This is a genomic window from Thermus composti (assembly GCF_014647535.1).
GTDB classification, from domain to species: Bacteria; Deinococcota; Deinococci; order Deinococcales; family Thermaceae; genus Thermus; species Thermus composti.
On the sequence record NZ_BMPJ01000013.1, the window covers coordinates 1 to 53,116 of the forward strand.

Sequence of the window (53,116 nt, forward strand, 5' to 3'; positions counted from 1 at the left end):
GGTACCAGATACGGGCTGCGCCCGCAAGGGGAGATTTACCACGAAACGGAGATGTGGGTAAAGTCCTGGTGTTAAGATGTCCTCATGCACTTAGGTCCGCTGGAGATCCTCCTCATCCTCCTCATCGTCCTCCTCCTTTTCGGTGCCAAGAAGCTTCCGGAGCTGGCCCGGGGCATCGGCCAGTCGGCCCGGGAGTTCAAAAAAGGCCTCCAGGAAGGGGACGCGAAGGAAAAACAGGAAGAGCCTAAGGCCTAGCCAAACCCCCGGCCTCTGGGCCGGGGGCGGGAGGCGCTTAGTCCTAAAGGCGTTTGAGCACTTCCTCCACTTCCTTATAGCCGGGCTTTAGCTTAAGGGCCTCCTGGCACTGGTAGCGGGCTCCTTCCTTGTCCCCTAGCTTCTCGTTGGCTAGACACAGCTGGTAGCGGTACTCCGCCTTCCTGGGCTCGAGGCGCACCGCCACCGTGAGGCGGCTTTTGGCCTTCTGGGCATCCCCCAAGGCCAGGTACACCTGGCCCAGGTAGTAGTAGGCGGCGGGGAAGCGCAAGGGGGCCAGGGCCACGGCGTTCTCCAAGGCCACCCCGGCCTCCTTGAACCGCTTCAGGGCCATGTAGGCCTGGCCCAGGGTGTACCAGCCCTCGGCGTCCAGGGGCCTAAGCTTGTGCCCTTCCTCCAAAAGGCGCGCCGCTTCCTCCGCCCTCCCCTTAAGGAGAAGGGCCGTGGCGTAGCGGACCCTAAGGGAGGTATCCTTGGGCGCCTTCTCCAAGGCCTTGGCGTACTCGGCCAGGGCCCGATCCAGGTCGCCTTTGGCCAGGTAAACCTCGGCCAAGGCCGAGCGGACCTGGGGGGTGTCCTCCAGGGCCAAGGCCCGCCGGAAAGCTTCCTCGGCCCGGTCCAGGTCCCCCAGGTAAAGGTAGACCACCCCCCGCTGGGCGAAAAGGGGCGCATACCGGGGGCTAACCCGCTCGGCGTCCCGCAGGACGGAAAGGGCCTGGTTCAGGTAGTCCCGGCCCCGTTCCCGGTCCCCCGAGGCCCGGTAGAGGGCCACGTAGGCCTCCGCCAGCACCATGTACCCCCCGATGTACCGGGGGTTCTTGGCCACCAGCTCCTTGGCGTTTTCCAAAGCGGGGTTGAGAAGCCCCACCTTGAGCTGGGCCCGGGCCATCCAGTAGAGGGTGTCCGGGTCCCCGGGGTTCTCCTTCAAGGCCCGCTCCAAAACCCTCAGCGCCGCCTCGTACTGCCCCAGGGCGTAAAGCTCCACCCCAAGCCGCAAGGGGTTCTGCTCGGCCACCTGGGCGGGCGGGGAAGGGTTTTGGGCCAGAACCGGCATCGTCCCAAGGCTCAGCGCCACTAAGAACCAACGCATCTCCTACCCTCCTACAGCACGTACCGCGTGAGGTCCGGCGAGGCGAAGACCTCCGCAAGCCGCTTCTCCACATAGGCCCGGGTGATCTCCACCCGGCCTAGGTCGGTCTGGAAACTGACCTCCTCCAGAACCTTCTCCAAGACGGTGGCGAGCCTCCGGGCCCCGATGTCCTCCAGCTCTTGGTTCGCCCGGTGGGCCGCCTGGGCGATGGCCCAAAGGGCCTCGTCCTCAAAGACGAGCTCGGTGCCGTCGGCCTTGAGGAGCTCCGTGTATTGGCGGATGAGGGAGTTTTCCGGCTCCTTGAGGATGCGGTAGAACTCCTCGGGGCCCAAGGGGGAAAGCTCCACCCTGATGGGAAACCGCCCCTGGAGCTCGGGAATCAGGTCCGAGGGCTTGGCCACGTGGAAGGCCCCGGCGGCGATGAAGAGGACGTGTTCCGTGGAGATGGGGCCGATCCTCGTGGAGACCACCGTCCCCTCCACGATGGGCAGAAGGTCCCGCTGCACCCCTTCCCCGGAGACGTCGGGGCCCACGGTGCCTTCCCGGCGGGCCACCTTGTCTATTTCGTCAATGAAGACGATGCCCTCCTCCTGGGCGCGGCGCCTCGCCTCCTCCTTGAGCTCCTCTTTGTCTATGAGGCGCTCGGCGTGCTGGTTCTTCAGGGCCTCCCGGGCCTCCCGCACGGTCATGCGGCGGCGCACCGGGCGCCTGGGGAGGAGGCCTTTGAGCATCTCCCCCATGCCCCCGAAGGCCTCGCCCCCCAAGACCCCCATGAAGGGGAGGGCCACCTCCTCCTCCACCTGGACCTCCACGAAGTGGCCGTCCAGGCGGCCCGAGCGGACCTCGGCCACCGAGGTGCGAAGCAGGGTGGCGAGCTCCTCCTCGGCGAGGGCCAGGGCCTTTTCCTCCACCTTCTTCTTCATCTCCTCCAGGACGAGCTGGTAGCTGGCCTCCGCCAGGTCCCGGACGATGGAGTCCACGTCCCGGCCCACGTACCCCACCTCGGTGAACTTGGTGGCCTCCACCTTCACGAAAGGCGCCCCGGCCAGGCGGGCGAGGCGGCGGGCGATCTCCGTCTTCCCCACCCCCGTGGGCCCGATCATGAGGATGTTCTTGGGGGTCACCTCCCGGGCGATCTCGGGGGGAAGCTTCTTGCGGCGGTAGCGGTTCCTCAAGGCCACGGCCACCGCCCGCTTGGCCGCCTCCTGGCCCACGATGTGCTTGGAAAGCTCCCTTACGATCTCAGCAGGGGTCAGGTTCATCGGGCCTCCAGGGTTAAGACGGTGATCTCCCCCGAGGTGTAGAGGTCCACCTCGGCGGCGATCCTAAGGGCCTCTTCGGCGATCTCCTTGGCGGAAAGCCCCGTGTGCCGGTAAAGGGCCTTGGCGGCGGCGAGGGCGTAGGGCCCCCCGCTGCCCACCGCCAAAAGGGGCTCCTCGGGGGCGATGACCTCGCCGCTTCCCGAAAGGAGGACCATGTTCTCCCGGTCGGCGGCGATGATCATGGCCTGAAGGTGGCGGAGGACCCGGTCGGTACGCCAGAACTTGGCCGTCTCCACCGCCCCCCTAAGGAGGTTTCCCTTGGCCTCCCTAAGCCTCTCTTCAAAGCGCTCCAAAAGGGCCATGGCGTCGGCCACGCCCCCGGCGAAGCCCACCAGGACGCCCTCCCCCACCTCTAGCCTCCGCACCTTCACCGCCCCCCGCTTGAGGACGGTCTGGCCGAAGGTCACCTGGCCGTCCCCGGCGAGGGCGGTGACCCCGTCTTTGCGCACGGCGAGGATGGTGGTGCCGTGGATCTCCACGCCGCCAAGATACCCTCGAGGCATGAGAAGGGCGTTAGGCTAGGCGGCGGAGGGCCTCCCAAGCCCCCTCCCGCTCAAAGAGGACCCGCCCCTCCCTAAAGGCGGCCGGGACCACGCCGAACCCTCCCTTGAGGCCCTCCTCGGCCTCCCGCAAGGTGTAGGGGAAGACCTCCACCCGGCGCACCCCTTCCGGGCGGTAGCGCACGAGCCTTTCGGGGAAGGAAAGAGGGGTGTCCCGGAGGAGGACAAGGAGATCGGCGTCGCTCATGGCGGTGGCCTCCCCCCGGGCCAGGGAACCGAAGAGGACCACGGCGAGGACCTCGGGGCGCTCCCCCAAGGCCCGCGCCGCCTCGGCCACCTCCTTGAGGCGGGCCTCGAGGTCAAAGCGGAAGACACGGGTCAAAGCTTTTCCTCCACAAAGGCCAGGATTCTCTGGGCCAGGTCCAGGGCCTCCTCAGCCTCGAGGCGGGTGTAGTGCCGAGCGGCAGGGCCCGCCGGGTGGGCGTCGGGATAGCGGGTGGGGATGTAGTACTTGTCCAGGACCTTGGCAGCTTCCACCAGGTCCTCGGGTACGTCCACATCCTTTGGAAGCTCGGCCAGGAGGTCTAGAATGGAGTAACCCCAGGCCACCTAGCCCCGAGCCAAATGGAGCCCCTTGAGGGCGGCCTCGGCAGCCTGTTGCGCGGCGAAGCAGGCCCAGGCGTAGTCGCCTAGGCCCAAGCTTCCCTGGGCGTGGCGTAGGTTGTGCCTCGCCTGCTCCAGCCAGTCCCGGGCCCGGTTCACCCCCTTATTATCCCACGCTCCAGGGGAATCCAGGGCACACACCCCGCCCACCCCTTCCCCTAGACTGGTAAGGGTGAAGGCCAAGACCCTAGGCGAACTCAAGCGCACCTACCCCCTGGAAAAGCTCCGCCGCACCGTGAAGGACGAGGCCCGGGAGAACCTCCGGGAGAAGCTAAAGCGGGGGGAAAGGCTTTTCCCGGGCATCCACGGCTACGAGGACACGGTGATCCCCGCCCTGGTCCAGGCCATCCTGGCCAAGCAGAACTTCATCCTCCTGGGCACCCGGGGCCAGGCGAAAAGCCGGATCCTGCGGAGCCTCACAAGCCTCCTGGACGAGGAGATCCCCGCCCTCGCCACGGAGCTTCGCGACAACCCCCTCTTTCCCATCTCCCCCGAGGGGAGGCGCCTTTTGGAGGAGGCCGGGGACGATGCCCCCATCGTCTGGCTTAGCCGGGAGGAGCGGTACGTGGAGAAGCTCGCCACCCCCGACACCACCGTGGCCGACCTCCTCGGGGACATGGACCCCATTAAGGCAGCCAGGCGGGGGACGGGGATGGCGGATCTGGAGAGCATCCACTTCGGCCTCCTCCCCAGGGCCAACCGGGGGATCTTCGCCGTGAACGAGCTCGCCGACCTCGCCCCCAAGGTGCAGGTGGCCCTTTTCAACATCCTCGAGGAGGGCGACATCCAGATCCGGGGCTACCCCATCCGGCTTCCCCTGGACGTGTGGCTCGTCTTCACCGCCAACCCCCAGGACTACACCGCCCGGGGCCGGATCGTCACGCCCCTCAAGGACCGGATCGGGAGCGAGATCCGCACCCACTACCCGAAAAGCCTGGAGGAGGGCATGCGGATCAGCGCCCAGGAGGCCTACGTCCCCGAAGGGGTCCTCATCCCCGAGTGGGTGCGGCTTTCCGTGGAGGCCGTGGCCTTCGCCGCCCGGGAGGACCGGCGGGTGGACCAGACGGCGGGGGTCTCCCAGCGCCTTTCCATCAGCCTCTTGGAGGTGGTGGCGGCAAGCGCCGAAAGGCGGGCCCTCCTCCACGGGGGAAGGCCCGTGGCGAGGCCCTTGGACCTCTACCAGGGGCTTCCCGCCATCACCGGGAAGCTGGAGCTGGAGTACGAGGGGGAGCTCCAGGGGGCGGAAAGGGTGGCCAGGGAGATCGTCCAGAGGGCCTTCGGCCTGGTCCTCCCCCGCTACCGCCTGAAGACCGAGCCCATCGTGGCCTACTTTGAGGAGGGGAACCTCCTCACCCTCCCCGAGGGGGACCTGGAAGGCGCTTTGGCCGCCATGGAGGAGGTCCCGGGCCTCCTGGAGGCCGCCCGGACCCTAGCGGAAGGGGAAACCCCCGAGCTCCTCCTCTCCGCCGGGGAGTTCGTCCTGGAGGGCCTGGTGGGCCGGAGGAAGCTCGCCCGGGGGGAGGCCAGCTACCAGGCGGCGGAACGGCCGAGGAGCTATGGCAACTAGCCTGGAGCGGGACAAGGAGGCGGTCCTAGGGGCCCTTAGGCCCTACCCCGAGGGCACGGGAACGCGGCTTTTTCTCTTCGGCTCCTTCGCCCGGGGGGAGGGCGGGCGGGCCTCGGACCTGGACTTAGCCCTCCTCGCCCCCACCCCCCTTCGGGACCTCACATGGAGCGCGTGCTGGGGAGGTTAGGATGAAGGCCATCCGCTATAGCCGCTACGAGGGAAGCCTGGAGGAGCTTTCCGCCGAGGAGATCCTGAGCCTTCTTGAGGACTTCCTCCTGGACTCGGGGTTTTCCGACCCCTTCCAGCGCTACGACCCCGACCCCGACCGCCAGCCCACCCTCGAGGACCTCTACGACGCCCTCCTCCAGGCCCTCCTAAAGAACGAACTCGTCCCCGAGGACTGGCTCAGGGAGGCCCGCTTCGCCAACCGCAAGGAGGAAACCAGGCTCTACCAGGCCATCCAGGGGATGATCTGGAAGCTCCAGGAGGCCGGGTACCTCCGCCTTCCCGGGGAGGACCCTAGGGACCCCGCCCAAGGCGGGTACCGGGGGGAGGCGGGGGAGGCCCGGTTTGAGCTCACGGAGAAAGCCTCGGACTTCCTGGGGCTAAAAAGCCTCAGGGAGCTCCTCGGCGCCTTAGGCCGAAACCCCCCGGGCCTCCACCCCACCCCCCACCACGCCCCCGGGGTGGAGAAGACCGGGGAGACCAAGCCCTGGGAGTGGGGGGACCCCCTGGACCTAAACGTCCCCGAGACCCTTAAGAAGGCGGTGGCCAAGGGCCTGGAGAACCTCCGCCATGAGGATCTGGTGATGGACCTCGCCGAGTACACCGCCAGCATGAGCACCGTGGTCCTCCTGGACTGCTCCCACTCCATGATCCTCTACGGGGAGGACCGCTTCACCCCCGCCAAGAAGGTGGCCCTCGCCCTCGCCCACCTCATCCGCACCCAGTACCCCGGGGATGGGGTCCGCTTCGTCCTCTTCCACGATACCGCTGAGGAGATCCCCCTTTCCAAGCTCCCCTTGGCCCAGGTGGGGCCCTACCACACCAACACCAAGGCGGGGCTGGAGCTCGCCCGCACCCTCCTCAGGAAGATGGGCGGGGAGATGAAGCAGATCATCCTCATCACCGACGGCAAACCCTCGGCCCTCACCCTCCCCAGCGGGGAGGTCTACAAAAACGCCTGGGGCCTGGACCCCCTGATCCTGGCCGAGACCCTCAAGGAGGCCACCCTGGCCCGGAGGGAGGGGATCCCCATCCACACCTTCATGCTGGCCCGGGAGCCCGAGCTTTTGGCCTTCGTGAAGAAGCTTTCCCAGATCACCCGGGGGAAGGCCTACCTCACGAGCCCCCGGAACATCGGCAAGTACCTCCTCCTGGACTTCCTCAACAAGAAGGTGCGGAGGAACTGATGCGCCCCCTTAGGCTAAGCCTTCTTCTAAAGCGCCTGCGTGGGCCCAGGGTCCACCCAAAGCCCCTCCCCGCCCTGGTGCGGGCCTACCCCGAGGTGCGGACCCCCCTCTCCCTGAACCTCCCCTACTACGCCGCCCGGGGGGAGAGGGGCTACGTCCTCCTCCCCTGGGACCGCTACATGGCGGAGGTGGAAACCGCCCTGGCCGAAACGACCCAGAACCCCCCTTAGGCCGAGCGCAGAAGCTCCCGCAGGAAGACCCCAAGGACCCCGAAGAGCAAAACGCTCATAGCCGCCAAAACCCCGTAGTGAAGGGGCCTTGGAGCCACGGGCCTTTCAGGAAGGGTGGGGGGCACAAGCACCTGGGCCACGAGGAGGCGGTCCAAGGCCCCGTCCACTTCCAAAAGCGCCTGAAGCCATGATTGGCGGACCTCCGCCAAGGTTTCCAGGTAGGCCACCATGGCCAGGACCCCCGGGGAAACGGGCGAAGAGGAAGTTGACAACCTATCCTGGGCCTTCTGCCAAAAGGAGGCCTCCTCCTCGGCCCGAAGGCGCTCTGCAGCCAAAACCTCCCTGTACGCCTCCCGCACCTGGGCCCTAAGGAAGCCTAGGGCTTCCTGCTTAAGGCGTTCCGCCCGCTCCCGGGCTTCTTCGGGCGTGGGGGCCAAGGCCTCGAGGGCAAGAACCCGCCGCTCCCTGTCCCAGTCCACCCGGGCGAAGGAGCCGAGCCGCTCCCCTGTGGAGGCAACCAAACCAGGGAGGGTAAGCTCCAAAGCGTGCACAAGGGCTCCCAAAAGGGCTTCTTCTCGGGAAGACGAGGCCTGCCCGCCCTTATCCTCCCCCAAGGCAGGCACAAGCTCGGGTAAGCCTAGGGAAAGAGGGGCCACATCCAGGAAGACCAGGGTTTGGGAAACGTACCGCTTGGGCAGGGAAAGGCTCACCGCGTACACCCCAAGACCCACGCCCAAGGCCACAAGAAAAAGCCCCACCCAGGCCCGCCTTAAAGCCTGTAGCAGGTCCAATAGGGTAACCTCCCGCTCCATACTTACTTGGCCCCAAACCCCGTGAGGAGGACCCAAAAGGTCTTAAAAAGGATCCTTAAATCCAGCCAAAAGGAAAGGTGCTTGATGTAATAGAGGTCGTAGCTCAGCTTCACCAGGGTCTCCTCCTTCCCCTCGGCGTAGCCCTGCTGCACCTGGGCCCAGCCGGTAAGCCCCGGGCGCACGGCGTGCCTTAGGGCGTAAAGGGGGATCTCCCGGGCGTAGACCTCCGCCAGAACCCTCTGCTCGGGCCTGGGGCCGATCAGGTTCATATCGCCCCTTAAGATGTTCCAAAACTGCGGCAGCTCATCCAAGCGGTAGCGCCTGAGAAAGCGCCCCAAGGGGGTGATCCGCCCCTCCTCCTCCCCGGCGTAGGCCCCCTCCCGAGGAGCCCCCCGCATGGTGCGGAACTTGTAGGCGAGAAAGGGCCTCCCCCCAAGCCCCACCCGCTCCTGGGCGAAGAGGACGGGCCGGCCCAGATCCAGGTAGACGAGAAGGGCTACGCCAAGCCCGATAAGAAAGATCAAAGGGGAAAAAAGCACCACAAGCCCCACCTCAAAGGCCCGCTTGAAGAGGGGGTAAAGGCCCAGGTCCCGCTCCGCCAGGGCCGAAAGCCCCTCACTAAGCCCGGGCTCCAGGGGCACCCGGCCCGTGTAGCCCTCGTAAACCGTGGCGGCGTGCAGGATGGGGATACCCCGCAAAGAGGCCTCGGCCAAAAGGGGAAGGGCCCTGGGGTCTAAGTGGTGGAGGTCCGCCACCACCCCTTCGGCCTCCTCGAGGCTCGCCAAGGGATGGAGTTCCCGCCCCAGGCTCTGCCTTAACCAATCCCCCATGCCCCCCGGCACCAGGGCCAGCCGGGCCGGAGGTAGGTGGCGCAGGTAGAGGAGGAGGGCTAAGAAAGCAAGCAGGGTAGCCGAAAGGAGGAAAAGCCGGGAATAATAGAGCCGCCCCATGGCCAGGACCGCCACCAAAAGCAGGGTGAAGAGAAGCAGGTTAAAGGCCACCAGCCCCCACACCTCCCGCCCGGGGTAGCGGGCCATCCGATCGGTGGCCACGAAGGCCAGGAGGTGGGTAAGCACGGTAAGCCCCACAAGCCCCCACACCTCCCCGCGCCAAGGGGGCGGGCCGAAGACCCAAAGGGCGGCCATCAGGGGCGGAAGAAGACTTAGTCCTAGGACCAGGGCCGGGAGGGAGCGGGTTTTGACCAGGCGATAGGGGAGGCGTAGCTCCAAAACGCCCATGGCCTTCATCCTACCAGTAAAGGCGTGAAAGGGGCATGAAAACCCCGGCCACCTTAGGCGCCCAAGACCTCTTGGTAAGCCTCCCAGACCCCGCGAAGCATCCGCTCTAGGGTGAAGAAGGCCTCGTACCGTTTTCGCCCCCTAGCGCCCATTTCCCTCCTGAGCGAAGGGTTTTCCAGGATAACCCTAAGCCTCTCCCGCAAAGCCCCCTCATCCCCCCGGGGCACCCGAAAACCTGTCTCCTCATGCACCACCGCCTCCCCCACCCCGCCCACGTCCGTGGCCACCACGGGAAGCCCGGCCCGCATGGCCTCCAGCACCGTAAGGGGTAACCCTTCCTACCTGGAGGCCAAAACGAAAACCTGGGCCTCGGCCAAAACCCGGTCCACGTCCCGCCGCTTTCCCAAAAACCGCACCCTCCCGGAAAGCCCCAGGGTTTCCGAAAGAGCCTGGATCTCGGGAAGAAGGGCCCCTTCCCCCACCAGGTCCAGCGTCCAAGGGAGGTTTTTGAGCCCTGCCAGGGCCCTAAGGAGGAGGGCGTGGTCCTTTTGGGGGGCAAACCTCGCCACCATGACGAGCCTCGGGGGGTGCCTGGCGGGATCCGCCCTCAAGGGGGTGTCGGGCACCCCGTTCCAAACCACCCGGACCCGCTCCGGGGGTACCACCCGGTAGCGGAGGGCGAGCGCCCGGTCGTACTCTGAGACCGCGAGGACCAAATCCCCCACCCGCCCCGCCAGGCGCTCCAAAGCCAGGGCCAAAGCCTTTCGCCCCGGGCCCACCCCATCGGTAAAGGCCCAGCCGTGGGCGGTGAAGACGCTCTTTACCCCAAGGCTTCGCGCCGCAAGCCGCCCCAAGACCCCCGCCTTGGAGGAGTGGGCGTGGACCAGATGGGGCCTGACCTTGGCCACAAGGTCCCTCACCTCCCAAAAACCCAAGAGGTCCCGCCCAGGACGCACCGGTTGGACGAGGTGCTTTAGAAGGTGCACCTCCACCCCCAAGGCCCTCGCCTCCTCCACCAGGAAGCCGTCCCGGTCCAGACCCACCCCCAGGTGGAGCTCCGCCCGGTCCCGGAAGGCCTTCAGGAGTTCCAAAAGGTGGACCTGGGCCCCCCCTGGCTCAGCGCGGGTGATGAGGTAAAGGATGCGCACGCCGCCCCCCTAGGTGTAAAGCCCCGTAAAGCAGAATCGCCGCCCAAACGAGAAGACGAAGCCTTGTGTTGGCCCCAAGGTTATCGCTAAAAAGCCCTATCCCTGCACCCAAAACTAGCGCATAAATAAGGAGGAACTCTGAAGGACCTGGTCTCCACAGGCGGGGCAGGCCCACAAGGGCGGGAGCAATCCAGGGCAAGATATACACCGTCTCAAAGAAAGCTATAGCCTCCAGGGGAGCGTCCACCTGCCAGGGAAACGGTCCAAGCCACACCGTCACAAAGCTATACCCCCAGACCAGAAAAAAGCTTAGGGGATGCGAGGGATCCAGTTGAAGCCCCAAAGAACTCCCCCCTATACCGTAAACCTCCTCCCGCATACGGGCTAAATGTTCAGGGCTTAAGAGGGGAGCAAGGTAGTTCCACCCCAAAACACCCCACCCCAAAAGCCAGGGCGCCACTAAAGCCACGAGGAATAAGGCTCCAACCACCTCCCAACGCACCCTCTTAAAAAGGGCAAAAGCTCCCAGGGCAATCCAAATAGCCAAAACCGCATAGGGACGCAAGGCCCAAAGGAGAAGGGACGCCCCAAAGAATACCAGCATCACCCTCCAAGAGAAACCTTTCCACAGGTCCAGGGAAACGTAAAGCAACAGCAACCCTAAAAACCAAACCCCAGGGTCCTTAAGAAGCTGCGTGCTATAAAAAACCGCCGAAGGATAAAAGGACAGGGTAATCCCCGCTAGGTTAGCGGGTCGGAGCAGCGACCATCTAGGGCCAGACCAAGGAGCAAGACGCTCGGCTAAAAGAACCCCTACGCCCACCCCTAAAGCACCCAGCACAACATTGAGCAGCTTACCCAAAAACAAACTGGGACCCACGAGCTTAAAAAACAAAGCGAGAAAAACCGGATAGGCGTTGGGCAAAGAAACCTCCCCCCAATCCCCCGCCGCCATCCTCCGGGCCACTTCAAAATAAAAGCGATCGTCCGCCCCTGAGGCCAAAGGGTAAAACCCTCCAAAACCGGCCCAAAGCGAGTAAAGATGAGTAGCTACTAGGGCGACCCCCCTAACCCCAAGAGCTAAGCCCGTCCAGAACAGAAAGAGGATCCAGGACTCACTGATCCGCAACACCCTTCCCCCTTACCTTCTCGTACCACACCGCAAAACGTCGGGCAATAAAGGGGAACTCCAGCTCCTTCGGGTAAACGGGAACCGCCCCTTTCTCCAACGCCCGAAGTATTCCCTCCGCCAGAGCCCGAAAAACAAACAAGACTGAAACAAATCTCAGCCCCAAAACAAGAATCATCGCAAATATTCACCATAAAGTTCTACCAACCTTTCCTTTATGCGCTCCCAAGCAAACTTTTCTTCATATAAAAGCCGAACCCTTTGAGCAAAAGAACTTCGCTCTTCTAAGGACCAAGCCTCCACCTCGCGAAAAGCCGCCTCTAGTTGTTCTAAAGATCCATAATCTACTACAAAACCCAATCCATTTTCCTTCACAAGACGATCCATGCCCGTATCACGGGCTACTATTATGGGCTTTCCCAAAGCCATAGCCTCAAATAGCTTGTTAGCACTAGAAAAGCGATGATTAGGAATAGAGGGGTCATAAGTCGCAAAAAGCACATGGGCTTGGCAAGAAAGCTCTAGTGCCTTAGCATAAGGGACGCGTCCATGAAATCGAACATTTGACATGCCCTTTGCCTTCTGAGCAATCACTTTTTCATCTCCGCCAAGGCCAGCTAAATCCAATTCCCAATCGGGATGTCTCTCTAATACACGTAAAACTTCTAGTATACCGCGCTCCACCTGCAGTAAGCCTACATACACAATCCTTAACGGCGGGGGTGGTGGGGGCGCAGGGCACACATATGAAACATCTGGAGAGTTGTAAATGAAGACGAGCCGTTTAGGAATTGATCCACGAATTTGCTCCTTTCTCGCTTCATCCGCCAAAATGACAGCATCTACCCACCCTATTACTTTAAGGTCCACAAAGCGCACAAGTTTTTTTAGCCAGGTCGGTGTACGCCGTAACATATCGGCGTAAAAGTCAAAGATATCGTAAACAACTTTTTTGCCAAATAAACGCCCTACCAAAAGAGCGGGAAGTATGGTGTCAAAATCGCAAGCATGTAAAACATCATATGTGCCCTTTTTACGCAACAAATACCACAGCAAGGTTAGTTGAAACTTCAAAAGGCTAGGAAGATTAGCTAAACCGGTGCCAAAAGCTCCCTTGACAGGTAGACGTTCTATAACGCCAAAATCGCGGACTTCTCTTCTAGGAAGACCACCTAAACGATCCCAGCCAAGAACACGGACCTGATAACCCGCCTCAGCTAAGGCCTTGGCTTCTTTTTCCACCCTAGGGTCTGGATCAATCGGATTAGAGCGCAAGAACAAGACCCTCTTCATCCCCATAGCTCCCCCATAACCTCCAAATAGGCCCTTACAGCACTCTCCAAGGAATAACGTTCCAGATGGGCCTCCAATTCCTCCTCTGGCAACTCCATCCCGCGAACCAAAAGTTGCTCCATACCTTGAGCCAAACCTTCCACCGTCCGCGGAACTAAAATTCCTAATTTTCCCCAGGCCAAGGCCTCAGCTACCCCTCCCTCAGACTCCGCGGCCACAACCGGCTTCTTTAAGGCTAAGGCCTCCAATATCACCGTAGGCAAGCCCTCATAACGACTGGACACCACAAGCCCACGAGCCAACCGCAAATAGGGATAGGGGTTGGCTCTATACCCCAAAAAGAACACCCTACTCGAAAGACCGAGAAGATCGGTTAAGGCTTCTAGCTTTGCTCGCTCCGGTCCATCGCCCAGGATAAGGAGTTTAGCTTCTAAAAAGGGTTTCTGCTTTACTAAAAAGGCGTAGGCGCGCAACAAGAGATCAAAGCCCTTCTGGGAATGAAGCCGTCCAACAGCAACCAGAAAAGGCTCCCCCTTATCAAGGGGGAGTTCGCTCGGCTCCTCCTTTGCTAGCGCCACGATACGCCCCCTGTCCAAGGGGTTGGGGAGTACCTTTATTAGCGATGGCTCCGCCCCAACAAAGCGGGCAAATGCTTCGGCCACTCCTAGGGAAACCGCTCCCACCCGGGCAAGAGGATGACAAAGGGCTTCCCGCAGAGCTTTTCTAGCCCCCCAGACCGCTACCCTGCCCTTTAGCCCCCGCACGTCCCTGAGGTAAGAAGGGGTATTATGCAGTACCCAAAGACAAGGAATCTGCGAACGCCACGCCGCCCACAAGGGAACAAGGTCCACATAATCCCATACCGGAATAGCCACCTTAGGCTTTCGCCGAGCAAAGTAATCCCTCAAAGCCGGATAGGCACGCACAAGGCGCAAACGGCGAGGTACATTCAAATCTACTAAATTAATCCCCTCGGGAAGGTCCCGGAGCAAGGGGCCCTCGGCCTTGGCTAAGACCATGTCAACCGCCAGCCCCCGGGTTAGAAAAGCCTTGGCTAGGTCCAGATACACCCTCTCCACACCTCCACCCTGAAGGGCAGGCAACACAAAGGCCACATCTGGACCGAAGCTCACGTTCGCCTCCCACCAAAACCTGTTCGCCCCAGCACCCAGAACATCCCGAGAACTACTCCGAGTTCTACAACCACCATACCCCAGGCCATGCCCAAAACTCCCATCCACCACACCAAAAACGCCCCCAAAACGATGTTAAACATACCCGCCCCTAGAGTCAGCCAAAGAAACGGGCGGTCCAGCCCCATGGGAAGAAGGACCTGCATACCCAAAAAGCTGGAAACCGAACTCAGGAGCAAAAAGAGGGACATAACCCGAACCAGAAGAACGCTATCCTCGTAGCCCGGCCCCAAGAACCAGGGAACAAGCCAAGGGCTGGTCAAAAAAAGAAAAAGACTAACCCCCAGGCCCAACCCTACCGTGGCCAGACCGCCGTAACGGACCCAACGCCAAGCTTCTCTCCGATCCTGCTTCCAGGCGAAGCTGAGCCTGGGGAAAAAGAGCCGGCTCAAAGGAGCCCATAGGTTAACCAAGGGGCGCACAAGCCTTTCGGCCGCGGCATAATGCCCCACGGCTCCAGGCGGCACAAACAAGCTCACCAAGGCTACGTTCAGGGAAGTGTATAAGAGGGTGGCGAGACTGTAGGCGAAAAGGCCTAACCCCCTTCTCAACCACGCCCACCCCCCCCGAAGTCCCGGGAAAAACACCCTACCCAAGGCCCATCGCATTCCCCAAAGACCTACCATCCAAGCGGCAAAGGCTTGCAGGAACAGAGGCAAAGCTAGGTCTTCAGCGTCCCTAACCAGAAGAAAAATACCCAAGGTGGTAAGGCCTCGGATGCTTCCCTCGAGAAGGGCTACTGCCCGCATCTCCTCGAGGCCCTGGAAAAACCAAAGCGTGTTCAAACCCTGACCAAGGGCTGCAAGTAGGGCTCCAAAGAAAAGGGCCTTCTCCTCTTGGAAGAAGGGAAAACCGAAATACAGAAGGAACGCAAGGAAAAAGGTGGGAAGAACAAGCAAAAGCCGCGCATGAAAAACCCCGGCCAAGATCTCCCCAAGCCTAGCCGGATCCTGTCGGCTCCTGGCCACCTCCCGGGTGGCCGAAAGGCCGAAACCGTAGTCCAAAACCAGGTAAAGGTACTGCACCGAGGCTTGGGCCAGCGCCAGCTTGCCAAACCCCTCAGGCCCTAAAACTCGGGAAAGGTAAGGGAGGGTAAGGAGGGGAAAGAGATAATTGGCCCCCTGGACCAGGTAGAGGTAAAAGAGGTTCCTCCCCAGGTTGGAACCCAACGCCCGCCGCACGAGGCGCCAAGGGGCCACCTAGCCCTCCACCAGCCTTCTAGCCTCCTGCAAAAGCCCCTGGACCTTCCCGGGGTCCGTGGCCTCCACGTAGATCCGGAGCACGGGCTCCGTCCCCGAGGCCCGGAAGAGGACCCAGGCCTCCTGGTAAAGCCACTTCACCCCGTCCAGGGTGTCCACCCCCACGGGGGTCATGCCCAAAAGGGGCTTGGGCTCGGCCAGGCGGGAAAGGTCCAGGGGGGCCTTCAGGGGCAGGTCCAGCCGGTCGTAGGCGTGGGTGAGGCCCGCAAGGGCCTCCACCTCCTTAAACTGCTCCGCCAGGTCCTTCCCCGTGGCCCCCACGCTTTCCACCAGGAAGAGGGCGGAAAGGATCCCGTCCCGCTCGGGCAGGTGCTCGGGGTACCCCACGCCCCCGGACTCCTCGCCGCCGATAAAGCAGTCCCCTTTGAGGAACTCCTCCTTAATCCACTTGAAGCCGATGGGGGTGGTGGTGACCCCAAAGCCAAGCCTTTCCCCCAGCCGGTCCAGAAGCCAGCTCACGGCGAAGTTCTTCACCGCCCGCCCCTTAAGCCCTTTGCGGAAGCGGTAGAGGGCCAGGGTGGTGAGGACCTGGTGGGGGTTGAAAAAGACCCCCCCGGGCAGGACCACCCCCACCCGGTCGGCGTCCCCGTCGGTGGCCACGGCGAAGGTGGGCGAGGCCTCCGCGGACATCACCGCCTGGGTCACCCCCAGGTTCTTGGGGATGGGCTCGGGGTTCACCCCGTGGAAGAGGGGATGGGGCTCCTCGCGGAGGGGCTTCACGGGGATCTCCAGCCCCACGTGGCGGAAGAAGCCCTTCAAAAACCCCGCCCCGGCCCCGCCCATGCTGTCGTGGTAGAGGGTGCCGGGGAAAACGGCCAGGGCCTTTAGGTCCACCAGGCGGGCCAGGGCCTCGTAGTAGGCCTCCCGGAGGTCCAAGGTCTCCACCGGGCCCTCCTTGGGGGAGGCCTCCTCGGGGACCAGGGCCTCAATGGCCTTGGCCTCCTCCTGGGCGATGGGGCCCCCGGTGGCGTCCTTGAACTTCACCCCCAGGTACTGGGGCGGGTTGTGGCTTGCGGTGAGCATGGCCCCGCCCACCGCCCCCAGGTGACGCACGGCGAAGGAAAGGAGAGGCGTGGGCACGGGGCCCTTTAGGAGGGCTACCTTCAGGCCCATCCCCGAAAGGTGGGCGACCAGGGCCCGGGCGAACTCCCCCGCAAGGAAGCGGGTGTCGTGCCCCACCACCACAAGCCCCCCGCCCCTTTCCAAGAGATAGCGGCCGTAGGCCTCCGCCAGGCGGTGCAGCGTGGCGAAGGTGAAGTCCCGGGCGATGACCCCACGAAAGCCTTCCGTGCCGAAGCGGATGGGGGCACTCATCGGGTAGGGAGTATACCACGAACCCCCTCTCCCCTAAAGCCGGGATGGGGTAGGATGGAGACATGCCGGAAAACCGCCTGCTGGAGCGCCTGGAGAAGCTGGAAGGGATCTGGGTTCCGATGATCCGCTGGCTGTCCCTCGTCATAGCCCTTTGTGGGCTGGCCCTGGCCCAGGATTGGCGGCTTAGCAAGAGCCAAAGCGTCACCACCCAAGGAGCCTCGGCCTGGCGGTACACCCTAAGCCCCAAGACCCAGGAAGCCCGGGAGCTTTGGCAGAAGCTTTCCGAACAATACCGGGACCACCTGCGGGCGGGGTACCGGGTGGACCTGGGAAGCTGGCGGATTTACTTCCGGGGAGGAAAGCTTTGGCTGGAACCCCACTGCCCCACCCCCAGCGCCGCCTGCCTCACCTTTGGGGCCCTACCCGTTCCCAAGACGCGGCAGGACCATCTGCTTCTGGAGCTTTCCGCCCTGCTGGACCGCGCTCTAAGGGAGGCGCAAAGCACCGGGGGTAGCCTCACCCTAAGCCGGCTCTTCCGGGTGGAGCTTAGGCGGAACCAGGCCCCACCCTATCCCGCAAGCCCCTCGGGGTGGAAACCCTGAAGGCCTTCTGGTATCGTCTTCCCCATGAAGCGGCTTTGGGGCTGGGCCTTGCTTCTGGGGGTTGCCTTAGCGGGGCCTTGCGCGGAAAGGCCCTACACCCTGGAGACCGAGGAAGGCCTCCTAGGCGGGGAAAACCTGAGCTACGACGGCGAGGTCCTGGTCTTTGAGGGAAGGGCCTGCCTGGAGCGGGAAGGGCTTTACCTCGAGGCCCCCCTCCTCCGCTACCAGGAGGGGGAAGGCTTCCAGGGAGAGAATCTCCGGGGCGAGGCCGAGGGCTGGCGGCTTCAGGCGGAAAAGCTTAAGGGGAAAACCCTCGAGGAAGTGCGGCTGGAAAAGGGTAGCCTCAAGGCCCGGGCAGCGAAGGTCCTTCTGGAACGCCCCCCTTTGGGCCAAGGGGTCTACCTGGAAAGCCCCGCTTACCGGGTGAAGGCGGAGGAGGCCCGCTTCACCCGGGAGGAAGCCCAGCTCAAGGGCTTCCTAGCCACCCCTTGCCCCTGCGGGGAGGATCTCCGCCTTTCCATGGAGGAGGCCCGCTTTGACGTGGCCACGGGGGAGCTTCTGGGGGAGGCTTCCTTGGGGCTATGGGGGGTGGAGATCCCCCTGGGGGAGGCCAGGGCCAACGCCAACCGAAGGCCCGCCCTGGAAAGCCCCCTCGTCTTTGGAAGCACCCCGGACGGGGGGCTAAGCTTTGGCCTAAAGGCCTTTCCCCTGCCCAAGCCGGGGGAGGAAATCGGGCGCTGGGAAAGGCGGCTCACCCTTCTGGGAAAGGGCCTCGGCACCGAGGAGGCCGCCTTGGTCTTGGGCCTCCGGGAGGGGACCAAGGGGGCGGAGGTGCAGCTCGGGTACGCCGCCGGGGTGCGGGCCTTCTGGGACGACCTCTACTTCGCCGCCACCCCCACGCCCCCTGACCAGGACACCCCCCGCCTCGAGGCCCGCTACCGGCCCACCTTCCGCCTCCAGGGCCTCACCCTAAGCCCCTTCCTGCGCTACGCGGAGACGGGAAAAAGCCAGGGGTGGACCCTGGGGCTAGAAGGAAGCTACCGCCACACCCTTCAGGAAGGCCCCTTCCGCCTCACGCTAAACCCCAGCTTCCTGGGGGCCCTCTACCCGGGCACCGGATACCCCGCCTACCTGGCCCTAGGGGGAAGCCTCGAGGGCGGCTACCGGGAAGGGGACCTGGTCCTAAGGGCGGGGTACGCCGGGCGGCTTGAGCCCCTGGAGAAGACCCCGCCCTTCACCTACGAGAACCGGGACGAGTTCCAGAGGCTCTTCCTGGAAGGTGGCTACGGCCCCTTGAGCCTGGCCTACACCCTGGAAAACCCCCTGGGCAACCGACTGGACCGGCTGGAGGGCCGCTTCCAGGACCCTAGCCTCGGCACCTTCCGGGCCGCCTACGTGCGGGGAAGCTACGAAGAGGTGCGCCTCGTCTACGCCATGCCCCTGCCGGACCGCGCCTGCTGCCAGGCCCTCTGGCTCGCCCCCGAGGTGGGGTTGAACCGGGAGGGGCTGACCCGCTACGGGGCCACCCTCCGCTACTACGACGGCTGCTTCGCCTACGAGCTAAGGGCGCAAAACGTCCTCAAGGGGCAGTACGACGAGACCACGGGGCTTTCCTTCTCCTTCGGCCTAAGCCTCCGCTAAAATGAGACCATGCCGGAAGACCGCCTGCTGGAGCGCCTGGAGAAGCTGGAAGGGATCGTGGAGACCACGGTCCGGATGCTTCCTCCCCTCATCAACGATCTTTCCCGGCGGATTGACGGGCTGCGGGAAGAGATGCAGGGGTTGGAGGCCAAGCTGGAGGGGCGGATCCAGCAGTTGGAAACCAAGCTGGAAGCGCGGATCCAGCAGGTGGAAACCAAGCTGGAAGAACGGATCCAACAGACCAAAACCGAGCTGGAAGGACGCATCCAAGCCGTTGAAACCAGGCTGGAAGCGCGGATCCAGCAGGTAGAAACCAAGCTGGAAGGGCGTATCCAAGCCGTTGAAACCAGGCTGGAAGAACGGATCCAACAGGCAGAAGCCAAGCTAGAAGAACAGATCCAGCAGACCAAAACCGAGCTGGAAGGACGTATCCAAACCGTAGAAACCAAGCTGGAAGAGCGCATTCAAGCCGTGGAAACCAAGCTGGAAGGACGTATCCAAACCTTAGAAACCAAGCTGGAAGAGCGGATAGAGCACCTCCGCCAGGAGGTGAAGGCCGAGATCAACACCGCCTTCAACAAGGCCATGCTCCTCTTCACCGCCATCGGGGTGGTCCTGGCCCTCCTCTCCCTATTGCGCTAAGGCGGCTCCACCCGAAGCCCCCGGAGGAAGAGGTTCCGGTCCTTAGGGGGCTGGTAAAGGTCGTTGGTGAAGGCCAGGGCCACCGTGCCCTTCCCCGTAACACGCACCCGCACCGTCATCCGGCCCAAGACCTCCCCTTCCCAAAGCACACGGCTTCCCTCCACCACCACGGCGTGGGGGCCCTGGCCTTGGGCGGGGGTGCCCTCGAGGTCCAGGACCAAGGTGGCCTCCCGGCAAAGGGGCAGGGCGATGGCCCCGTTGCTCCAAAGCTCCGCCCGCTCGGGAAGGGGCCCGGGAAGACACCCCTCCCCCTCGAGGGGCCTTGGGGAAAGGGCCCGGGAGAGAGCGAGGAGGGAAACCCCCAAGGCCCCCAGGAAGAAGAGGCCGTAAAGCGCCCCCCTCACCGCGTCACCTCCTCCTCTAAGAGGTAGCGGGGCCTTAGGGCCAGGCGGTGCTGGCTGAAAAGGACCACCCGAAGCCGGTAGCGCCCCGGGGGAAGCCCTTCGGGAAGGGCGAAGCGGATGGGCCCATCCGCCCTCCACTCCCATCCCAGGCGCTGGCACCCCTTGGCCTCGCAAAGCCACACCTGGGCCCGGTACCCTTCCCCTCCAAGCAGGCGCACCACCCCCACCCCCTCTCGGGGAAGGACGGCGTAGGCCAAAAGGGGCGGCGGGGGCTCGGGGCGGCTTGCCAGGTAGAGGAAGGGCAAGGCCCAAAGCAAAGCCAAAACCCCCGCCCACCCCAAGGCCCCCGGGAAGGGGTCCCGCCGGGCCAGGGCCATCCCCCCGGCGAGGAAGAAGACCTCCCCCCGAAAAGGGCTTGGGACGCTAAAGGGGTTGTCCACCATCCCCATGGCGGCGTAGGCCAGGAGCAGGGTAAAAAGCAGGCCCTCCCCCCAGGCCGCCGCCAAGAACCCCCCCACCAGCAAAAGAAGCCCCAAGGCCCCGGGGAGGCCGCTTTCCCCTAAAGCCTGGAGGAGGTGGTTGTGGGCGAACTGCCACAACCCCCCCAAGGGCCTAAGGCCCTCGGAGCAGTGAAGGCCCTTGGCCTCGAGGAGGGGAAAGAGAAAGCACTCCCCGAAAAGGGTCCCCCGGAGGTAGTCCCCCAGCACATAAGGCCCCACCCCGGTCCAGGGGTGCTCGCTAAAGACCTCGTAGGCCCTAAGCCAAAGCCCCTCCCGCCCCGAGAGGTGGGCCTCAAAGAAGCGCTCGGAGACCGGGGTGTCCAGGCTCGCCGCCAAGGCGAGAAGCAGGCCGCCGAGCCCCAAAGCCCAAAGCCCCCGCCCCCGGAAAAGAAGCCCCCCGCCCCCCCCCACCAGGAGGGCCAGCATCCCCCCGCGGCTTCCGGAAAGCAAAAGGACCGCCCCCCCAAGAAGGCCCAAGAGGAGGCGGAAGGGCCAGGGATAGCGCACGTACAGGGCCAGGAAGACCCCCAAGGCCCCCATGAGCCCAAGGCCCACGGGGCTATGGAAGGGGTGCATGAGGCGCACCTCCCCCGCCTTGTCCCCGAAGGCCCAGAAGGTGGCCCCAAAGGCGGTGAGGTAAAGGAGAACAAGTCCCACCCCCAAAGGGGCCATGGCCTCCTTGGGCGCCTTTTCCGCCAGGGCCACCCCCGCCCCAAGAAGCCCCAGGACGTAAAGGAGCCGGCCCAGGGCCAAGGGCAGGGCCCAAGGCTCCGGGGCGAAAAGGGCGGGCCCCAAGAGGGAAAGGGCGTAGAGGAGAAGAAGGACCTTGCCCCCCCGGGAAAGCCCCCGAAGCCTCGGGAGGAAAAGAAGGGAAAGAAGGGCCAAAGGAGGGAATAAAGGTGCTAAGGCAAGACCCAAGGCCAGGGCACGCACGGGGTAAACTCTACCAAAACCCCGCCCTCAGCAAGCCCTAAGGGAGGTGGGGTAAAGTGCAGGACATGAGGGGCTTTGTCGTAGGGCTTTTCCTGGGCCTCGCCCTGGCCGCCCGCTTCGCCACCTTCAGCGTGGAGCCCTTCGGGGCCCAGCGGGTGAACCTGGACACCGGCGTCACCACCCTTCCCCAAGGGGGGATCCTCACCGACAACGAGAACGGGCTCCGCCTGAAAGGCGGCTACATAGAGTACAAGGAGGGAAGCTTCGTCCGTGCCAAGGGGGTGGAGCTCCTCTCCCAGGAGGAGACCTTCCTGGCGGACGCCCTGGAGCACGAGATCCCCAAGCAGGAGGCCCGCTTCCAAAACCTCACCTTCAGCAACGCCGACTTCCAGAACCTCAAGGCCAAACGCGCCCTGGCCCTCTTCGCCGAGGACGTGGTGGTGCTCAAGGGAAGCGTGCGGGCGGAGAAGCCCTTCCTCGAGGCCGAAACCCTGGTGGTGGACCTGAAGGGCCGCCAGGCCTTAGCCCTCGGCCCCTTCGTCTACAAGGAGGGGAAGGCCACCCTTAGGGGCCAAGGGGAAAACGCCCGGCTCTACCTCCGCTTCCAAGGGGGCAAGGTCCAGGCCAGCACCAAGGTCCCCCAGGAGGCCCTCCGCCTCGCCCGCTACGCCGCCCGCCTATGACCCTTTACCGCTACGTCCTCAAGGAGAGCCTTCCCGTTTTCCTCCTGGCCCTGGCCTTCCTCACCGCCGTCTACCTCTTCGGCTTCTTCTACGCTGGGGCCCGGTGGCTGGAAGGGGTCCCGCTTTTAAAGGTCCTCCGCTGGCTCTCCTACCACATCCCCGGGGTCTTGGTCCAGGTCTTCCCCATCGCCGTGGTGGTGACCACGGTCCTGGTCTTCGGCAGGCTCTCGGCGGAAGGGGCCCAGTTCGCCCTCCTCTCGGGGGGGATCCCCCTCTTCAGGGCCGCCCTTCCCCTCCTCCTCGTGGGCGGGGTGCTTTCGGGGGTGGCCCTTTACCTCCAGGAGTACCTGGTTCCCCACTACAACGAGCGGGTGCGGGTGGCCTGGTGGGACGAGATCCACACGGAAGGGGCGGGCCTCCACCGCCTGGTGGGGCTCCAGATCCCCATCGGCAAGGGGAAAAGCCTCTACTTTGAGGGGTTTGACTGGCAAACCAAGGAGATGCTCGGGGTGCGCATCGCCACCTTCCAGGGGGAGGAGGGCACCTTCCTCTTCGCCGAGCGGGGAAGCTGGGAGGGCAAGACCATCACCCTTAAGGACTACCGCTACTACCGGGTGGACTTCCGGGCGGTGCCGGGGCTGGAGACCGCCCCCGACCTCCTGGCCCAGGTGCGGCAGGTCTTCCGGGTGGCAAGCCAAGGAAGCCTTCTGGAGGTAGAGTCGGACCTTTCCCGCTCCCGGGCCATCGCCGACTACGCCGACACCTTTAGCTTCGGCCAGGATAGCCTTTCCGAGGCCTACCGGAAGCTCAAAGACCCCTTTCTTCCCCCTTTGGAGCGGTGGCGGGCCCGACTTGAGTTCCACTCCAAGCTGGCCCTGCCCCTGGCCAACCTGGTCCTGGTGCTTCTGGCCGCGGCCATGGCCCTGCGCTACGGGAGGAGCACAGGGCTCGCCTTGGGGATGAGCGTGGTCCTGGCCCTGGCCTACTACGGGACCTTCTTCCTGGGGCGCTCCTTAGCGGGGATTGGGGCCTTGCCCCCGGAGCTTGGGGCCTGGGGGGCGGATGCCCTCTTCCTCCTCCTGGGGATCCGGGCCCTGCGCTAAACTGAGGCCCACGAGGCGCCGTGGCCCGGCTTAGGATCGGCATGGTGGCCTACCCCGTCTTAGGGGGGAGCGGCACGGTGGCGGCGGAACTGGCCCACCGCCTTGCCCGGATGGGGCACGGGGTCTACATCTTCGCCACGGCCCGGCCCTTCCGCCTTCCCGAGGACACGAAGGCGGTCTACGTGCCCGTCCCCCTCCCCTACTACCCCGTCTTCCCCGGGCCCCTTTACACCCTTTCCCTGGCGGGCACCTTGGAACGGGAGGCCAGGCGGCTTGGGCTGGACCTGGTCCACACCCACTACGCCGTCCCCCACGCCGCCGCCGCCTATCTGGCCTTTGGCGAGGCCTTTCCCCTGGTCCACACCCTCCACGGCACGGATGTCTCCGTTTTGGGCCTGGACCCCGCCTTCCACGGGCCCACCCGGCGGGCCCTCCAGGCGGCCCGGGCCACCACCGCCGTGAGCCAGGCCCTGGCCCGGGAAGCGGAGAAGGCCTTTGGGATAAAGCCCGTGGTCATCCCCAATGCCGTGGACCCCGAGCGCTTCCGCCCGAGGCCCGAGCGCAAGCGGCTCTACGCCGCGGAGGGGGAGGCCCTTTTGGTGCACGCCTCCAACTTCCGGCCCATCAAAAGGGTCCCGGACATCGTCCGGGCCTTCGCCAAGGTGAGGAAACGCCTGCCCGCAAGGCTCCTCCTCCTGGGCAAAGGCCCGGAGGAGGAGGAGGCCCGCCGGGTGGCCCGGGAGCTGGGGGTGGAGGCCTGGGTCCGCTTCCTCCCTCCCACCCCCCATCCCGAGGAGGTGCTGGGAGCGGCGGACCTCTTTCTTCTCGCCTCGGAGGAGGAATCCTTCGGTCAGGCGGCCCTGGAGGCCCTAGCCTCCGGCGTCCCCGTGGTGGCCACGGCGGTGGGGGGTGTGGGGGAGGTGGTGACCCCCGAGGTGGGGAGGCTCGTGGAGCTTGGGGACCTGGAGGGGCTTGCGGAGGCGGCGGTGGAACTCCTCACCCACCCCAGGCTCCCCGAGATCCGAAAGCGGGCCCGGGCCTACGCCATAGAGCGCTTCCACCCCGAGCGCATCACCCGGGCCTACCTGGAGGTGTACGAAAAGGCCCTGGGATGAGGGCCCGCACGTGGGCACCTCCCCAGAGGACCCCCTGGTTTTAGCCTGCGCGCACGCCCTTTTGGGGCCCCCACCGCGGCTTTCGCCGCGGTGGGGAGTATTTAGGCGTGGGCCACCAGCTCCTTCTTCCGCTTGGGCTTGGCCTCCTTGGCCCGGGCCTCGAGGGCCTTGAGCCCGCCCACCAAGGCTAGGTCCAAGACCTCGTCCAGGTGCTCCACCAGGTGGAAGGTCATGTTGTGGCGCAAGGGAGGGGGGATATCGGCCAGGTCCGGCTCGTTCTGCTTGGGCAGGATCACCTCCCGGATCCCCGCCCGCCTGGCCCCCAAGACCTTCTCCTTCACCCCCCCGATGGGCAACACCCGCCCTGTGAGGGTGATCTCCCCGGTCATGGCGATGTCGTGCCGCACGGGCACCTCCGTGAGGGCGGAGACCAGGGCGCTCACGATGGCCACGCCCGCCGAGGGCCCCTCCTTGGGAATGGCCCCGGCGGGGACGTGGATGTGGATGTCGGACTTGTCAAACTTCTCCAGGGGGATGCCGAAGCGGAGGGCGTTTTTCTTGGCGTAGGAGAGGGCGGCCCGGGCCGACTCCTTCATCACGTCACCCAGCTGCCCGGTGAGGATCAGGTTCCCTTTGCCGGGCATCACGGAGACCTCCACGAACATGATGTCCCCGCCTACCGGGGTGTAGTACATCCCCGTGGCCACCCCTATCTGGGGCTCCCGGGCCTCGGTCTCGGGGAGGAAGCGGGGCGGGCCCAGGTAGGCCTCCAGGTCCTTCTCCGTGATCCGCACCCGCTTCTTGCCCTCCTCCAGGATCCTGCGGGCGGCCTTGCGGAGGAGGGCCCCGATCTCCCGCTCCAGCTGCCGCACCCCCGCCTCCCGGGTGTAGTGGGTGATGACCCGGCGCAAGGCGGCCTCGGTGATCACCACCTGCCCCTCGGAAAGCCCCGACTCCCGGAGCTGCCGGGGAAGGAGGTAGCGCTTGGCGATCTCCAGCTTCTCCTGCTCGGTGTAGCTGGTGAACTCAATGGGCTCCATCCGGTCGTAGAGGGGAGCGGGGATGTTCTGGGGGAAGTTGGCGGTGCAGATGAACATGACCTCGGAGAGGTCAAAGGGCACCCCCAGGTAGTGGTCCACGAACTCCTTGTTTTGGGCGGGGTCCAGGACCTCCAAAAGGGCCGCCGCCGGGTCCCCCTGGTAGGAGATGCCGAGCTTATCCACCTCGTCCAGGAGGAAGACGGGGTTCTTGGTGCCCGCCTGCCTCAGGCCCTGGATGATCCGGCCCGGCATGGCCCCGATGTAGGTGCGGCGGTGCCCTCTTATGTCGGACTCGTCCCGCACGCCCCCTAAGGAGATGCGCACGTACTTGCGGCCCAGGGCCTCGGCGATGCTCTTGGCAATGGAGGTCTTCCCCACCCCGGGCGGCCCCACGAAGAGAAGGATGGGGCCCTTGTTCACCTCCTCCTCAGGGATCTCCCCCCGCTTGGCCCTTTCGGCCTTGAGCTTCCGCACCGCCAGGTACTCCAGGACCCGGTCCTTCACCTTCTCCAGGCCGTAGTGGTCCCTTTCCAGGATCTCCTTGGCCCGCTTCAGGTCCAGGTTGTCCTCGGTGCGGGTGTTCCAGGGGAGGTTGACGATCCAGTCCAAATAGGTGCGGATGACGCTGGCCTCGGCGGAGTCGGGGTGCATGCGGGCCAGGCGGTTGAGCTCCCGCTCCGCCTCCTGGCGCACCACGGGGGGAAGGTCCAGGGCCTCCAGCTTCCTGCGGAACTCCTCCACCTCCTCCTCGCCCTCCTCCCCGTGGAGCTCCCGCTGGATGGCCTTCATCTGCTCCCTGAGGAAGTACTCCCGCTGGTTGCGGTCAATCTCCTCCTTGACCTGTTGCTGGATGCGCCGCTGGGTCTCCAAAAGGTCCAGCTCCGCCTGCAGGAGGACGAGGACCCGCTTGAGCCTCTCGGCCACGTTGGCGGTCTCGAGGACCTTTTGCTTGTCCTCGAGGCGGAAGTCCATGTGGAAGGCGATGTAGTCGGCAAGCTGGGAGGGGTCCTCCAGGTTCAGGATGAACTGGGCCACCTCGGGGGGCAGGTACTTCCCCTCCTTGAGGAGGGCCTGGAACTTGTCTTTCACCTCCCGCACCAGGGCCTTGACCAGGGTCTCCTCGGCGGGCTCATCGGGAAGGACCTCCCCCTTGGCCTCCAGGTGGTCCCCAAAGTCTAGCCATTCCTTCACCCGGACCCGGGCGAAGGCCTGGACCAGGACCTGGACGGAGCCGTCGGGGTTCTTGCGCATCTTGAGGATGTTGCAGGCGGTGCCTACCTCGTAAAGGTCGGAGGGCTTGGGGTTTTCCACCTCCTTGTCCTTTTGGCTCACGATGAGAAGCACCCGTTCCCGGGCCAAAGCCTCGTCAATGGCCCGGATGGAGATGGGCCGGCCCGCGTCAATGGGCATGACCATGGTGGGGTAGATGACCGAGCCCCGCACAGGGCAGACGGGCAAGGTTTCCGGTAGCATGCGTTCCCTCCTTTCTTCGGTAGCTCTGCGTTCGTCCATAGCCTAAGCCTACCTATGTCAAGTTTACTGCAAACCTCCGTTTTACGCAAAGGGCCTGGACGGAAAGCCCTTATGCTAAGGGCGTGAAGGCACTGCGAGCCCTCGGTTTTCTCCTCCTCCTCGGCCTCGCCCTCGGGCAGAAAAGCGGAGGCGGGGTCGGGGGCAGGCCCTACGTGCCCTCCACCCCGCCACCCATGAGCCCAGGGCCCGCCCCAGTTTACCCCACCCCCGCGCCCTCCTACCCCATTCCCGGACCGGTATACGTGTACCCCGGAGGCGGAGGGGGCCTGGGGGCGGTGCCGGTCCTCGTCTTCTTCGGCCTCGCCCTGGTGGCCTTCCTCATGGTCCGGGGGCTGAGCCGGGCCGGGGAGGAAACGCCCGGGGCCAGCGTGGCCCGCCTCCGCCTCGCCCTCCTCCTCCACCCTGGGGTGCAGCGGGCCCTGAGGTGCCTCGCCGAAGAGGCGGACACCACCACGGCCAAGGGGCTCGCGGACCTCCTGGACGAGGTGGCCCTGCTCCTCCTCCGGGAAGCCCCCGCCTGGCGCTTCGGAAGGTATGAAAGGCGGGAAGGGACGGAGGAAGAGGTCTTAGGCCAGTTTGACGCCTGGATGCTGGAGGACCGGAGCACCTACCGGGAGACCTTCCGCCACTTTGAGGGGAAAAAGGTAGAGGTGGCCTACACCCCCAGGGTGGAGCCGGGCGGGCGCTATCTGGTGGCCTCCCTCGTCCTCGCCGTCCGGGGAAGCCTTCCCCCTGAGGGGCCTTTGGACCGGGAAAAGGCAAAGGAGATCCTCCTCGCCTTCGCCGCCAGCACCCCCTTCACCCTCCTCGCCTTCCACCTGGCCTGGACGCCGGAGAAGGAGGGCGAGGGCCTCACGGAGGAGGAGCTCCTCGCCCTCTACCCAAATCTAGAAAAGCTTTAAAAGCCTAGGGCGAAGGCCGCCTCCTTGAGGATCTCGGCGCTCCGCCTAAGGGCCTCCCGCTCCGAGGCGTCCAAGGAGGGGTAGAGGGTTTCCTCCACGCCTTCCGCCCCCAGAAGCCGGGGAAGGGAAAGGCTGACCTCGAGGACCCCTTCCACCTCGGGGGTGAAGGCGCTCACGGTGAACACCCCCTTCTCGTCGGTGAGGATGGCCCGCACCAGCCGGGCGAGGCCCGCCCCGATGCCGTAGTAGGTGGCCCCCTTCCCCTCAATGATCCGGTAAGCGGCCCGGCGAACCCCCTCGTCCACGGCCAGGCGCACCTCTTGGGTGAGGGGGCGACCCCGGGCCTCGGCGAAGGCCCGAAGGGGCACCCCGCCCACCTGGGCGCTGGACCAGACCAGGACCTCCGAGTCCCCGTGCTCCCCCACCACGTAGGCGTGGACCGACTGGGGGGCCACCTGAAGGTGCTCCGCCAGGAGGGCCCGGAAGCGGGCCGTGTCCAGGACCGTGCCCGAGCCCACCACCCGCCCCGGGGGCAGGCCGGAAAGGCGGTAGGCCACCTGGGTCATCACGTCCACTGGGTTCGTGGCCACCAGGAGCACCGCCTCCGGGGCCACCTCCAAAACCCGGGGCACCACCTGGGCGAAGACCTGGGCGTTGCGGTCTAGAAGCTGCAGGCGGGTCTCCTCGGGGCGCTGGGCCACCCCGGCGGCCAGGACCACCACCCGGGCGCCCTCGAGGTCCCGGTAGTCCCCAGAACGCACCCAGACCGGGTGGGCGAAGGGCGTGGCGTGGAGGATGTCCTCGGCGTGGGCCTGGGCCAGCTTCCGGTCCAGGTCCACGAGAACCACCTCCCGCGCCACCCCGAGGAGGACCATGGCGTAGGCGGCGGCGCTACCCACCATGCCGCTCCCCACGATGCCGACCTTCATGATGGGTAAAGTATACCCGTGGTACGCGTAGGACGAAGGAGCGCCACCTTCTACCCGCCGGAAGGGGCCACCGCCCTCATCGGCGACTTCACCGACTGGGAGAGGAACCCCATCCCCCTCCAAGGCCCCCTCACCCTGGAGTTCCCCGAAGGGGCCTACGTGGAGTACGCCTTTTTGGACCGGGAGGGCAGACCCTTCCCCGACCCCGAAAACCCCGAGAAGGCGGAAAACCCCTGGTGGACCTACCCCAGGGCCATAAGGCTTCCCGGCTTCCGCTACGAGGCCCCTCCCGAGCCCAAGGAGGAGCCCAAGGTGAACCGCCACCGCCTGGGGGAGAGGCGCTTTTACGTGGCGGAGACGGGGCCTTCCCCCAAGGCCACGGTGGTGGCCCAGGACGGGGTGGCCTTCTACCGCACCGCGGGGCTCCACAAGGTGGCCCGGGCCCTCTTTGAGGCGGGGGAGATCCCCCCGGTGCGCCTGGTCTTCGTGGAGCCCATAAACCGCAACACCGAGTACCGCTTCAACGAGGCCTACGAGGCGGAGTTCCACCGGGTGCTTGAGGAGGTGGAAGGGGCCTACGGCCCCTTGGGGGAGGTGGTCCTGGTGGGGGCCTCCTTGGGGGGGCTTTTTTCCTTGTGGCAGGCCTGGAGGCACCCGGGCCGCTTCCCCAAGGTCCTCGCCCTCTCCCCCGCCCTCAAGGCCCACCCCGGGGGGATGGACGCCTACCGGGACGAGGAGTGGCTTCTTGAACGCTTCGCCGAGGCCGAGAGGCTTCCTAGGGTCTACCTGGAGGTGGGGCTTTTGGAGTGGCTTTTGGGGCCCAACCGCCGCTTCGCCGCCCTCCTCATCGACAAAAAGGCCCCCCACGCCTACCGGGAAAGGCCCTCGGGGCACAACTGGGTCACCTGGAAGCAGGCGTTGGCCCCGGGGCTACGCTACCTCTTGGGACCGCAATGAGCGGGGGAAATCTCCTGGTGCTTTTCTCCGTGGCGGCCCTCGAGGCCCTGCTTTCCGGGGACAACGCCCTGGTCTTGGCGGTGATGGTGCGGCCCCTCCCCCCGCGCCTCCGGACCCGGGCCCTCCTCTACGGCCTGCTTGGAACTTACCTCCTTAGGGGACTCGCCCTCCGCAAGGATGCCTAGGGACTGGGACGCCTTCTACCAAAAAACTGAGGAAGACCGCCCCCCGGCCTTCGTGGTGCGGGCCTACGGGCCCTTCGTCCCCAAAGGCCCCGTCCTGGACCTGGCGGGGGGCCTCGGGCGGAACGCCCGCTACTTCCTGCGAAGGGGCCACCCCGTGGTCCTGGTGGAGGGAAGCCAGGAGGCCCTAAGGCGCCTTTCGGGGACGCCGGGCCTCGCCGTGGTGGGCCTGGACCTCGAGGCGGAAGAAGCCCTAGCCCGCCTTCCCCAAGGGCCCTTCGCCGGGATCGTGATGACCTACTACGTGAGCCGCCCCCTCCTCAAGGCCCTTCCCTTCCTCCTCGCCCCCGGGGGGCTTCTTCTGGTGGAGGGGTTCACGAGGAAGGAGGCCCTAAGGCGGGGAAGGCCCCATAGCCCCTACTACTGGGAAGAAGAAGAACTCCTCACCCCTCCCCCGGGCCTTGCCTTAAAGGCCTTCGGGGAGGGGTGGATGGCGGGCTACCGGGCCTTCGCCGTCTACGCTAGGCCTTGAGGCCCTGGGCCACCAGCTCGGCGATGTCCAGGACCTCGGGATGGGCCTCGTCCTGGGCGGTCTCCACGTTCATCATGGCCATGCAGAAGGGGCAGCCGGTGGCGATGACCTCGGCCCCCGTGGCCTTGAGTTCTCTGTAGCGGTTCTCGGAAACCCGCATGGCCCCGGGCTCCTCCTCCTTCCAGAACTGGGCCCCGCCCGCCCCGCAGCAGAAGCTCCTTTCCCGGTTCCGGGGAGGCTCGGTGAGAATGAGGCCCACCCCCTTGAGCACCTCCCGGGGGGCCTCGTAGACCCCGTTGTGGCGGCCCAGGTAGCAGGGGTCGTGGAAGACCACCTTCCGCGTGGCCTCCTCCACCCGGATCCGCCCCGAGCGCAAGAGCTCGGCGATGAACTCCGTGTGGTGAACCACCCGGTACTGGCCCCCGAAGTCCTTGTACTCGTTCTTCAGGGTGTGGAAGCAGTGGGGGCAGGTGGTGACGATGGTCTTGGGGGCCACCTGGTTCAGGGTCTCCACGTTTTCCGTGGCGAGCTGGAAGAAGAGGTACTCGTTCCCGGCGCGCCGGGCGGCATCCCCGGTGCACTTCTCCCGCCTGCCCAAAACCGCCCAGTCCACCCCGCTGGCGTTTAGGATCTGCACCATGCTCCGGGCGATCTTCTGGGCCCGGGGGTCGTAGCTGGGGGCGCAGCCCACCCAGTAGAGGACCTCGGGGTGGGGCTTTTCCTCCACCGTGGGGACGTCAAGCCCTTCCGCCCAGTCCAGGCGCTTGTCCTGGCCGATGCCCCAGGGGTTCCCCGAGCGCTCCATGCCCCGGAAGGCGTTGTTGAGCTCCTGGGGGAAGCTCCCCTCCATGAGGACCTTGGCCCGGCGCACGTCCAGGATGTGGAGCATCTGCTCGTTGCCCACGGGGCAGACCTCCACGCAGGCCATGCAGGTGGTGCAGGCCCAGAGGGCCTCCTCGTTCAGGGCAAAGTCCATGAGGGGCCTCGGGCTTTCCTTGCCCTCGGCGAAGTCCTTGAGGATGCCGTTTAGCTCGTAGCGCTCGGAGATGAGGATGGCGGCAGGAGAAAGGGCCTTGCCCGTGGTGTAGGCGGGGCAGGCCTCCTGGCAGCGGTTGCACATGATGCAGGCGTAGGCGTCCAGAAGCCGCTTCCAGGAAAGGTCCTCCAGCTTTTCCGCCCCGAACTTCTCCGCCTCCCCCTCAAAGTTCAAAGGCGTGAGGGCCCCCGGCACCTCCTTGCGGAAGGCCAGGTTGATGGGGGCCATGAAGAGGTGGATGTGCTTGGAGCGGGGGAAGTAGGGGAGGAAGAGGAGGATGGAGCCCAAAGCGCCCCACCAGAAGAAGTGCTCCAGGAAGGTCAAAAGGGCGGGGGAAAGGCCCGCCAGGCTCCCCGCGATGGCGCTGGCCACGGGCTGGAAGGGGTCGGGCTCGCTCAAGGCCAAGGAGGAGGCCTTGTGGAGGAGGCGGCTTCCCACGTGGAAGGTGATGAAGGCCCCCACGATGGCGGAGTCCCGGGCGATGCCTTTCCGGGCCTCCTCGTGGAGGGGGACGTTGGGGTTCCAGGTGAAGTCCCTGGGGGCCAAAAGGTAGCGCCTTAGCATGAGGCCCAGGATCCCCACCAGGATCAAGGCGGTGAGGAGGTCGGCCAGGAGGTTATAGGGGTTCCAAAGCCCTCCCCGGGCGTGGAGGCCGAAGAAGCCCTCGAGGAAGTCCACCAGGTTCACCAGGAGGTAGTAGACGAAGCCGTAGAAGACGAAGGCGTGGAGGAGGGAGACAAGGGGCCTCCGCTTAAAGACGGTCTGCTGCGTGAGAACCAGCCAAAGGGCCCTTCCGATCCGCTCCGGCAGCCGGTCAAACCGGTCCTCGGGCTGGCCCCGCCTTATGGCCAGGTAGACCCGGCGGAAACCGGTGTAGGCGAAGTAAAAGCTGCCCAAAGCCAGAAGGACGAAGAGGATCTTTTCCGGTAGGGTCAGCATGGATCCACCCTCCTTATACTCAGTAAAAGTTTACCCCAACCCGCCCTCTTGGCAAGAGCGTACAATAGGCCCTCGTGGAAACCGTAGCCTTGGCCGTCCTCCTCCTTTTCGGGCTTCTGAACCTCTGGGTGTTCCACCGCTTTCAAAAGCCCCTCCTTCCCCTCCTCGGGGCCCTTTTCCTAAGCGCCTTTGTCTTCTTCTTCTCCCCCGTCTTGGGGCTTCTCCTCTTCCTCGTGGGCCAGACCCTGGCCTTCTACGCCGCCGGGAAGAGGTAGAAGACGGCAAGGGCCACCACGGCCCCGAGAAGGGCCCCCACCAGGACCTCCAGGTAGGTGTGCCCCAGAAGCTCCTTTAGGGGCTCGGGGGCGGGGCCCCTTTCCAGGACCTTTTGCAGCTCCTGGACCAGCTGGTTCAGAAGCTGGGCGTGAAGCCCCGCCGCCCGCCGGATCCCCGTGGCGTCGTACATGACGATAAGGGCAAAGACCATGGCCACGGCGAAGAGGGTGGAGTCAAACCCCTCCTTGAGCCCCACCCCCATGGCCAGGGCGCTCACCGTGGCGGAGTGGGAGCTCGGCATGCCGCCCGTGTCCAGAAAGCGCTCCCACTGGAAGCGGCCCTCCAGGAGGTAGTAAAGGAAGAGCTTGAGGGTCTGGGTGAGGAGGTTGGCGAGGAGGGCTGTCCAGAAGATCTGGTTGGCCAAAAGCTCCCTAAGGGTTTCCATACCGCCTGAGAAGGGCTGCCTTCAGGGTGTTGGCCATGAGCATGGCCACGGTCATGGGGCCCACACCCCCGGGAACCGGGGTGAGGGCGCTGGCCACCTCCGCCACCTCGGGGTGCACGTCGCCCAAAAGCCTCCCCTCCACCCGGTTCACCCCCACGTCCACCACGATGGCCCCTTCCCGCACCCAGTCTTTGCGCACCAGGTGGGGCCGGCCCACGGCCACCACCAGGACCTCCGCCCTCCGGGTGACCTCGGGAAGGGCCTCGGTTTTGGAGTGGGCCAGGGTCAAGGTGGCGTCCTCCCGCAGAAGAAGCCCCGCCAGGGGCTTGCCCACGATGTTGGACCGCCCCAGGACCACCACCTCCTTGCCCTTTAGCGCCACCCCGTAGTGCTTGAGGAGGCGCAAGATCCCCAAAGGGGTGCAGGGGAAAAGCCCCTCGCCCCCGCTCCAAAGCCGCCCCACGTTCAAGGGGTGGAAGCCGTCCACGTCCTTCAAGGGGGAGATGGCCTCGAGGACCCGCTCGGCCCGGATGTGGGGGGGAAGGGGAAGCTGGACCAGGATCCCGTCCACCTCCTCGTCGGCGTTGAGCTCCTGGATACGGCTTAGGAGGGCTTCCTCGGAGAGGTCCTCGGGGTAGACCTCCACCTGGCTCCGAAAGCCCAGCTCCCGGGCCCTCTTGTCCTTGAGGCGCACATAGGAGACCGAGGCCGGATCCTCCCCGAGGCGGATCACCCTCAGGGAGGGCACGAAGGGAAGGGTTTTTAACCGCTCCTTTAGCTCGGCGTAAACCGCCTCCGCCACCTCATGGCCGGAAAGCATGCGGGCCTGCGCCATTCACGCCTCCTTGGGCACGGTCTTCAACTCCCCCTCCTGGATGCGGCGGTAAAGACGTCCCAAAACCCCGTTCACAAAGGCCCGGGAGTGCTCCCCCCCGTAGCGGTTGGCGATCTTCACCGCCACCTCAATGAGGGGGGCGAAGGGGGTGGGCTCAAAGAGCATCTCGTAGGTGGCGAGCCGAAGGACGGTGAGGTCGGTCTTGGACATCTGGGCGAAGTCCCAGCCCTCCACCGTCTCCTTAAGGGCCCGGTCCACCTCCTCCTGGCGGGCCTTGTACCCCCAAAGGAGCCTCCGGGCGAAGGCCACCGCCTCCTGGTCCAAGGGCTCCCCCAGGGCCTCCTCGCCCTCCATCTCCTCCAGGGCGTGCTGGAAGGCCTCCTCCAGGTCCACGCCCCCTTGGGTGTGGGCGAAGAGGGCCCGCATGGCCAGCTCCCTAGCCCGCCTGCGCATGACCTCCCCTGGGGTCCTGCACCTGGGCCACGGTGAGGTTCACCGCCTTGACCCTTTCGCCCGTGGCCAGGTAAAGGGCCTCGGCCACGGCCCGCTGGGCTTTCTCGGCCAGCTCGGGGATCACCTGGCCGTAGTCCACCGCCACCCACACCTCCACCACAAGCCCCTCCCCCGTCCTTTCCAGCCGGACGGGGCGCTGGCGCTTGAGGACCTGGGGCGGGGCGAAGGGCCTCAGGCCTTCCAGGCCCTCCAAGGCGTAGGCCACCAGGGCCTCGAGGGCGTGGTCGCTTACCTCGTAGTCCACCATCCCAAGGACAGTCTACACTTCCATCCGCCGGGCCACGAAGTTGGTGTAGACGGCCCCCCGGCGGAAGAAGGCGTTCTGGAGGACCTTCTGGTGGAAGGGGATGGTGGTCTTGAGGCCCGGCCCCTCAATCACCGTCTCGGAAAGGGCCCTCTCCATGCGCTTTATGGCCTCCTCCCGGGTGGGGGCCCAGGCGATGATCTTGGCGATGAGGCTATCGTAGTGGGGCGGGATCTGGTAGCCGGCGTAGAGGTGGCTGTCCACCCGCACCCCAGGCCCTCCGGGGAAGAGGAGGGTCTCCACCTTGCCGATGGAGGGGCGGAAGCCCTTCTCCGGGTCCTCGGCGTTCACCCGCACCTCTATGGCGTGCCCCCGGACCTGGACCTCCTCCTGCCGGATCCAGAGCTTCTCCCCTTGGGCGATGCGGAACTGGGCCTGGACCAGGTCAATCCCCGTGATCATCTCGGTGACGGGGTGCTCCACCTGGATGCGGGTGTTCATCTCAATGAAGTAGAAGTTCCCCTCCTTGTCCACCAAAAACTCCAGGGTGCCTGCGGAAACGTAGCCCACGTGGGCCGCCAGGCGCACCGCCGCCTCGGCGATGGCCTTGCGGGTCTCGTAGGGGAGGACGCTCGGGGCCTCCTCCAAAAGCTTCTGGTGGCGGCGCTGGATGGAGCAGTCCCTTTCCCAAAGGTGGATGACGTTTTCCCCGTCCCCCAGGACCTGGATCTCTATGTGCTTGGGCTCCTCAATGTACTTCTCCAGGTAGATGGCGGGGTTGCCGAAGGCGGCCCGGGCCTCCTCCTGGGCCTGGAGGACCGCCCGTTCCAGCTCCTCCTCCGTGTGGACCACCCGCATCCCCCGGCCCCCGCCCCCGGCGGAGGCCTTGAGGATCACGGGGTAGCCGATCTCCTGGGCCGCCCGCTTGGCCTCCTCCACGCTTTTAAGCTCGTCCGTGCCCGGCACCGTGGGCACCCCCGCCTCCCGGGCCACCTTCCTCGCCGTGGCCTTGTCCCCCAGGGCCTTCATGTTCTCCGGGGTGGGGCCGATGAAGGTGATCCCGTGCTCCCGGCACATCTCGGCGAAGGTGGCGTTCTCCGCCAGAAAGCCGTAGCCCGGGTGGATGGCGTCGGCCCCGGTGACGATGGCCGCCGAGAGGATGTTGGGGATGTTGAGGTAGCTCTGCCCCGAGGGCGGCGGCCCGATGCAGATGGCCTCGTCGGCGAGGAGAACGGGAAGGCTCTTCTCGTCGGCGGTGGAGTGGGCCACCACCGTCTTGATGCCCAGTTCTCTGGCCGCCCGGATGATCCTCAAGGCGATCTCGCCCCGGTTGGCGATCAGGACCTTCTTCATACCGGCTGGATCAGGAAGAGGGGCTGGCCGTACTCCACGGGCTCCCCGTTCTCCACCAGGATCTTCTTGACGATGCCCGAGACCTCGGACTCAATCTCGTTCATGAGCTTCATGGCCTCAATGATGCAGAGGACCTGGCCCTTCTCCACCCGGTCCCCCTCCTTCACGTAAGGGGGAGCGTCCGGGGCTGGGGCCCGGTAGAAGGTGCCCACGATGGGGGCCCGGACCTCCACGCACCCCGGGCAGTCGTCCGGGGCCTCCGTTTGGACCTGAGGCTTTTCCACTGGGGCGGCTGGCGCGGGCGGGGTCGGGGCCGGCACCTCCGGCGGGGGGGCCGCCAGCATGGGGACCTGAACCTGGGGGACGCTCACCACCTGCACCTCCCCGCCCCGCCGCACGGTGAGCTTGTAGTCCGGGGTCTCCAGGGTGAGCTCGTTCACCCCGTGCTCCACCAAGGCTTGCAGGATCTGCTTCAGCTCCTTCGGCGTCATCGGTGCACCTCGCGGGAAAAGCTTACCCCATTCGCCCCTCACGGATTTCTGCACCGCGTCAAAATCCCGTGGAGGGGGCGGCCCCCCTCAGGCAGCCTAGGCCCGGCCCACATACTCGCCGGTCCGGGTGTCCACCTTGATGACCTCCCCGGGCTCCACGAAGAGGGGCACCTGGACCACGGCCCCCGTCTCCAGGGTGGCGGGCTTGGACCCCCCGGAGACCGTGTCCCCCCGCACGCCCGGGGGCGTGTCCACCACCTTGAGCTCCACCACCGTGGGCGGGGTCACCTTGAGGGGCCTGCCCTCGTACATGTCCCCAAGGACGGTCATCCCTTCCTTCAGGAACTCGGCCCCCACCACCCGGGAGCGGGGCACGGTGAACTGCTCGTAGGTCTCCAGGTCCATGAAGACCATCTCCTCCCCTTCGGGGTAGAGGTATTGGAGTTCCCGGGTCTCCACGTAGATGTCCTCCAGCCTCTCCCCGGAGTTGAAGGTGCGCTCCACCGTGGCCCCCGTCTCCAGGTTCTTGAACTTGGCCACCACCTTGGCCCCGCCACGGCCCAGCTTCTGGTGCTGGTACTCCACGCACTCCCAAAGGCCGCCGTCCATCTTCACCTTGGTTCCGGGACGCAAATCGGTCACGCTGATCATGCTTCCTCCTGAAGGTCCAAGACCTGGGGCTTAAGCCCTAAAAGGTCAATATAGCGGAGGTAGTCCTCCTCGGCGAGCTCCCGCCCGGCCAGGGCCACCAAAAGGGCCTCCATGACGTTGGTGCCGAAGCTCCGGCCTCCGATGCGAGGGGTGGTGGTGACGAGGCGCCTCACCCCCCGCTCCCGGAGGAAGGCCACGTCCTCCTCCGTGGTGGTGTTGGTGAGGACCGTCTTGCCCCGCATGTCCTTGAGCATATGGCGCCGGATGTAGTGCCAATCCCCGGCCACCACGTCGGCCCAAGCGTAGTAGCGGGCGCGCCAGTCCTCCCGCACCTCCTCCTGCTTCTTCCCCGTGGGGTAAAGGACGGAAAAGGGCAGGCGGGTAAAGAGGGGCAGGAAGAGGAAGGCGAGCTTCTGCAGGAAGGAGAGGCTGTAGAGAGGGATGGGCAGGCCCAGGGCGAAGATGAAGTCCCCGTAGAGGACCTTCGCCCCCGCCTCGTCCAAAGCCTCGGCGAGGCCGAAGCGGTCCACGGCCGAGGGCAGAAGAACTTTGGTTTTCCTCCAGTCTATAAGGGAGGCCAGCTCCCGCACCGCCCGCCGCTCCAGGGTGTGCTTGAGTCCGGAGCCGTCCACCACGGGGGTCTTCCTGGCCGCCTCCTTGAGGCGAAGGGCATCCCGGATGGCGTACCGCCGCCCTCCCGCCCAGAGGTAAAGGTCTATTCCCCCAAGGCCGATGGCCTCCACCTGGCCGTCTAGCTCCCGGATCAGGCCAAGGGCCCGCTGGAAGTCTCCGTCCGTGCCCCGCCTTTCCAGGACCACCTTTTCCCCCAGAAGCTCCACCTCGGCCACGGAGTCGCGGCGGCTACTGCCTAAGGAAACGGAAACCACGCGCTTGGCCACGAAGGCTCATCTTAGCAGGAAGGCCAGAACCAAAAAGGCAAGGGCCAGGAAGAAGGGCCAGCTCTGCCGCACTCCCAAAAGCCGCAAAAGAAGGCCAAGGACCAGGCCACCAAAGGCCAGGGCCAGGAAAAGGGCCTCTAGGTTCTGGAAGAAGGCCGGCATACGCCCAGGCTAGCGCAACGCCCGCCTCAAAAAGGCCAACACCCGCTCCCGGAAGGCCCGGTCCACCTCCCCCCGGAAAAGGTGCCCCCCCGGGTAGCTAAAGCACTCCACGGGCTTTTTTAGGGCTTTAAGCCTCCGGCAGAGCTCCCAGGACCACTCCGGGGGCACCTGGGCGTCTTTAAGCCCGTGGTGGACGCTATAGGGGACGGAAAGGTCCGCTAGGTAAGTCCAGGCCGAAGCCTGGCGGAGGACCTCCTCGGGCAGGGCCAAAAGCTCCCCTCCCCGCCTTCCCTGGGACCAGAAGCGGATCCTTTCCAGGTTCAGCCGCTCGTCCCCACTCATGCTCCCGTAGAGGACCACACCCCTAAGGCCGGGGTCCACCAGACTTACGATCTGGGCGACCCCGCCCCCCATGGAGTGGCCGAAGAGGGCGATGCGGGAGGCCTCCGCCTCGGGAAAGGCCCCCTTGCGCACCTCGGCCAGGAGGTTCAGCACGTCCACGGCGTAGGCGTGGCGGAGACCCTGGGCGGGGGCCCCTTCGGAGGGGGGGTGGCCCCGGTAGTTGGGGTGGAGGACGAGGTAGCCCCGTTCCGCCAGGAAGTCGGCGTAGGAAGTGGTGTAGGCGAGGAGGCGGTAGCGGCTTGGCTCCACGTAGCCGTGGAGGACCACCACCACGGGGAAGGGCCCTTGGCCTTTGGGCAGGTTGGCGAAGCCGTGGACCCTAAGGCCATCGGAGAGGTGGGAGAACTGGACCCGCCTAAAGGCGGGCCTTTCCTCCAAGACCCTTTCCACCCGAAACCCCCCTTCCCCGTAGCCTCGAGCCCGGAGCCCGGGGAGGGTGAGAACCTGGGCGAAAGCCGGAAGAAGCAGAAGGGCCAGGAAAAGGCCTGGGCGCATACCCCCCAGGCTAACGGGGAACCTTCGGGCTAAATGTGGTCCGCCTCCCGGGAAAGCCAGCCCGCCTGAAGCCCTTTCAGGCCGATGGCGTGGTAGACGAGCTGGGCCGCGGTCATCTCGGCGTGGAACTGGCCGTTCGGGGAAAGCTCCACGAAGTCCATTCCCACCACCTCCTTCTCGGCGAAGACCGCCTCGAGGAGGTCCACCACCTGCCGGTAGGAAAGCCCGCCCGGCAAGGGGGTGCCCACGCTGGGCATCACCGAGGGGTCCAGGGCGTCAAAGTCCAGGCTGATGTAGACCCGCTTTCCCAAGGCGGCAAGGATCTCCTTGAGGGGAAGCCCCTCCCGGTGGATCCGGTGGGCGGGGAAAAGGGCCACCCCCTTCTCCCGGGCCAAGCGCAAGGAGTCCCGGTCCATGGCCCGGATCCCCACCTGGGCCAGGGAAAACCCCTCCTGGAGAAGGCGGTGGAAGGGGCTTGCGTGGGAGTAGACCGAGCCCTGCCACTCGGGGTAGAGGTCGGCGTGGGCGTCTATGTGGAGGAGGGAAAAGGCCCCCAGGGCCTCCTTGTGGGCCTGGACCAAGGGGTGGGTGATGGAGTGGTCCCCGCCCAGGGCCACCACCCATTTCCCCGCCCGGAGGTGCTTTAAGGCCTCCTCCCGGATGAGGCGGTGGCTTTCCTCGGCCATCCCCGCCACCCAGGGCACCGGCTCGGCCGCGTGGATCCCCACCTCCTCGGGGGAGGCGCCCAGCTCCAAAAGAAAAGGCTCAAGCTCCCGGCTTGCCAGGAGGATGGCCTCGGGGCCCCTCCTGGCCCCCGGGAGGAAGGAGAGGGAAAGGTCATAGGGCACGGGCAGGACCACCACCCGCGCCGCCTCGTAAGGGGTGTCCCGCTCGCCGAAGACGAGGCGCATAGCCCCCCAAGGATACCCCACTAGCGGCCCAGGAAGAAAAGCTCCAACAGGCGCAGGATGGCCAGGGTGCCCCGCGCAAAGTCCTGGATGCGGATGTGCTCGTTGGGGCTATGGACCCGGCTTCCCGGGTAGCCCACCCCGAGGCCCACCGCCGGGGCTTTGAGGTGGTGGAGGAAGGGGTGCATGGGCCCCGAGCCCGCCATGTTGGGGTAAAGAACGGCCCTCTGGCCAAAGGACTCCTCCAGGGCCCGCCTGGCCAGGCCCACGAAGGGGTGGGCCAGGTCCGATCGGGCGGGCTTTTCCCCCTTCTCCAGGACCACCACCTCCACGTCGTGGAAGCCCTGGGCCTCGAGGTGCCGCTTAAGGAGAGCGGGCACCTCCTCGGGGTCCTGGTCGGGGACGAGGCGGAAGTCCAGCTTGGCCCGGGCCTCCGCAGGGAGGACGGTCTTGGACCCGGGGCCCCCGTACCCCGCGTGGAAGCCGTTGAAGTTCACGCAGGGCTCGGCGTAAAGGCGCTGGTTAAACTCCAGGTTCCTCGCCCCGCCCAGGAAGTCCCGCACGCCAAAGGCCTCCCTTAGGGCCTCCGACTCGTCGGGGATCTCGGCCAAGACCTCCATCTCCAAGGGGGTGAGGGGGCGGACCCGGTCGTAAAATCCGGGGATTAAAACCCGTCCCTCCTCGTCCCGAAGGGAGGCCAGGGCGCGGCTTAAGCGGTAGATGGGGTTTTCCACCACCGCCCCGTAGGAGGAGTGGAGGTCAAAGGCTGCCGTGCGCACCCTTAGCTCCAGGGCCACGATCCCCTTGAGGCCGGCGTAGAGGTAGGGCCTGCCCTTGGCGTCCACGCCCCCCGCCTCCCAGAGGATGGCCTCCGCCTGGAGGCGGTCCCGCTTGTCCGCCACGTAGGCCTCGAGGTGGGGGCTTCCCACCTCCTCCTCCCCCTCCACCACGAACTTCACCCGGGGTAGAAAGCCGTGCTTCTCCCGGAAGAGCTTAAGGGCCACCATCCGGGCCACCAGCTCCCCCTTGTCGTCGTGGGCCCCCCGCCCGTACCAGGCCCCGTCCCGCTCGGTGAGCCGGAAGGGGTCCGTCTCCCAGAGGTCCAAGGGGTCCGGGGGCTGGACGTCGTAGTGGTTGTAGAAGAGGAGAGTCCTCTCCCCCTCGCCTCCCTCGGCATAGACCACGGGGGGGCCATAGCCCTCGTGGAGCTCGGGGCGAAGCCCCAAGCCCTCCAACGCCTCGGCCACCTTTTCCGCCGCTTCCCGAAGGGCCTTCCCCTCGGCGCTCACCGAGGGTACGGCCACAAGCTCTGCAAGAAACGCCCTTGCCTCTTCCAGAAAGCCCCACATGGTAGACTGAGCATACTATGGTGGAGCCTTCCCTGGTCCTCTACGGGGCCCCTTACGAGCGGGCCATGGCCGTCCTAGAGGAAACCCTACGGGAGACCGGGGCCCGCTACGCCCTCTTCATTGACCGCAAAGGCTTCGTCCTGGCCCACAAGGAGGCCCTTTGGGCCCCCAAGCCTCCCCCCCTGGACAGCCTGGCCACCCTGGTGGCGGGCAACGCCGCCGCCACCCAGGCCCTGGCCAAGCTCCTGGGCGAAGCCCGCTTCCAGGAGGTGGTCCACCAGGGAGAGAGGATGGGCCTCTACGTGGACGAGGCCGGGGAGCACGCCCTTTTGGTCCTCATCTTTGACGAAAGCGCCCCCCTGGGCAAGGTGAAGCTTTACGGTAAGCGGGCGGCTTCGGCCCTGGCCGAGATCACGGAGGAGGCTTTGGCCAACCCGCCCAAACTCCCCCTGGACACGGAGTACCAAGAAGGAGCCAAGGCCCTCCTAGACGAGCTCCTGGGTAACTAGGCATGAGCACCATCAACTTCGCCAACCGCGAGATCAACTTCAAGATCGTCTACTACGGACCCGGCCTCTCGGGCAAGACCACCAACCTCAAGTGGATCTACGGCAAGATCCCCGAGGGGCGCAAGGGGGAGATGGTCTCCTTGGCCACGGAGGACGAGCGCACCCTCTTCTTTGACTTCCTCCCCTTGGACCTGGGGGAGGTCAAGGGGTTTAAGACCCGCTTCCACCTCTACACGGTCCCGGGCCAGGTCTTCTACAACGCCAGCCGCAAGCTCATCCTGAGGGGCGTGGACGGCATCGTCTTCGTGGCCGACTCGGCCCCCAACCGCCTCAGGGCCAACGCCGAGAGCATGCGCAACATGCGGGAGAACCTGGCGGAGTACGGGCTTAAGGTGGAGGACGTGCCCGTGGTCCTCCAGGTGAACAAAAGGGACCTCCCCGACGCCCTCCCCGTGGAGATGGTGCGGGCGGTGGTGGACCCCGAGGGGCGGTTTCCCGTCTTTGAGGCGGTGGCCACCGAGGGCAAGGGGGTCTTTGAGACCCTCAAGGAGGTGAGCCGCCTGGTGCTGGCCCGGGTGGCGAGCGGAACCTAAAGGCCCGGGGGCTCGAGGCCGGATACCCTCCGGCTTTTTATTTTTGTTTCAAAAAAATCGGGACAAAAGTCCCTAAACACCTTTTCCTAAGGGACAAACGTACCTCCCGCTCCGCCCCTCCTTTCCCTACCATGGATCCCGTATGCGACCATCCGTCGCGAAAGGAGGGAGGGTATGGAGGAAAAACCCACAGGCGCCCTCGGCGTCATCGTAGTTTTGGCCCTGACAATCCTGGTTTTCTGGCTAGGGGTATACGCCCTTTTCCTCGCTAGGGGGTGAGGTAGGGTGGACGAGCGCAAGGCCCACAAGGCGATCCTAGCTTACGAGAAGGGGTGGCTCGCCTTCTCCTTGGCGATGCTCTTCGTCTTCATCGCCCTCATCGCCTACACCCTGGCCACCCACACCTCCGGGGTCATCCCCGCAGGCAAGCTGGAACGGGTGAACCCCACCACGGTGCGCTCCGAAGGCCCCTGGGCCGACCCCGCCCAGGCGGTGGTCCAGACCGGCCCCAACCAGTACACCGTCTACGTCCTGGCCTTCGCCTTCGGCTACCAGCCGAACCCCATTGAGGTGCCCAAGGGGGCGGAGATCGTCTTCAAGATCACGAGCCCCGACGTCATCCACGGCTTCCACGTGGAGGGCACCAACATCAACGTGGAGGTCCTGCCGGGCGAGGTCTCCACGGTGCGCTACACCTTTAAAGAGGCAGGCGAGTACCGGATTATCTGCAACCAGTACTGCGGCTTAGGCCACCAGAACATGTTCGGGAAGATCGTGGTGAAGGAGTGAGCCATGGCGCTGCGCGCGGGAGAGATCAGCCGGATCTACGAGGCCTACCCCGAGAAGAAGGCCACCCTTTACTTCCTGGTCCTGGGGTTTCTGGCCGTCATCGTGGGAAGCCTCTTCGGCCCCTTCCAGGCCCTGAACTACGGGAACGTGGACGCTTACCCCCTGCTTAAGCGCCTTCTCCCCTTCGTCCAGTCCTACTACCAGGGCCTGACCCTCCACGGGGTCTTGAACGCCATCGTCTTCACCCAGCTTTTCGCCCAGGCCATCATGGTCTACCTCCCCGCCCGGGAGCTGAACCTGCGGCCCAACATGGGCCTCATGTGGCTCTCCTGGTGGATGGCCTTCCTCGGCCTTGGGGTGGCCGCCCTTCCCCTCCTCGCCAACGAGGCCACGGTCCTTTACACCTTCTACCCGCCCCTCAAAGGGCACTGGGCCTTCTATTTGGGGGCGAGCCTCTTCGTCCTCTCCACCTGGGTCAGCATCTACATCGTTTTGGACCTGTGGCGGCGCTGGAAGGCGCAAAACCCCGGCAAGGTGACCCCTCTCGTCACCTACATGGCCGTGGTGTTCTGGCTCATGTGGTTCATCGCCTCCATCGGGCTCGTGCTGGAGGCGGTCCTCTTCCTTCTCCCCTGGTCCTTCGGGCTCATCCAGGGGGTGGACCCCCTCCTGGCCCGCACCCTCTTCTGGTGGACGGGCCACCCCATCGTCTACTTCTGGCTCCTTCCCGCCTACGCCATCATCTACACGGTGTTGCCCAAGCAGGCTGGGGGGAAGCTGGTCTCCGACCCCATGGCCCGGCTCGCCTTCCTCCTTTTCCTCCTCCTCTCCACCCCGGTGGGGTTCCACCACCAGTTCGCCGACCCCGGGATTGACCCCACCTGGAAGATGATCCACTCCGTCCTCACCCTCTTCGTGGCGGTGCCCAGCCTCATGACCGCCTTCACCGTGGCCGCCAGCCTGGAGCTGGCCGGAAGGATGCGGGGGGGCAGGGGGCTTTTGGGCTGGATCAAGGCCCTCCCCTGGGACAACCCCGCCTTCGTGGCCCCGGTCTTGGGCCTTTTGGGCTTCATCCCAGGCGGAGCGGGGGGCATCGTGAACGCCAGCTTCACCCTGGACTACGTGGTCCACAACACCGCCTGGGTCCCCGGCCACTTCCACCTCCAGGTGGCGAGCCTCGTGACCCTCACCGCCATGGGCTCCCTCTACTGGCTCCTTCCCAACCTCACGGGCAAGCCCATCTCCGACGGACAGAGGCGGCTTGGCCTGGCGGTGGTGTGGCTCTGGTTCCTGGGCATGATGGTCATGGCGGTGGGCCTTCACTGGGCGGGGCTTCTGAACGTGCCCCGGCGGTCCTACATCGCCCAGGTTCCCGACGCCTACCCTCAGGCGGCGGTGCCCATGGTCTTCAACGTCCTGGCGGGGATCATCCTCCTGGTGGCCCTCCTCCTCTTCATCTACGGCCTCTTCAGCATCCTCCTTTCCCGGGAGCGGAAGCCCGAGCTGGCGGAGGCCCCGGTGCCCTTCGCTGAGGTCCTCTCCGGCCCCGAGGACCGCAGGCTCGTCCTGGCCATGGACCGGATCGGCTTCTGGTTCGCCGTGGCGGTGATCCTGGTGGTCCTGGCCTACGGGCCCACCCTGGTCCAGCTTTTCAGCCACCTGAACCCCGTGCCGGGTATGCGGCTCTGGTAGCCTAGGCCCTTTGTCCCTTGACCCCCTCCCCCGGGGAGGGGAAACTTTCTTGGGGATGTTCCTCGCCCACGCCTACGCCATCGCGGTCCTCGAGGTCCTGCCCTTCTTCCTCCAGTTCCTGGGGCTTGGGCTTTCGGAAACCCTGGGGGAGGGGCTTTGCGGGAGCGCCCTTGGGGTCTCGGAGGCCGAGGCGGTGCGGTACGGCCTGGTGAGCGAGTACTATTTCTACGGCCAGGCCTTCCTCGTCCTCCTCGCCCTCAAGGCCGCCTACGCCCTGGGGCTTGTCCTCCTCCGGTTCATGTACCCCGAAAAGGCCCCCCCCTTCGCCCCCCTGGTGTGGCGGCTCGGGATGGGGCTCTCCTCGGCCCTCCTCCTCCTCTTCCTCCTCACCCGGACCCTGCCCCTGCCCTTCCTCACCCCCCTAGGCCCCGCCTGGCTCTCCCCCGCCCCCCTAGACCCCCTTTCCCTCTTGATGGCCGCCCCGGAACCCGTCCTCCTCGGGCTCCTCTGGAGGGCCCGGCCGTGAGGCTTCCCCCTTTGGTCTACCTCCTCGGCGCCGTGAGCTTCCTCACGGGGGCCGCCCTCGCCCTCAGCGCCCTCCTCCTCTTCCTGGTTGACGGGACGGGGAGGAGGGCCTATCCTGGGTAAGGCTTGGCGGGAGACCGCCTCGAGGAGGAAGGGGCTTAAAGCGCCTTCCCGCCTGACGGAGGGAAAACATGCCCATCACCAAGGAAGAGAAGCAGAAAGTCATCCAGGAGTTTGCCCGCTTCCCCGGGGACACGGGGAGCACCGAGGTGCAGGTGGCCCTCCTTACCCTGCGCATCAACCGGCTTTCCGAGCACCTCAAGGCCCACAGGAAGGATCACCACTCCCACCGCGGCCTCCTGATGCTGGTGGGCCAGCGCCGCAGGCTCCTCCGCTACCTCCAGCGGGAGGACCCCGAGCGGTACCGGGCCCTTATTGAGAAACTGGGCATCCGGGGTTAAACTAGGAAACAGGTCGGGGGCGGGGCCAAAAGCTCCGCCCTTCGCTTTTGGAAGGAGCGCCATGGAAGGTACACCCAACGTCCCCCAAGCCCACCGCTACGAGCTCACCCTGGCGGGGCGGCCCCTCGTCCTGGAGACGGGCAAGTACGCCAAACAAGCCTCGGGGTCCGTGCTGGTCCGCTACGCCGACACCGTGGTCCTGGCCACGGCCCAAGCCTCGGAGACGCCGGTGGAGGCCGATTTCCTTCCCCTCACGGTGGAGTTTGAGGAGCGGCACTACGCCGTGGGGAAGATCCCGGGAAGCTTCATGCGCCGGGAGGGGCGTCCCGGGGAGAAGGCCATCCTCTCCGCCCGCATGACGGACCGCCCCATCCGGCCCCTCTTCCCCAAGGGGTTCCGCCACGAGGTCCAGATCATCGTCACCGTCCTCTCCGCCGACCAGAAGAACCCGCCGGACATCCTGGGCCCCATCGCGGCGAGCGCCGCCCTCATGCTCTCCGACATCCCCTGGGAAGGCCCCATCGCCGCCGTGCGGGTGGGCCTCATCGGCGGGAGCTTCGTCCTAAACCCCACCCTCCAGGAGCTGGAGGAAAGCCAGCTGGACCTGGTGGTGGCGGGGAGCCGGGAGGCCATCCTCATGGTGGAGGCGGAGGCCGGGGAGGTGGACGAGGAGACCCTGGTCCAGGCCCTGGAGTTCGCCCACAAGGAGATGCAGCCCATCCTGGACCTGCAGGAAAGGATGGCCCGGGAGCTCGCCAAGCCCAAGATGGCCTGGACCCCGCCCGAGACCCTCCCCGAGGAAGCCAAGGAAGCCCTCTACCGCCTGGCCCTGGAGCGGGGGCTTTCCCAGGTCCTGCAGACGGCGAGCAAGGGGGAAAGGAGCCGGGCCCTAGCGGAGTTCGCCGAAAGCCTCATCGCCGAGGCCCTTCCCAAAGGGGAGGACGGCACCCCGGACGAGAGCAAGAAACTCCTCTACGAGAGCGCCTTTGACGAGGTGGTGCGGCGGGAGCTCAGGCGGCTCGTTCTGGAGGAGGGCAAGCGGGCGGACGGGCGGGGCCCCAAGGACCTAAGGCCCATCTGGATAGAGGTGGACGTCCTGCCCCGGGCCCACGGCTCCGCCGTCTTCACCCGGGGGGAGACCCAGGTCCTGGGCACCGTCACCCTGGGTACCGGGCGGGACGAGCAGATCATTGACGACCTGGGCATTGACGAGACCGAGAAGTTCCTCGTCCACTACAACTTCCCCCCCTTCTCCACCGGGGAGGTGCGGCGCCTTAGGGGGGTCTCCCGCCGCGAGGTGGGGCACGGCAACCTGGCCAAGCGGGCCCTCAAGGCGGTGATGCCCAAGGAGGAGGACTTCCCCTACACCGTCCGCGTGGTGGGGGATGTCCTGGAGTCCAACGGCTCTAGCTCCATGGCCACGGTCTGCGCCGGCTGCCTGGCCCTCATGGACGCCGGGGTCCCCATCAAGGCCCCGGTGGCGGGGGTGGCCATGGGGCTCGTGTGGGAAGGGAACCGGGCGGTGATCCTCACGGACATCCTGGGCCTCGAGGACGCCCTCGGCGACATGGACTTCAAGGTGGCGGGCACCCGCAAAGGGGTCACCGCCCTCCAGATGGACAACAAGGTGGGGGGCCTTCCCCGGGAGGTGCTCAAAGAAGCCCTCCTCCAGGCCCGGGAGGCGAGGCTAAGGATTCTGGACCTGATGGAAAGCGTCCTCCCCGCCCCGCGGCCCGAGCTCAAGCCCTTCGCCCCGAGGATCGTCTCCCTCAAGATCCCCGTGGAGAAGATCGGCCTGGTCATCGGCCCCGGGGGCAAGAACGTGCGCGCCCTGGAGGAGCTCGGGGTGGAGGTGGACATTGAGGAGGACGGGACCGTGCGCATCTACTCCGCCGACCTCGAGGCGGCGGAAAAGGCCAAAAAGCGCATAGAAGAACTCACCCGCGAGGCCAAGGTGGGCGAGATCTACGAGGGCACCGTCACCAGGATCACCCCCTTCGGCGCCTTCGTGAGCCTCTTCCCGGGCACCGAGGGGCTTCTCCACATCAGCCAGATCGCCCCGGGCCGCGTGGAGCGGGTGGAGGACCACCTCAAGGTGGGGGACGTGATCAAGGTCAAGGTCCACCGCATTGACGAGCGGGGAAAGATTGACCTGATCCGCCCCGAGCTGGAAGGCAAGATCCCCCCCAGGCGGCGCAAGTAGCCCCTGGGGGTCTTTCTAAAGGAGACGATCCCGGCCCTGCCGGGAAGATGGGAGGTTTATGGAAAACCAGGAACGGAAACCGAGGAGGAGGCGCCGCAGAAGGCCCCAGGAGGGGTCCCAAGGCGGCCCCCAGGACCACGTGGAGATCATCCCCTTAGGGGGGATGGGGGAGATCGGCAAGAACATCACCGTCTTCCGCTTCCGGGACGAGATGTTTGTCCTGGATGGCGGCCTCGCCTTCCCCGACGAGGGAATGCCCGGGGTGGACCTCCTCATCCCCCGGGTGGACTACCTGATAGAAAACCGCCACCGGATCAAGGCCTGGGTCCTCACCCACGGCCACGAGGACCACATCGGGGGGCTTCCCTTCCTCCTCCCCATGATCTTCGGCAAGGAAAGCCCCATCCCCATCTACGGGGCTAGGCTCACCCTGGGGCTTCTCCGGGGCAAGCTTGAGGAGTTCGGCCTGAGGCCCGGGGCCTTCAACCTGAAGGAGATCTCCCCCGACGACCGCATCCAGGTGGGGCGGTACTTCACCCTGGACCTCTTCCGCATGACCCACTCCATCCCCGACAACTCCGGGCTGGTGATCCGCACCCCCATCGGCACCATCGTCCACACGGGGGACTTCAAGCTGGACCCCACCCCCATTGACGGGAAGGTCTCCCACCTGGCCAAGGTGGCCCAGGCGGGGGCGGAAGGGGTTCTGCTCCTCATCGCCGACGCCACCAACGCCGAGCGCCCGGGCTACACCCCAAGCGAGATGGAGATCGCCAAGGAGCTGGACCGGGTGATCGGCCGCGCCCCGGGGCGGGTCTTCGTCACCACCTTCGCCAGCCACATCCACCGCATCCAGTCGGTGATCTGGGCGGCGGAGAAGTACGGGCGCAAGGTGGCCATGGAGGGGCGGAGCATGCTCAAGTTCAGCCGCATCGCCATGGAGCTCGGCTACCTCAAGGTGAAGGACCGCCTCTACACCCTCGAGGAGGTCAAGGACCTCCCGGACCACCAGGTCCTCATCCTGGCTACGGGGAGCCAGGGCCAGCCCATGTCCGTCCTCCACCGCCTGGCCTTTGAGGGGCACGCCAAGATGGCCATCAAGCCAGGGGACACGGTGATCCTCTCCTCTAGCCCCATCCCCGGGAACGAGGAGGCGGTGAACCGGGTCATCAACCGCCTCTACGCCCTGGGGGCCTACGTCCTCTACCCCCCCACCTACAAGGTCCACGCCTCGGGGCACGCCTCCCAGGAGGAGCTCAAGCTGATCCTCAACCTCACCACCCCCCGCTTCTTCCTCCCCTGGCACGGGGAGGTGCGCCACCAGACCAACTTCAAGTGGCTGGCGGAGTCCATGAGCCATCCCCCGGAGAAGACCCTCATCGGGGAAAACGGGGCCGTTTACCGCCTCACCCGGGATAGCTTTGACAAGGTGGGGACGGTGCCCCACGGGGTCCTCTACGTGGACGGCCTGGGGGTGGGGGACATCACCGAGGAGATCCTGGCCGACCGCCGCCACATGGCCGAGGAGGGCCTGGTGGTCATCACCGCCCTCGCCGGGGAGGACCCGGTGGTGGAGGTGGTCTCCCGGGGGTTCGTCAAGGCCGGGGAGAAGCTTTTGGGCGAGGTGCGAAGGATGGCCCTCGAGGCCCTTCTCAGGGGGGTCCGGGAGAAGAAGCCCCTGGAGCGCATCCGGGACGACATCTACTACCCGGTGAAGAAGTTCTTGAAGAAGGCCACGGGCCGCGACCCCATGATCCTGCCCGTGGTGATAGAGGGGTAGACCATGTACAAGCGCTTGCTTCTGCCCACGGACGGGAGCGAGGCGGCGGAAAGGGCCCTCGCCGAGGGCCTCCGCTTGGCCAAAGCCCTGGGGGCCGAGGTGGCCTTCCTTTACGCCTTAGAGCCCCTTGGCCCCAGGCTTCTCCTAGGGCCCGAAAGCCTCCCTTACCACCAGGCCCTCCTGGAGGACCTCCGCCAAGAGGGGATCAAGGCCTTAAACCGGGCCACCCGCATGGCCGAGGAGGCCGGGGTGGCCTTTGAAGCCCACCTGGTGGAGGGGCGGGCGGCGGAGGCCATCCTAAAGGAGGCGGAAAGGCACGACCTCATCGTCATGGGCACCCACGGGCGCACCGGGCTAGACCGGCTCCTTCTGGGTAGCGTGGCCCAGGAGGTGGTGCGCAAAAGCCCTAAGCCCGTCTTGGTGGTCCCCTACCGCAAGGCGTAAAGCCAGAGGAGCCCCACGCCGTAAAGCTAGGGTGTCCCAGGAGAGGACGGCCAGCTTTCGCAACGCCTTCAACCGCCCCCGTTCAGAAAACACCCCAGGAGCATGGGGCCCGGTAGGTGGGGAAGATGCACGCTCACCATCGGGCTTACCATCGCCTCTTTCGCCTTCATCGCCGCACCTCCTTCCGCCACACGATCCGGTCCACCGCCTCGGCCAAGCCCCAAGCCCCAAGGGCCGCCCCCAAGACCAGGCTCCAGACGGGCCAGGGCAGGGGCACCGCCTCCAGAACCCCGGGGACCCAGGCGCCTAAGCCCACCTGGGCCAGGACCCCCAAAGCCACGGCCCCGTGCAGGTAGGGGTTGGGAAGGGGCATAAGGTGGGTGTGCCGGGCGGCGTAGGCGAAGAAGAGCTGCCCCACCGCCATGAAATGGAAGGCGGCGCTCCGGGCCGCCTCCACCCCCACCCAGCCAGGCAGCAAGGCCAAAAGGGCCAGGGCTATGCCCGCCTTCACCGTACCCGTAAGGAGGATGAAGCGCAAAGAGGGCCCGTCCAAAAGCGGGCTTTCCTTAGGCCTTGGAGGGCGGTCCAGGACCCCGGGGTTCCGGTCCAAGGCCAGGGCCAAGGCGGGGAGGCCGTCCGTGACCAGGTTGATCCAGAGGATCTGCACGGCGGTGAGGGGGAGGAGTAGGTGGCCGGCGGCGTCCCTAAGACCCAAAAGGGCGGCGAAGACCATGCCGAGGGCCACCACCAAAACCTCGGAGAGGTTGGTGGAGAAGAGGAAGCGGAGGAACTTCTGGATGTTCTCGTAGATGCTCCGCCCCTCCTCTATGGCGGCCACGATGGTGGCAAAGTTGTCGTCCAGGAGGACGAGGTCCGCCACCTCCCGGCTCACGTCCGAGCCCCTTTGCCCCATGGCCACCCCCACGTCCGCCCGCTTGAGGGCCGGGGCATCGTTCACCCCGTCCCCGGTCATGGCCACCACCTCCCCCGCTTTCTGCAGGGCCTCCACGATCCTTAGCTTGTGCTCCGGCCTGACCCGGGCGAAGACGTCCACCTCCACAAGCTCCTCGTCGGAAAGGTCCTCCAGGTCCTCCCCCGTGGCCAGCACCTCCACCGGCAGGCCGATGCGGCGAGCAACGGCCAAGGCGGTGGCCGGGTGGTCCCCGGTGACCATCACCACCCGCACCCCCGCTTTGAGGATCCTCCGCATCGCCTCCGGCACCTCTGGCCGGGGCGGGTCCAGGAGGAGGGCGAAGCCCAAGAAACGGAGGTTTTCCTCGGCCTCCCCCTCGCCAAAGGCGAAGGCCAAGACCCGGTAGCCCTGGGCCGCGTGGGCCTCCGCCTCCTTCAGGAAGGCCTCCTTTTCCGCCTCCGAGGCGCTCAGACGAGGGATCAGGACCTCGGGAGCCCCTTTGAGGAAACTCCCTTTGGGCGTGGTGACCCGCATGTACTTCCAGGCGCTGTCAAAGGGGCGCTCGGAGAGGCGGGGATGGCTTTTTCGCAGGCCCTCCACGTCAAGGCCTTGCTGGGCGGCGTAGCGGAGAAGGCCGAGCTCCAAGGGGTCCCCGGCCCCCGTGGTGGGGTCGGCGTCGTTGCAAAGGACCATGGCCAGCAAAGCCCTTTCCGGGTCGGGCCCCACCACCTTTTCCACCTCCATGCGGTTTTCCGTGAGGGTGCCCGTCTTGTCGGTGGCGATGACCGTCACGCTCCCCAGGGCCTCCACCGCCGATAGGCGCCGCACCACCGCCTTGCGGCGGGCCATCCTTTCCACCCCCAGGCTCAGGGCCAGGGTGAGGATGGCGGGAAGCCCCTCGGGCACGGCGGCCACCGCCAGGGCCACGGCGAAGAGGAGGACCTTGGCGGAAAACCCCTCCGCCAAGAAGCCCAGGAGCACCAGGAGGAGGGCTAGGAGGAGGACGTAGCGGGCCACCCGGCTCCCGAAGGCCTCGAGGCGGCGCTCCAAGGGGGTCTTCTCCTCCTCCATCTCGGAAAGGAGGAGGGCGATCCGGCCCATGGCGCTCCTCACCCCGGTGCGGGTGACCTTCATGAGGGCCCGCCCCCGCACCAGAAGGGTCCCGGCGTGGACCTCCTCCCCCTCCCCTTTCTCCACGGGGACGCTTTCCCCGGTGAGGACGCTTTCGTCCACCAAAACCCCCCTCGCCTCCAGGAGGAGGCCGTCCGCCGGGACCCGGTCCCCCGCCTCGAGGCGCACCACGTCCCCGGGGACGAGCTCCCGGCTTGGCAGGCGGAGGAAGCGGCCGTCCCGCAGGACGTAGACCATGGGTTCCGCCAGGGCCTTAAGCCGCTTCAGGGCTTCCTCCGAGCGCTTCTCCTGGAAGGTGCCGAGCCCGGCGTTCAGGAGGAGGATGGCCAGGATGCTCCAAGCCTCCAAGGGGACCCCGCGCGCCCCCTCGGCAAGCCACAGGAAAAGATCCACCAGAAGGGCAAAAAGGAGAATGTAGATCAGGGGGCTTTGAAACTGGCGGAGAAACCTGCGCCAAAGGGGCTCGGGGGGCTTTTCCGGCAGGGCGTTGGGCCCGTGCTGGCGCAGAAGTCTTTGGGCCTCCTCCGAGGAAAGGCCGCGCATACCCCAAAGATACCCAAAGCCGCTAAAGACCTTTGTCCCGGGCCAAGCCTTGGGGTAAACTCAGGCCATGCTCCAGTACCCAGAACTCCCCCTAGGAAGCCCCCTCATAGACGCCGAGCTTCCCGACCCCCGGGGCGGGCGCTACCGGCTTTCCCAGTTCCAGGAGCCTTTGCTGGCCGTGGTCTTCATGTGCAACCACTGCCCCTACGTCAAGGGCTCTATCGGGGAGCTGGTGGCCCTGGCGGAGAAGTACCGGGGGAAGGTGGCCTTCGTGGGCCTCAACGCCAACGACTACGAGAAGTACCCCGAGGACGCCCCGGAGAAGATGGTGGCCTTCGCCGAGGAGCGCGGCATCTTCTTCCCCTACCTCCTGGACGAGACCCAGGAGGTGGCC

At 65.8% G+C, this 53,116-nt stretch carries 56 protein-coding genes and 3 pseudogenes (1 of these 59 cut by a window edge); 28 read left to right on the plus strand and 31 right to left on the minus strand.

Annotation, left to right across the window (positions count from 1 at the left end):
- Window positions 1-84 precede the first annotated feature (84 nt).
- Window positions 85-255, plus strand: a complete 171-nt coding sequence (gene tatA, locus IEX93_RS06415) for a twin-arginine translocase TatA/TatE family subunit (RefSeq protein WP_188847398.1) — start codon at window positions 85-87, stop codon at window positions 253-255.
- 43 nt (window positions 256-298) lie between these two features.
- On the opposite strand, the gene IEX93_RS06420 is transcribed toward tatA, so the two are convergent.
- From IEX93_RS06420 to IEX93_RS06440, 5 genes and pseudogenes are all read right to left on the minus strand, one after another.
- Window positions 299-1,363 carry a tetratricopeptide repeat protein gene (locus IEX93_RS06420; RefSeq protein WP_188847399.1) on the minus strand — a complete coding sequence of 355 codons (1,065 nt, stop codon included), beginning with the start codon at window positions 1,361-1,363 and terminating at the stop codon, window positions 299-301.
- Window positions 1,364-1,374: 11 nt separating this feature from the next.
- The gene (locus IEX93_RS06425; RefSeq protein ID WP_188847400.1) at window positions 1,375-2,625 is read right to left on the minus strand and encodes an ATP-dependent protease ATPase subunit HslU; all 1,251 of its coding nucleotides are present in this window, start codon (window positions 2,623-2,625) and stop codon (window positions 1,375-1,377) included.
- Window positions 2,622-3,188 carry an ATP-dependent protease subunit HslV gene (hslV, locus tag IEX93_RS06430; protein ID WP_188847401.1) on the minus strand — a complete coding sequence of 189 codons (567 nt, stop codon included), beginning with the start codon at window positions 3,186-3,188 and terminating at the stop codon, window positions 2,622-2,624. The genes IEX93_RS06425 and hslV overlap by 4 nt, the downstream gene beginning before the upstream one ends.
- Window positions 3,189-3,198: 10 nt before the next feature.
- Window positions 3,199-3,567, minus strand: coding sequence for a nucleotidyltransferase domain-containing protein (locus IEX93_RS06435; RefSeq protein ID WP_188847402.1), 369 nt, complete (start codon window positions 3,565-3,567; stop codon window positions 3,199-3,201).
- Window positions 3,564-3,947 (minus strand): annotated as a pseudogene (locus IEX93_RS06440) (HEPN domain-containing protein). Before IEX93_RS06440 ends, IEX93_RS06435 begins: the two are co-directional and overlap by 4 nt.
- Window positions 3,948-4,020: 73 nt before the next feature.
- Here IEX93_RS06440 and IEX93_RS06445 point away from each other — a divergent pair.
- Genes IEX93_RS06445 through IEX93_RS06460 form a run of 4 tightly spaced genes read left to right on the plus strand, consistent with a single transcriptional unit; the run spans window position 4,021 to window position 7,057 of the window.
- On the plus strand, window positions 4,021-5,415 hold the full coding sequence (locus IEX93_RS06445) for a sigma 54-interacting transcriptional regulator (RefSeq protein ID WP_188847403.1): 1,395 nt from the start codon (window positions 4,021-4,023) through the stop codon (window positions 5,413-5,415).
- Entirely contained in the window at window positions 5,405-5,602 is a 198-nt protein-coding gene (locus tag IEX93_RS06450; protein WP_188847404.1) for a nucleotidyltransferase domain-containing protein, read from the plus strand. Before IEX93_RS06445 ends, IEX93_RS06450 begins: the two co-directional genes overlap by 11 nt.
- A gap of 1 nt (window position 5,603) precedes the next feature.
- Window positions 5,604-6,827, plus strand: coding sequence for a vWA domain-containing protein (locus IEX93_RS06455; RefSeq protein WP_188847405.1), 1,224 nt, complete (start codon window positions 5,604-5,606; stop codon window positions 6,825-6,827).
- Entirely contained in the window at window positions 6,827-7,057 is a 231-nt protein-coding gene (locus tag IEX93_RS06460) for a hypothetical protein (RefSeq protein WP_188847406.1), read from the plus strand. Before IEX93_RS06455 ends, IEX93_RS06460 begins: the two co-directional genes overlap by 1 nt.
- Here the strand turns inward: IEX93_RS06460 and IEX93_RS06465 are convergent.
- From IEX93_RS06465 to IEX93_RS06500, 8 genes and pseudogenes are all read right to left on the minus strand, one after another.
- Window positions 7,054-7,869: a GumC domain-containing protein gene (locus IEX93_RS06465; RefSeq protein ID WP_188847407.1), complete on the minus strand. Its 816-nt coding sequence runs from the start codon at window positions 7,867-7,869 to the stop codon at window positions 7,054-7,056. The two genes, IEX93_RS06460 and IEX93_RS06465, sit on opposite strands and share 4 nt — an antisense overlap.
- Before the next feature lie 2 nt (window positions 7,870-7,871).
- Complete coding sequence (locus IEX93_RS06470) at window positions 7,872-9,116, minus strand: sugar transferase (RefSeq protein ID WP_188847408.1); 1,245 nt, start codon at window positions 9,114-9,116, stop codon at window positions 7,872-7,874.
- 44 nt (window positions 9,117-9,160) lie between these two features.
- Window positions 9,161-10,255, minus strand: a pseudogene (locus IEX93_RS06475) (glycosyltransferase family 4 protein).
- 1,115 nt (window positions 10,256-11,370) lie between these two features.
- Window positions 11,371-11,562 carry a hypothetical protein gene (locus tag IEX93_RS06480; protein WP_188847409.1) on the minus strand — a complete coding sequence of 64 codons (192 nt, stop codon included), beginning with the start codon at window positions 11,560-11,562 and terminating at the stop codon, window positions 11,371-11,373.
- On the minus strand, window positions 11,559-12,677 hold the full coding sequence (locus IEX93_RS06485) for a glycosyltransferase family 4 protein (RefSeq protein WP_229906115.1): 1,119 nt from the start codon (window positions 12,675-12,677) through the stop codon (window positions 11,559-11,561). Before IEX93_RS06485 ends, IEX93_RS06480 begins: the two co-directional genes overlap by 4 nt.
- Window positions 12,674-13,810, minus strand: coding sequence for a glycosyltransferase (locus IEX93_RS06490; protein ID WP_188847411.1), 1,137 nt, complete (start codon window positions 13,808-13,810; stop codon window positions 12,674-12,676). Before IEX93_RS06490 ends, IEX93_RS06485 begins: the two co-directional genes overlap by 4 nt.
- Window positions 13,807-15,069 carry an oligosaccharide flippase family protein gene (locus tag IEX93_RS06495; RefSeq protein WP_188847412.1) on the minus strand — a complete coding sequence of 421 codons (1,263 nt, stop codon included), beginning with the start codon at window positions 15,067-15,069 and terminating at the stop codon, window positions 13,807-13,809. The genes IEX93_RS06490 and IEX93_RS06495 overlap by 4 nt, the downstream gene beginning before the upstream one ends.
- Entirely contained in the window at window positions 15,070-16,443 is a 1,374-nt protein-coding gene (locus IEX93_RS06500; protein WP_188847413.1) for a phosphoglucomutase/phosphomannomutase family protein, read from the minus strand.
- A 62-nt stretch (window positions 16,444-16,505) separates the two neighbouring features.
- On the opposite strand from IEX93_RS06500, the gene IEX93_RS06505 reads away from it, so the two are divergent.
- The 3 genes from IEX93_RS06505 to IEX93_RS06515 are packed head-to-tail and all read left to right on the plus strand — an operon-like array spanning window position 16,506 to window position 19,328.
- Window positions 16,506-17,045 carry a hypothetical protein gene (locus IEX93_RS06505; protein WP_229906116.1) on the plus strand — a complete coding sequence of 180 codons (540 nt, stop codon included), beginning with the start codon at window positions 16,506-16,508 and terminating at the stop codon, window positions 17,043-17,045.
- 24 nt (window positions 17,046-17,069) lie between these two features.
- On the plus strand, window positions 17,070-18,686 hold the full coding sequence (locus IEX93_RS06510) for a hypothetical protein (RefSeq protein ID WP_188847414.1): 1,617 nt from the start codon (window positions 17,070-17,072) through the stop codon (window positions 18,684-18,686).
- Between the two features lie 9 nt (window positions 18,687-18,695).
- Window positions 18,696-19,328, plus strand: a complete 633-nt coding sequence (locus IEX93_RS06515; protein WP_188847415.1) for an apolipoprotein A1/A4/E family protein — start codon at window positions 18,696-18,698, stop codon at window positions 19,326-19,328.
- Here IEX93_RS06515 and IEX93_RS06520 read toward each other — a convergent pair.
- Both IEX93_RS06520 and IEX93_RS06525 read right to left on the minus strand, forming a co-directional pair.
- Window positions 19,325-19,732 carry a carbohydrate-binding domain-containing protein gene (locus IEX93_RS06520; RefSeq protein WP_188847416.1) on the minus strand — a complete coding sequence of 136 codons (408 nt, stop codon included), beginning with the start codon at window positions 19,730-19,732 and terminating at the stop codon, window positions 19,325-19,327. The genes IEX93_RS06515 and IEX93_RS06520 overlap by 4 nt on opposite strands.
- Complete coding sequence (locus IEX93_RS06525) at window positions 19,729-21,165, minus strand: O-antigen ligase family protein (protein WP_188847417.1); 1,437 nt, start codon at window positions 21,163-21,165, stop codon at window positions 19,729-19,731. The genes IEX93_RS06520 and IEX93_RS06525 overlap by 4 nt, the downstream gene beginning before the upstream one ends.
- Window positions 21,166-21,230: 65 nt before the next feature.
- Here IEX93_RS06525 and IEX93_RS06530 point away from each other — a divergent pair, with 65 nt between their 5' ends.
- Genes IEX93_RS06530 through bshA form a run of 3 tightly spaced genes read left to right on the plus strand, consistent with a single transcriptional unit; the run spans window position 21,231 to window position 24,066 of the window.
- Window positions 21,231-21,848 carry a hypothetical protein gene (locus tag IEX93_RS06530; RefSeq protein WP_188847418.1) on the plus strand — a complete coding sequence of 206 codons (618 nt, stop codon included), beginning with the start codon at window positions 21,231-21,233 and terminating at the stop codon, window positions 21,846-21,848.
- A complete protein-coding gene (locus tag IEX93_RS06535) occupies window positions 21,845-22,951 on the plus strand; it encodes an LptF/LptG family permease (protein ID WP_188847419.1) in 1,107 nt (368 codons plus the stop codon). Before IEX93_RS06530 ends, IEX93_RS06535 begins: the two co-directional genes overlap by 4 nt.
- A 41-nt stretch (window positions 22,952-22,992) precedes the next feature.
- Entirely contained in the window at window positions 22,993-24,066 is a 1,074-nt protein-coding gene (gene bshA / locus IEX93_RS06540) for an N-acetyl-alpha-D-glucosaminyl L-malate synthase BshA (protein ID WP_188847462.1), read from the plus strand.
- A 101-nt stretch (window positions 24,067-24,167) separates the two neighbouring features.
- Here bshA and lon read toward each other — a convergent pair whose 3' ends face one another.
- Window positions 24,168-26,579 (minus strand): endopeptidase La, encoded by a 2,412-nt coding sequence (gene lon / locus IEX93_RS06545; RefSeq protein WP_188847420.1) that lies wholly within the window; start codon window positions 26,577-26,579, stop codon window positions 24,168-24,170.
- 122 nt (window positions 26,580-26,701) lie between these two features.
- Here lon and IEX93_RS06550 point away from each other — a divergent pair, with 122 nt between their 5' ends.
- Window positions 26,702-27,541 (plus strand): DUF1517 domain-containing protein, encoded by an 840-nt coding sequence (locus IEX93_RS06550; protein WP_188847421.1) that lies wholly within the window; start codon window positions 26,702-26,704, stop codon window positions 27,539-27,541.
- On the opposite strand, the gene IEX93_RS06555 is transcribed toward IEX93_RS06550, so the two are convergent.
- Window positions 27,538-28,470: an L-lactate dehydrogenase gene (locus tag IEX93_RS06555; RefSeq protein WP_188847422.1), complete on the minus strand. Its 933-nt coding sequence runs from the start codon at window positions 28,468-28,470 to the stop codon at window positions 27,538-27,540. The two genes, IEX93_RS06550 and IEX93_RS06555, sit on opposite strands and share 4 nt — an antisense overlap.
- Before the next feature lie 18 nt (window positions 28,471-28,488).
- Between IEX93_RS06555 and IEX93_RS06560 the strand changes: the two genes are divergently transcribed.
- The 3 genes and pseudogenes from IEX93_RS06560 (at window position 28,489) to IEX93_RS06570 (ending at window position 30,141) form a co-directional block, all read left to right on the plus strand.
- Window positions 28,489-29,427: an alpha/beta hydrolase-fold protein gene (locus tag IEX93_RS06560; RefSeq protein ID WP_188847423.1), complete on the plus strand. Its 939-nt coding sequence runs from the start codon at window positions 28,489-28,491 to the stop codon at window positions 29,425-29,427.
- Window positions 29,424-29,597 (plus strand): annotated as a pseudogene (locus IEX93_RS06565) (TerC family protein); the annotation flags it as partial. The gene IEX93_RS06560 and the pseudogene IEX93_RS06565, both read left to right, overlap by 4 nt.
- Before the next feature lie 7 nt (window positions 29,598-29,604).
- Window positions 29,605-30,141, plus strand: coding sequence for a class I SAM-dependent methyltransferase (locus tag IEX93_RS06570; RefSeq protein ID WP_188847424.1), 537 nt, complete (start codon window positions 29,605-29,607; stop codon window positions 30,139-30,141).
- Here IEX93_RS06570 and IEX93_RS06575 read toward each other — a convergent pair.
- Window positions 30,131-32,116: a (Fe-S)-binding protein gene (locus IEX93_RS06575; protein ID WP_188847425.1), complete on the minus strand. Its 1,986-nt coding sequence runs from the start codon at window positions 32,114-32,116 to the stop codon at window positions 30,131-30,133. The two genes, IEX93_RS06570 and IEX93_RS06575, sit on opposite strands and share 11 nt — an antisense overlap.
- Window positions 32,117-32,190: 74 nt before the next feature.
- Between IEX93_RS06575 and IEX93_RS06580 the strand changes: the two genes are divergently transcribed.
- The gene (locus IEX93_RS06580; protein WP_188847426.1) at window positions 32,191-32,391 is read left to right on the plus strand and encodes a hypothetical protein; all 201 of its coding nucleotides are present in this window, start codon (window positions 32,191-32,193) and stop codon (window positions 32,389-32,391) included.
- Here the strand turns inward: IEX93_RS06580 and IEX93_RS06585 are convergent.
- The 12 genes from IEX93_RS06585 to IEX93_RS06640 form a co-directional block, all read right to left on the minus strand.
- Entirely contained in the window at window positions 32,370-32,837 is a 468-nt protein-coding gene (locus tag IEX93_RS06585; RefSeq protein ID WP_188847427.1) for a divergent PAP2 family protein, read from the minus strand. The genes IEX93_RS06580 and IEX93_RS06585 overlap by 22 nt on opposite strands.
- The gene (locus IEX93_RS06590; protein WP_188847428.1) at window positions 32,824-33,672 is read right to left on the minus strand and encodes a bifunctional 5,10-methylenetetrahydrofolate dehydrogenase/5,10-methenyltetrahydrofolate cyclohydrolase; all 849 of its coding nucleotides are present in this window, start codon (window positions 33,670-33,672) and stop codon (window positions 32,824-32,826) included. Before IEX93_RS06590 ends, IEX93_RS06585 begins: the two co-directional genes overlap by 14 nt.
- Window positions 33,673-34,125 carry a transcription antitermination factor NusB gene (gene nusB, locus IEX93_RS06595; protein WP_188847429.1) on the minus strand — a complete coding sequence of 151 codons (453 nt, stop codon included), beginning with the start codon at window positions 34,123-34,125 and terminating at the stop codon, window positions 33,673-33,675. It abuts the gene before it with no gap.
- A complete protein-coding gene (locus IEX93_RS06600) occupies window positions 34,109-34,432 on the minus strand; it encodes an Asp23/Gls24 family envelope stress response protein (RefSeq protein ID WP_188847430.1) in 324 nt (107 codons plus the stop codon). Before IEX93_RS06600 ends, nusB begins: the two co-directional genes overlap by 17 nt.
- Window positions 34,433-34,444: 12 nt before the next feature.
- Window positions 34,445-35,782 carry an acetyl-CoA carboxylase biotin carboxylase subunit gene (accC, locus tag IEX93_RS06605; protein ID WP_188847431.1) on the minus strand — a complete coding sequence of 446 codons (1,338 nt, stop codon included), beginning with the start codon at window positions 35,780-35,782 and terminating at the stop codon, window positions 34,445-34,447.
- Window positions 35,779-36,273, minus strand: coding sequence for an acetyl-CoA carboxylase biotin carboxyl carrier protein (gene accB, locus IEX93_RS06610; protein ID WP_188847432.1), 495 nt, complete (start codon window positions 36,271-36,273; stop codon window positions 35,779-35,781). The genes accC and accB overlap by 4 nt, the downstream gene beginning before the upstream one ends.
- Window positions 36,274-36,369: 96 nt before the next feature.
- Entirely contained in the window at window positions 36,370-36,924 is a 555-nt protein-coding gene (efp, locus tag IEX93_RS06615) for an elongation factor P (RefSeq protein ID WP_188847433.1), read from the minus strand.
- Complete coding sequence (locus tag IEX93_RS06620; RefSeq protein WP_188847434.1) at window positions 36,921-37,823, minus strand: DUF8754 domain-containing protein; 903 nt, start codon at window positions 37,821-37,823, stop codon at window positions 36,921-36,923. Before IEX93_RS06620 ends, efp begins: the two co-directional genes overlap by 4 nt.
- A 6-nt stretch (window positions 37,824-37,829) precedes the next feature.
- Window positions 37,830-37,985 carry a hypothetical protein gene (locus IEX93_RS06625; protein WP_188847435.1) on the minus strand — a complete coding sequence of 52 codons (156 nt, stop codon included), beginning with the start codon at window positions 37,983-37,985 and terminating at the stop codon, window positions 37,830-37,832.
- A 9-nt stretch (window positions 37,986-37,994) separates the two neighbouring features.
- On the minus strand, window positions 37,995-38,882 hold the full coding sequence (locus tag IEX93_RS06630; RefSeq protein WP_188847436.1) for an alpha/beta hydrolase family protein: 888 nt from the start codon (window positions 38,880-38,882) through the stop codon (window positions 37,995-37,997).
- 29 nt (window positions 38,883-38,911) lie between these two features.
- Window positions 38,912-39,793, minus strand: a complete 882-nt coding sequence (gene speB, locus IEX93_RS06635) for an agmatinase (protein WP_188847437.1) — start codon at window positions 39,791-39,793, stop codon at window positions 38,912-38,914.
- Window positions 39,794-39,813: 20 nt separating this feature from the next.
- A complete protein-coding gene (locus IEX93_RS06640) occupies window positions 39,814-41,139 on the minus strand; it encodes a M20/M25/M40 family metallo-hydrolase (RefSeq protein ID WP_188847438.1) in 1,326 nt (441 codons plus the stop codon).
- A 17-nt stretch (window positions 41,140-41,156) separates the two neighbouring features.
- Between IEX93_RS06640 and mglB the strand changes: the two genes are divergently transcribed.
- From mglB to IEX93_RS06690, 11 genes are all read left to right on the plus strand, one after another.
- A complete protein-coding gene (gene mglB / locus IEX93_RS06645) occupies window positions 41,157-41,648 on the plus strand; it encodes a GTPase-activating protein MglB (RefSeq protein WP_188847439.1) in 492 nt (163 codons plus the stop codon).
- Between the two features lie 2 nt (window positions 41,649-41,650).
- Window positions 41,651-42,241, plus strand: a complete 591-nt coding sequence (mglA, locus tag IEX93_RS06650; RefSeq protein WP_188847440.1) for a GTPase MglA — start codon at window positions 41,651-41,653, stop codon at window positions 42,239-42,241.
- 174 nt (window positions 42,242-42,415) lie between these two features.
- Window positions 42,416-42,520 carry a cytochrome c oxidase subunit 2A gene (locus tag IEX93_RS06655; protein WP_188847441.1) on the plus strand — a complete coding sequence of 35 codons (105 nt, stop codon included), beginning with the start codon at window positions 42,416-42,418 and terminating at the stop codon, window positions 42,518-42,520.
- 6 nt (window positions 42,521-42,526) lie between these two features.
- Window positions 42,527-43,030 carry a ba3-type cytochrome C oxidase subunit II gene (gene cbaB, locus IEX93_RS06660; RefSeq protein WP_188847442.1) on the plus strand — a complete coding sequence of 168 codons (504 nt, stop codon included), beginning with the start codon at window positions 42,527-42,529 and terminating at the stop codon, window positions 43,028-43,030.
- A gap of 3 nt (window positions 43,031-43,033) precedes the next feature.
- Window positions 43,034-44,722, plus strand: coding sequence for a ba3-type cytochrome C oxidase subunit I (gene cbaA, locus IEX93_RS06665; protein ID WP_188847443.1), 1,689 nt, complete (start codon window positions 43,034-43,036; stop codon window positions 44,720-44,722).
- A 55-nt stretch (window positions 44,723-44,777) separates the two neighbouring features.
- Window positions 44,778-45,248, plus strand: coding sequence for a hypothetical protein (locus tag IEX93_RS06670; RefSeq protein WP_188847444.1), 471 nt, complete (start codon window positions 44,778-44,780; stop codon window positions 45,246-45,248).
- Entirely contained in the window at window positions 45,245-45,370 is a 126-nt protein-coding gene (locus IEX93_RS11750; protein WP_268239051.1) for a hypothetical protein, read from the plus strand. The genes IEX93_RS06670 and IEX93_RS11750 overlap by 4 nt, the downstream gene beginning before the upstream one ends.
- A gap of 68 nt (window positions 45,371-45,438) precedes the next feature.
- Window positions 45,439-45,708, plus strand: a complete 270-nt coding sequence (gene rpsO / locus IEX93_RS06675; protein ID WP_188847445.1) for a 30S ribosomal protein S15 — start codon at window positions 45,439-45,441, stop codon at window positions 45,706-45,708.
- Between the two features lie 61 nt (window positions 45,709-45,769).
- Window positions 45,770-47,911: a polyribonucleotide nucleotidyltransferase gene (pnp, locus tag IEX93_RS06680; protein ID WP_188847446.1), complete on the plus strand. Its 2,142-nt coding sequence runs from the start codon at window positions 45,770-45,772 to the stop codon at window positions 47,909-47,911.
- Between the two features lie 58 nt (window positions 47,912-47,969).
- Complete coding sequence (locus IEX93_RS06685) at window positions 47,970-49,691, plus strand: ribonuclease J (protein WP_188847447.1); 1,722 nt, start codon at window positions 47,970-47,972, stop codon at window positions 49,689-49,691.
- Between the two features lie 3 nt (window positions 49,692-49,694).
- Complete coding sequence (locus IEX93_RS06690; protein WP_188847448.1) at window positions 49,695-50,135, plus strand: universal stress protein; 441 nt, start codon at window positions 49,695-49,697, stop codon at window positions 50,133-50,135.
- Window positions 50,136-50,301: 166 nt separating this feature from the next.
- On the opposite strand, the gene IEX93_RS06695 is transcribed toward IEX93_RS06690, so the two are convergent.
- Window positions 50,302-52,722: a cation-translocating P-type ATPase gene (locus IEX93_RS06695; protein WP_188847449.1), complete on the minus strand. Its 2,421-nt coding sequence runs from the start codon at window positions 52,720-52,722 to the stop codon at window positions 50,302-50,304.
- Window positions 52,723-52,789: 67 nt separating this feature from the next.
- On the opposite strand from IEX93_RS06695, the gene IEX93_RS06700 reads away from it, so the two are divergent.
- Window positions 52,790-53,116: the 5' portion of a thioredoxin family protein gene (locus IEX93_RS06700; protein WP_188847450.1), read on the plus strand. Its footprint extends 240 nt past the window's final position; the window shows 327 of its 567 coding nt (coding positions 1-327); it begins with the start codon at window positions 52,790-52,792; its stop codon lies off the right edge, out of view.

Coding starts and splice junctions, on each gene's coding strand:
- rpsO (WP_188847445.1), top strand. CDS start 45,439: ATGCCCATCACCAAGGAAGAGAAGCAGAAAGTCATCCAGGAGTTTGCC.
- tatA (WP_188847398.1), top strand. CDS start 85: ATGCACTTAGGTCCGCTGGAGATCCTCCTCATCCTCCTCATCGTCCTC.
- IEX93_RS06505 (WP_229906116.1), top strand. CDS start 16,506: ATGCCGGAAAACCGCCTGCTGGAGCGCCTGGAGAAGCTGGAAGGGATC.
- IEX93_RS06515 (WP_188847415.1), top strand. CDS start 18,696: ATGCCGGAAGACCGCCTGCTGGAGCGCCTGGAGAAGCTGGAAGGGATC.
- accC (WP_188847431.1), bottom strand. CDS start 35,782: ATGAAGAAGGTCCTGATCGCCAACCGGGGCGAGATCGCCTTGAGGATC.
- IEX93_RS06450 (WP_188847404.1), top strand. CDS start 5,405: ATGGCAACTAGCCTGGAGCGGGACAAGGAGGCGGTCCTAGGGGCCCTT.
- IEX93_RS06640 (WP_188847438.1), bottom strand. CDS start 41,139: ATGTGGGGCTTTCTGGAAGAGGCAAGGGCGTTTCTTGCAGAGCTTGTG.
- IEX93_RS06465 (WP_188847407.1), bottom strand. CDS start 7,869: ATGGAGCGGGAGGTTACCCTATTGGACCTGCTACAGGCTTTAAGGCGG.
- IEX93_RS06455 (WP_188847405.1), top strand. CDS start 5,604: ATGAAGGCCATCCGCTATAGCCGCTACGAGGGAAGCCTGGAGGAGCTT.
- IEX93_RS06570 (WP_188847424.1), top strand. CDS start 29,605: ATGCCTAGGGACTGGGACGCCTTCTACCAAAAAACTGAGGAAGACCGC.
- IEX93_RS06425 (WP_188847400.1), bottom strand. CDS start 2,625: ATGAACCTGACCCCTGCTGAGATCGTAAGGGAGCTTTCCAAGCACATC.
- IEX93_RS06420 (WP_188847399.1), bottom strand. CDS start 1,363: ATGCGTTGGTTCTTAGTGGCGCTGAGCCTTGGGACGATGCCGGTTCTG.
- IEX93_RS06485 (WP_229906115.1), bottom strand. CDS start 12,677: ATGAAGAGGGTCTTGTTCTTGCGCTCTAATCCGATTGATCCAGACCCT.
- speB (WP_188847437.1), bottom strand. CDS start 39,793: ATGCGCCTCGTCTTCGGCGAGCGGGACACCCCTTACGAGGCGGCGCGG.
- IEX93_RS06500 (WP_188847413.1), bottom strand. CDS start 16,443: ATGAGTGCCCCCATCCGCTTCGGCACGGAAGGCTTTCGTGGGGTCATC.
- lon (WP_188847420.1), bottom strand. CDS start 26,579: ATGCTACCGGAAACCTTGCCCGTCTGCCCTGTGCGGGGCTCGGTCATC.
- IEX93_RS06510 (WP_188847414.1), top strand. CDS start 17,070: ATGAAGCGGCTTTGGGGCTGGGCCTTGCTTCTGGGGGTTGCCTTAGCG.
- efp (WP_188847433.1), bottom strand. CDS start 36,924: ATGATCAGCGTGACCGATTTGCGTCCCGGAACCAAGGTGAAGATGGAC.
- pnp (WP_188847446.1), top strand. CDS start 45,770: ATGGAAGGTACACCCAACGTCCCCCAAGCCCACCGCTACGAGCTCACC.
- accB (WP_188847432.1), bottom strand. CDS start 36,273: ATGACGCCGAAGGAGCTGAAGCAGATCCTGCAAGCCTTGGTGGAGCAC.
- nusB (WP_188847429.1), bottom strand. CDS start 34,125: ATGCGCAGGCGGGCTAGGGAGCTGGCCATGCGGGCCCTCTTCGCCCAC.
- IEX93_RS06535 (WP_188847419.1), top strand. CDS start 21,845: ATGACCCTTTACCGCTACGTCCTCAAGGAGAGCCTTCCCGTTTTCCTC.
- IEX93_RS06685 (WP_188847447.1), top strand. CDS start 47,970: ATGGAAAACCAGGAACGGAAACCGAGGAGGAGGCGCCGCAGAAGGCCC.
- bshA (WP_188847462.1), top strand. CDS start 22,993: ATGGTGGCCTACCCCGTCTTAGGGGGGAGCGGCACGGTGGCGGCGGAA.
- IEX93_RS06670 (WP_188847444.1), top strand. CDS start 44,778: ATGTTCCTCGCCCACGCCTACGCCATCGCGGTCCTCGAGGTCCTGCCC.
- hslV (WP_188847401.1), bottom strand. CDS start 3,188: ATGCCTCGAGGGTATCTTGGCGGCGTGGAGATCCACGGCACCACCATC.
- IEX93_RS06625 (WP_188847435.1), bottom strand. CDS start 37,985: ATGCCGGCCTTCTTCCAGAACCTAGAGGCCCTTTTCCTGGCCCTGGCC.
- IEX93_RS06630 (WP_188847436.1), bottom strand. CDS start 38,882: ATGCGCCCAGGCCTTTTCCTGGCCCTTCTGCTTCTTCCGGCTTTCGCC.
- IEX93_RS06585 (WP_188847427.1), bottom strand. CDS start 32,837: ATGGAAACCCTTAGGGAGCTTTTGGCCAACCAGATCTTCTGGACAGCC.
- IEX93_RS06590 (WP_188847428.1), bottom strand. CDS start 33,672: ATGGCGCAGGCCCGCATGCTTTCCGGCCATGAGGTGGCGGAGGCGGTT.
- cbaA (WP_188847443.1), top strand. CDS start 43,034: ATGGCGCTGCGCGCGGGAGAGATCAGCCGGATCTACGAGGCCTACCCC.
- IEX93_RS06690 (WP_188847448.1), top strand. CDS start 49,695: ATGTACAAGCGCTTGCTTCTGCCCACGGACGGGAGCGAGGCGGCGGAA.
- mglA (WP_188847440.1), top strand. CDS start 41,651: ATGAGCACCATCAACTTCGCCAACCGCGAGATCAACTTCAAGATCGTC.
- IEX93_RS06575 (WP_188847425.1), bottom strand. CDS start 32,116: ATGCTGACCCTACCGGAAAAGATCCTCTTCGTCCTTCTGGCTTTGGGC.
- IEX93_RS06655 (WP_188847441.1), top strand. CDS start 42,416: ATGGAGGAAAAACCCACAGGCGCCCTCGGCGTCATCGTAGTTTTGGCC.
- IEX93_RS06695 (WP_188847449.1), bottom strand. CDS start 52,722: ATGCGCGGCCTTTCCTCGGAGGAGGCCCAAAGACTTCTGCGCCAGCAC.
- IEX93_RS06600 (WP_188847430.1), bottom strand. CDS start 34,432: ATGGTGGACTACGAGGTAAGCGACCACGCCCTCGAGGCCCTGGTGGCC.
- IEX93_RS06470 (WP_188847408.1), bottom strand. CDS start 9,116: ATGAAGGCCATGGGCGTTTTGGAGCTACGCCTCCCCTATCGCCTGGTC.
- IEX93_RS06480 (WP_188847409.1), bottom strand. CDS start 11,562: ATGATTCTTGTTTTGGGGCTGAGATTTGTTTCAGTCTTGTTTGTTTTT.
- IEX93_RS06530 (WP_188847418.1), top strand. CDS start 21,231: ATGAGGGGCTTTGTCGTAGGGCTTTTCCTGGGCCTCGCCCTGGCCGCC.
- IEX93_RS06555 (WP_188847422.1), bottom strand. CDS start 28,470: ATGAAGGTCGGCATCGTGGGGAGCGGCATGGTGGGTAGCGCCGCCGCC.
- IEX93_RS06460 (WP_188847406.1), top strand. CDS start 6,827: ATGCGCCCCCTTAGGCTAAGCCTTCTTCTAAAGCGCCTGCGTGGGCCC.
- mglB (WP_188847439.1), top strand. CDS start 41,157: ATGGTGGAGCCTTCCCTGGTCCTCTACGGGGCCCCTTACGAGCGGGCC.